This is a genomic window from Mycetohabitans endofungorum (genome assembly GCF_037477895.1).
Taxonomy (GTDB): Bacteria; Pseudomonadota; Gammaproteobacteria; order Burkholderiales; family Burkholderiaceae; genus Mycetohabitans.
Genome location: NZ_CP132745.1, coordinates 346,028 through 403,698, shown reverse-complemented (window position 1 = coordinate 403,698; position 57,671 = coordinate 346,028). Strand labels below are relative to the sequence as shown.

The 57,671-nt window shown below is 61.9% G+C and carries 45 protein-coding genes, 6 pseudogenes and 1 riboswitch (1 of these 52 cut by a window edge); of the genes and pseudogenes, 28 read left to right on the top strand and 23 right to left on the bottom strand.

Going from position 1 to position 57,671, the window contains the following annotated elements:
* The first annotated feature begins 294 nt into the window (after positions 1-294).
* Both RA167_RS13985 and RA167_RS13980 read left to right on the top strand, forming a co-directional pair.
* Positions 295-777 carry a glycoside hydrolase family 108 protein gene (locus tag RA167_RS13985; RefSeq protein ID WP_076788195.1) on the top strand — a complete coding sequence of 161 codons (483 nt, stop codon included), beginning with the start codon at positions 295-297 and terminating at the stop codon, positions 775-777.
* Positions 778-857: 80 nt separating this feature from the next.
* Complete coding sequence (locus RA167_RS13980; RefSeq protein WP_237574396.1) at positions 858-1,430, top strand: hypothetical protein; 573 nt, start codon at positions 858-860, stop codon at positions 1,428-1,430.
* 169 nt (positions 1,431-1,599) lie between these two features.
* Here RA167_RS13980 and RA167_RS15725 read toward each other — a convergent pair whose 3' ends face one another.
* Positions 1,600-1,788 (bottom strand): hypothetical protein, encoded by a 189-nt coding sequence (locus RA167_RS15725; protein ID WP_076788192.1) that lies wholly within the window; start codon positions 1,786-1,788, stop codon positions 1,600-1,602.
* 262 nt (positions 1,789-2,050) lie between these two features.
* Complete coding sequence (aceB, locus tag RA167_RS13970; protein ID WP_076788190.1) at positions 2,051-3,646, bottom strand: malate synthase A; 1,596 nt, start codon at positions 3,644-3,646, stop codon at positions 2,051-2,053.
* Between the two features lie 104 nt (positions 3,647-3,750).
* Here aceB and RA167_RS13965 point away from each other — a divergent pair.
* Positions 3,751-4,061: pseudogene (locus RA167_RS13965) on the top strand (LysR substrate-binding domain-containing protein); the annotation flags it as partial.
* Between the two features lie 81 nt (positions 4,062-4,142).
* On the opposite strand, the gene aceA reads toward RA167_RS13965, so the two are convergent.
* The 3 genes from aceA to RA167_RS13950 all read right to left on the bottom strand — a co-directional run bounded on the left by aceA (position 4,143) and on the right by RA167_RS13950 (position 8,321).
* Entirely contained in the window at positions 4,143-5,462 is a 1,320-nt protein-coding gene (gene aceA / locus RA167_RS13960; protein ID WP_076788188.1) for an isocitrate lyase, read from the bottom strand.
* Between the two features lie 398 nt (positions 5,463-5,860).
* A complete protein-coding gene (locus RA167_RS13955) occupies positions 5,861-7,474 on the bottom strand; it encodes a DEAD/DEAH box helicase (RefSeq protein WP_076788649.1) in 1,614 nt (537 codons plus the stop codon).
* 577 nt (positions 7,475-8,051) lie between these two features.
* Positions 8,052-8,321 carry an acyl-CoA-binding protein gene (locus RA167_RS13950; protein ID WP_076788187.1) on the bottom strand — a complete coding sequence of 90 codons (270 nt, stop codon included), beginning with the start codon at positions 8,319-8,321 and terminating at the stop codon, positions 8,052-8,054.
* 125 nt (positions 8,322-8,446) lie between these two features.
* Here RA167_RS13950 and tsaB point away from each other — a divergent pair, with 125 nt between their 5' ends.
* Genes tsaB through RA167_RS13930 form a run of 4 tightly spaced genes read left to right on the top strand, consistent with a single transcriptional unit; the run spans position 8,447 to position 11,847 of the window.
* Positions 8,447-9,199, top strand: coding sequence for a tRNA (adenosine(37)-N6)-threonylcarbamoyltransferase complex dimerization subunit type 1 TsaB (gene tsaB / locus RA167_RS13945; protein ID WP_076788185.1), 753 nt, complete (start codon positions 8,447-8,449; stop codon positions 9,197-9,199).
* Positions 9,196-9,741 (top strand): ribosomal protein S18-alanine N-acetyltransferase, encoded by a 546-nt coding sequence (gene rimI, locus RA167_RS13940; RefSeq protein ID WP_076788183.1) that lies wholly within the window; start codon positions 9,196-9,198, stop codon positions 9,739-9,741. Before tsaB ends, rimI begins: the two co-directional genes overlap by 4 nt.
* A complete protein-coding gene (locus RA167_RS13935; protein ID WP_076788181.1) occupies positions 9,728-10,705 on the top strand; it encodes a uracil-DNA glycosylase in 978 nt (325 codons plus the stop codon). The genes rimI and RA167_RS13935 overlap by 14 nt, the downstream gene beginning before the upstream one ends.
* Positions 10,660-11,847 carry a DUF1853 family protein gene (locus RA167_RS13930; RefSeq protein WP_237574394.1) on the top strand — a complete coding sequence of 396 codons (1,188 nt, stop codon included), beginning with the start codon at positions 10,660-10,662 and terminating at the stop codon, positions 11,845-11,847. Before RA167_RS13935 ends, RA167_RS13930 begins: the two co-directional genes overlap by 46 nt.
* A 141-nt stretch (positions 11,848-11,988) precedes the next feature.
* On the opposite strand, the gene thiD is transcribed toward RA167_RS13930, so the two are convergent.
* Both thiD and lplT read right to left on the bottom strand, forming a co-directional pair.
* On the bottom strand, positions 11,989-12,795 hold the full coding sequence (thiD, locus tag RA167_RS13925) for a bifunctional hydroxymethylpyrimidine kinase/phosphomethylpyrimidine kinase (RefSeq protein WP_076788179.1): 807 nt from the start codon (positions 12,793-12,795) through the stop codon (positions 11,989-11,991).
* A 67-nt stretch (positions 12,796-12,862) separates the two neighbouring features.
* Positions 12,863-14,167: a lysophospholipid transporter LplT gene (lplT, locus tag RA167_RS13920; protein WP_076788178.1), complete on the bottom strand. Its 1,305-nt coding sequence runs from the start codon at positions 14,165-14,167 to the stop codon at positions 12,863-12,865.
* A gap of 201 nt (positions 14,168-14,368) precedes the next feature.
* On the opposite strand from lplT, the gene alr reads away from it, so the two are divergent.
* From alr to RA167_RS13905, 3 genes are all read left to right on the top strand, one after another.
* Positions 14,369-15,439 carry an alanine racemase gene (alr, locus tag RA167_RS13915; RefSeq protein ID WP_076788176.1) on the top strand — a complete coding sequence of 357 codons (1,071 nt, stop codon included), beginning with the start codon at positions 14,369-14,371 and terminating at the stop codon, positions 15,437-15,439.
* A 15-nt stretch (positions 15,440-15,454) separates the two neighbouring features.
* On the top strand, positions 15,455-16,840 hold the full coding sequence (gene radA / locus RA167_RS13910; protein WP_076788174.1) for a DNA repair protein RadA: 1,386 nt from the start codon (positions 15,455-15,457) through the stop codon (positions 16,838-16,840).
* A gap of 189 nt (positions 16,841-17,029) precedes the next feature.
* Positions 17,030-18,409 carry a hypothetical protein gene (locus RA167_RS13905; protein ID WP_076788172.1) on the top strand — a complete coding sequence of 460 codons (1,380 nt, stop codon included), beginning with the start codon at positions 17,030-17,032 and terminating at the stop codon, positions 18,407-18,409.
* Positions 18,410-18,617: 208 nt separating this feature from the next.
* Here the strand turns inward: RA167_RS13905 and RA167_RS13900 are convergent, their stop codons facing one another.
* From RA167_RS13900 to argA, 3 genes are all read right to left on the bottom strand, one after another.
* Complete coding sequence (locus RA167_RS13900; protein WP_139337197.1) at positions 18,618-19,784, bottom strand: hypothetical protein; 1,167 nt, start codon at positions 19,782-19,784, stop codon at positions 18,618-18,620.
* Positions 19,785-20,120: 336 nt separating this feature from the next.
* Positions 20,121-20,396 carry an oxidative damage protection protein gene (locus tag RA167_RS13895; protein ID WP_076788169.1) on the bottom strand — a complete coding sequence of 92 codons (276 nt, stop codon included), beginning with the start codon at positions 20,394-20,396 and terminating at the stop codon, positions 20,121-20,123.
* A 62-nt stretch (positions 20,397-20,458) separates the two neighbouring features.
* Positions 20,459-21,868, bottom strand: a complete 1,410-nt coding sequence (gene argA / locus RA167_RS13890) for an amino-acid N-acetyltransferase (protein WP_235090864.1) — start codon at positions 21,866-21,868, stop codon at positions 20,459-20,461.
* Between the two features lie 22 nt (positions 21,869-21,890).
* Here argA and hrpA point away from each other — a divergent pair, with 22 nt between their 5' ends.
* The 7 genes and pseudogenes from hrpA (at position 21,891) to RA167_RS13855 (ending at position 32,695) form a co-directional block, all read left to right on the top strand.
* Entirely contained in the window at positions 21,891-26,072 is a 4,182-nt protein-coding gene (hrpA, locus tag RA167_RS13885; RefSeq protein ID WP_076788168.1) for an ATP-dependent RNA helicase HrpA, read from the top strand.
* Between the two features lie 96 nt (positions 26,073-26,168).
* A pseudogene (locus RA167_RS13880) lies at positions 26,169-26,603 on the top strand (YncE family protein); the annotation flags it as partial.
* A 62-nt stretch (positions 26,604-26,665) separates the two neighbouring features.
* The gene (locus tag RA167_RS13875; protein ID WP_076788166.1) at positions 26,666-27,511 is read left to right on the top strand and encodes an EI24 domain-containing protein; all 846 of its coding nucleotides are present in this window, start codon (positions 26,666-26,668) and stop codon (positions 27,509-27,511) included.
* 34 nt (positions 27,512-27,545) lie between these two features.
* Positions 27,546-28,346, top strand: coding sequence for a competence/damage-inducible protein A (locus RA167_RS13870; protein ID WP_076788164.1), 801 nt, complete (start codon positions 27,546-27,548; stop codon positions 28,344-28,346).
* Positions 28,347-28,579: 233 nt separating this feature from the next.
* Positions 28,580-30,331, top strand: a complete 1,752-nt coding sequence (locus RA167_RS13865; RefSeq protein ID WP_076788163.1) for a sensor histidine kinase — start codon at positions 28,580-28,582, stop codon at positions 30,329-30,331.
* Positions 30,328-32,385 (top strand): hybrid sensor histidine kinase/response regulator, encoded by a 2,058-nt coding sequence (locus tag RA167_RS13860; protein ID WP_076788161.1) that lies wholly within the window; start codon positions 30,328-30,330, stop codon positions 32,383-32,385. Before RA167_RS13865 ends, RA167_RS13860 begins: the two co-directional genes overlap by 4 nt.
* 76 nt (positions 32,386-32,461) lie before the next feature.
* On the top strand, positions 32,462-32,695 hold the full coding sequence (locus tag RA167_RS13855) for a hypothetical protein (protein WP_139337196.1): 234 nt from the start codon (positions 32,462-32,464) through the stop codon (positions 32,693-32,695).
* Between the two features lie 12 nt (positions 32,696-32,707).
* Here RA167_RS13855 and RA167_RS13850 read toward each other — a convergent pair whose 3' ends face one another.
* On the bottom strand, positions 32,708-35,128 hold the full coding sequence (locus tag RA167_RS13850) for an FUSC family protein (protein ID WP_076788158.1): 2,421 nt from the start codon (positions 35,126-35,128) through the stop codon (positions 32,708-32,710).
* A gap of 274 nt (positions 35,129-35,402) precedes the next feature.
* On the opposite strand from RA167_RS13850, the gene recC reads away from it, so the two are divergent.
* From recC to RA167_RS13835, 3 genes are read left to right on the top strand one after another with little or no spacing between them, the layout of a single operon-like run.
* Positions 35,403-38,801 (top strand): exodeoxyribonuclease V subunit gamma, encoded by a 3,399-nt coding sequence (gene recC, locus RA167_RS13845; protein WP_076788644.1) that lies wholly within the window; start codon positions 35,403-35,405, stop codon positions 38,799-38,801.
* Entirely contained in the window at positions 38,801-42,538 is a 3,738-nt protein-coding gene (recB, locus tag RA167_RS13840) for an exodeoxyribonuclease V subunit beta (RefSeq protein WP_076788156.1), read from the top strand. Before recC ends, recB begins: the two co-directional genes overlap by 1 nt.
* 44 nt (positions 42,539-42,582) lie before the next feature.
* A complete protein-coding gene (locus tag RA167_RS13835) occupies positions 42,583-44,691 on the top strand; it encodes an AAA family ATPase (protein WP_237574392.1) in 2,109 nt (702 codons plus the stop codon).
* A gap of 21 nt (positions 44,692-44,712) precedes the next feature.
* Here the strand turns inward: RA167_RS13835 and arfB are convergent, their stop codons facing one another.
* Both arfB and RA167_RS13825 read right to left on the bottom strand, forming a co-directional pair.
* Positions 44,713-45,114, bottom strand: coding sequence for an alternative ribosome rescue aminoacyl-tRNA hydrolase ArfB (gene arfB / locus RA167_RS13830; protein WP_076788152.1), 402 nt, complete (start codon positions 45,112-45,114; stop codon positions 44,713-44,715).
* A gap of 84 nt (positions 45,115-45,198) precedes the next feature.
* Positions 45,199-45,396 (bottom strand): hypothetical protein, encoded by a 198-nt coding sequence (locus tag RA167_RS13825; protein ID WP_139337195.1) that lies wholly within the window; start codon positions 45,394-45,396, stop codon positions 45,199-45,201.
* Here RA167_RS13825 and RA167_RS13820 point away from each other — a divergent pair.
* Positions 45,395-45,718, top strand: a pseudogene (locus tag RA167_RS13820) (Lrp/AsnC family transcriptional regulator). The gene RA167_RS13825 and the pseudogene RA167_RS13820 sit on opposite strands and share 2 nt — an antisense overlap.
* Here the strand turns inward: RA167_RS13820 and RA167_RS13815 are convergent.
* The 3 genes and pseudogenes from RA167_RS13815 to thiC form a co-directional block, all read right to left on the bottom strand.
* Positions 45,690-46,088 (bottom strand): annotated as a pseudogene (locus RA167_RS13815) (DMT family transporter); the annotation flags it as partial. The pseudogenes RA167_RS13820 and RA167_RS13815 overlap by 29 nt on opposite strands.
* A gap of 170 nt (positions 46,089-46,258) precedes the next feature.
* Positions 46,259-46,471, bottom strand: a complete 213-nt coding sequence (locus RA167_RS13810; protein WP_076788147.1) for a glycine zipper 2TM domain-containing protein — start codon at positions 46,469-46,471, stop codon at positions 46,259-46,261.
* 115 nt (positions 46,472-46,586) lie between these two features.
* Positions 46,587-48,518 (bottom strand): phosphomethylpyrimidine synthase ThiC, encoded by a 1,932-nt coding sequence (gene thiC / locus RA167_RS13805; protein ID WP_076788145.1) that lies wholly within the window; start codon positions 48,516-48,518, stop codon positions 46,587-46,589.
* Between the two features lie 81 nt (positions 48,519-48,599).
* A riboswitch (TPP riboswitch) is annotated at positions 48,600-48,706 on the bottom strand.
* Between the two features lie 414 nt (positions 48,707-49,120).
* Between thiC and RA167_RS13800 the strand changes: the two genes are divergently transcribed.
* Both RA167_RS13800 and RA167_RS13795 read left to right on the top strand, forming a co-directional pair.
* Entirely contained in the window at positions 49,121-49,294 is a 174-nt protein-coding gene (locus tag RA167_RS13800) for a DUF1328 domain-containing protein (RefSeq protein WP_076788642.1), read from the top strand.
* 237 nt (positions 49,295-49,531) lie between these two features.
* The gene (locus tag RA167_RS13795) at positions 49,532-50,065 is read left to right on the top strand and encodes a ferritin-like domain-containing protein (RefSeq protein WP_233203373.1); all 534 of its coding nucleotides are present in this window, start codon (positions 49,532-49,534) and stop codon (positions 50,063-50,065) included.
* Between the two features lie 372 nt (positions 50,066-50,437).
* On the opposite strand, the gene RA167_RS13790 is transcribed toward RA167_RS13795, so the two are convergent.
* The 5 genes and pseudogenes from RA167_RS13790 to RA167_RS13770 form a co-directional block, all read right to left on the bottom strand.
* Positions 50,438-50,623 (bottom strand): hypothetical protein, encoded by a 186-nt coding sequence (locus RA167_RS13790; RefSeq protein ID WP_076788140.1) that lies wholly within the window; start codon positions 50,621-50,623, stop codon positions 50,438-50,440.
* Between the two features lie 154 nt (positions 50,624-50,777).
* Positions 50,778-50,924, bottom strand: coding sequence for a DUF2474 domain-containing protein (locus RA167_RS13785; protein WP_076788138.1), 147 nt, complete (start codon positions 50,922-50,924; stop codon positions 50,778-50,780).
* Positions 50,924-51,931 carry a cytochrome d ubiquinol oxidase subunit II gene (cydB, locus tag RA167_RS13780; RefSeq protein WP_076788137.1) on the bottom strand — a complete coding sequence of 336 codons (1,008 nt, stop codon included), beginning with the start codon at positions 51,929-51,931 and terminating at the stop codon, positions 50,924-50,926. The genes RA167_RS13785 and cydB overlap by 1 nt, the downstream gene beginning before the upstream one ends.
* 5 nt (positions 51,932-51,936) lie before the next feature.
* A complete protein-coding gene (locus RA167_RS13775) occupies positions 51,937-53,373 on the bottom strand; it encodes a cytochrome ubiquinol oxidase subunit I (protein WP_076788135.1) in 1,437 nt (478 codons plus the stop codon).
* A gap of 107 nt (positions 53,374-53,480) precedes the next feature.
* Positions 53,481-53,906 (bottom strand): annotated as a pseudogene (locus RA167_RS13770) (pyridoxal-phosphate dependent enzyme); the annotation flags it as partial.
* Between the two features lie 3 nt (positions 53,907-53,909).
* Between RA167_RS13770 and RA167_RS13765 the strand changes: the two are divergent.
* Positions 53,910-54,086 carry an EAL domain-containing protein gene (locus RA167_RS13765; protein ID WP_083706128.1) on the top strand — a complete coding sequence of 59 codons (177 nt, stop codon included), beginning with the start codon at positions 53,910-53,912 and terminating at the stop codon, positions 54,084-54,086.
* On the opposite strand, the gene RA167_RS13760 is transcribed toward RA167_RS13765, so the two are convergent.
* Positions 54,067-55,425 (bottom strand): hypothetical protein, encoded by a 1,359-nt coding sequence (locus tag RA167_RS13760; RefSeq protein WP_076788133.1) that lies wholly within the window; start codon positions 55,423-55,425, stop codon positions 54,067-54,069. The two genes, RA167_RS13765 and RA167_RS13760, sit on opposite strands and share 20 nt — an antisense overlap.
* A gap of 8 nt (positions 55,426-55,433) precedes the next feature.
* Positions 55,434-55,628, bottom strand: a complete 195-nt coding sequence (locus tag RA167_RS13755) for a hypothetical protein (RefSeq protein WP_139337194.1) — start codon at positions 55,626-55,628, stop codon at positions 55,434-55,436.
* 178 nt (positions 55,629-55,806) lie between these two features.
* Here RA167_RS13755 and RA167_RS13750 point away from each other — a divergent pair.
* The 4 genes and pseudogenes from RA167_RS13750 to RA167_RS13735 form a co-directional block, all read left to right on the top strand.
* Positions 55,807-56,019: pseudogene (locus RA167_RS13750) on the top strand (hypothetical protein); the annotation flags it as partial.
* Positions 56,020-56,676: 657 nt separating this feature from the next.
* Entirely contained in the window at positions 56,677-56,970 is a 294-nt protein-coding gene (locus RA167_RS13745; protein WP_076788639.1) for a toxin-antitoxin system TumE family protein, read from the top strand.
* Positions 56,967-57,311 (top strand): hypothetical protein, encoded by a 345-nt coding sequence (locus tag RA167_RS13740; protein ID WP_076788131.1) that lies wholly within the window; start codon positions 56,967-56,969, stop codon positions 57,309-57,311. Before RA167_RS13745 ends, RA167_RS13740 begins: the two co-directional genes overlap by 4 nt.
* Before the next feature lie 197 nt (positions 57,312-57,508).
* A protein-coding gene (locus tag RA167_RS13735; protein WP_338877537.1) for a hypothetical protein crosses the window boundary here: on the top strand, positions 57,509-57,671 show its 5' portion. 29 nt of this gene lie beyond the right edge of the window; 163 of the gene's 192 nt are visible here — the first part of the coding sequence; its start codon is at positions 57,509-57,511; its stop codon lies beyond the right edge, outside the window.

Sequence of the window (57,671 nt, the reverse complement as noted above, 5' to 3'; positions counted from 1 at the left end):
GGTCTTCGATCCATGCAAGCGATGTTTGGGGCACGATAATGAAAGAGAATACTGGCTTGACTCAACGACACTTTCCTCAGGTGCGCAGTACACACTCAGCCTCTTTTTCCTACTGTCAGTTTTACGAGCACGGCGGTAACGTTGCGTGATAACTGATCAAGCATTATTCACTTTTCTGCTCATTGTTTAACGGCTCATGCTGACGTGTGTCGGCGCGATGCGGTGCTTTAATCCAGCTGGTGCATGAATCGCTTTGCGTGCGAAGCGAAAGTGTTCCTTTTTTGGTAGAAAGGTATGAGCGTTTTCGACGATGCATTCGATAAGCTTATCGGCAACGAAGGCGGTTATTCCAATAACCCTCATGATCCGGGGGGCGAGACGATGTGGGGCGTGACCCAGCGCGTCGCGCGCGCATGGGGCTACACCGGACCGATGCGGGAGTTACCGCGTGAGACAGCGAAACAGATCGCCAAGGCCCTGTACTGGGATCCATTGCACTGTGACCGCTATGACGCACGGGTCGCGTTTCAAATTTTTGATGCCAACTACAACGGTGGTCACGTTGTTATCTGGATGCAGCAGGCCAGTGGCGCATTCGCCGACGGCAAACTCGGACCCAAGACGATCGCTGCGGTGCAGGCAGTCGATCCTGAGCTTTTCATTATGCGTTTTATTGCCGCGCGCTTGACTTACTTGACCGCGCTGCAAACTTGGCCAAGCTTTGGCCGCGGCTGGGCGCGACGCATCGCGACTAACTTAAGAGTGGCAGGAGCCTGACCATGTTACCGATTGTTCTCGCACTCGCACAATTCGCGCCGCAGATCGCGCATTGGATTGGCGGCAGTCAAGCCGAGCAGGTGGCCCAAAAAGTGATCAATATCGCCCAAACTGTCACGAGCACGAACACTCCGGAACAGGCGCTAGCTGCGATCCAGGCAAACCCGGACCTTGCCTACCGGTTTCAGGAGTCGATCGTTGAGAGCCAGGTCGACTTGCAGCGCATTGCCGCGGATGTGGAAAAGACACGCATTACGGCCAATGTGGAAACCGCGAAGACGAATGCGGCTGATCGCGCCAACGCTCGGCAAATGGCTTTGACTGAACACGATCACACTCCGCGTAACTTGGCCTATCTGTACACAGTTGGCTTATTTTTGGTGATTGGTGCGCATTTCTGGTTGTTGTTCGCTCGCATACCCGTCAATCCGGTCGCCTTTGGCGTGCTGGGCAATATTGAGGGAGTGCTGATTGCGATGGTGCTGGGAGCCAAAGAATTCTTTTTTGGCTCGTCGTCGACAGCAACCAAGCAGGCGGCGGTGATTACCAGCTTCGCGACTGACCCGGACACGCATGTGACGACCCAAACGATGAACGGTGTACCGACGTCTGCTCAAACAACATTGCCCACTACAGCAAGCAACAAATCATAAGTATTAACCCAATAATGCAAGCGGGTGCAGCAGTTTAGGCGTTAACGAGAGGACGCAGTGTGAAGTGAAAAAGGCGCATTTCATACGAATTGGCGTGTAAGCAACCGCTTGTTCCGAGCAGGGAGATCAGCGCGGAATGCATCAAGCATATCATCGGCCTGTTCGGCGCTCATGCGTCCCACCGATGCGGGCCAGAACGCATCGTCCAATGTAAACCCTCGACATTGACGATTCGGTGTACCAGCTGCGGAAACCGGTGCACGAACAGCATCGCGACGGCGTCACCGACGAAGTGGCCGACCACATTGACCGGCGTCGCCGGCCATTGCGTATGAACGAGTGCGCGCAGATGCTCCACTTGCCATCGAGCGATAACGCATCGAATACCATGTCCTGGTACCAGCCGTAGCCGAGCAGGTCGGGCGCGGCATGCGTGCACCGGCCCGGCCGCTCAAATGCGCCGCATGACGGCAAGGCCGACGTGATCACGCCTGCGGCACTACGCGCGTCGCGACCTCCGGAAAGATCCGGTTGACCAGCGTAATTGGGATCGCTGTCCAGAACTGCGTCGAACCGGTTACGATTGGTTCAGCATCACGGAGCGCGCAGCAATCCGATCGTCAGATCGCTTCATACAGCGGCAGCGTCAGAAAGTCGGTGAACGTGCCCGACGTCGACATCTGCTCGAAGATCTGCGCGGCCCGATCATACGGCGCAGTGTCACCACTGACGACGGCCTTGACCTTGGCGAGTTCCTCGACGCTCAGCGCGCGCACGAGTTCCGCGGTCACCTTGCGGCCGTCATCGAGCTTGCCCTTCGGCGAGTGGATCCACTGCCACACCTGAGAACGCGAGATCTCGGCGGTTGCCGCGTCTTCCATCAGATTGTGGATCGGCACGCAGCCGTTGCCCGCCAGCCATGAGCCAAGGTAATGGATGCCCACGTTGATGTTGTTGCGCAAGCCGGCTTCGGTGATCGGCGCTTGCGGACGGAAGTCGAGCAGATCCTTGGCGGTGACTTGCACGTCGTCGCGTTGCTTGCTGATCTGGTTGGCGTTGTCGCCGAGCACCTTGACGAACGCTTCCATTGCGATCGGCACCAGGCCGGGGTGGGCGACCCAGCCGCCATCGTAGCCATCGCCTGCATCACGCGCCTTGTCCGAGCGCACGCCGGCCAGCGCCTTGTCGTTGGCAGCCGGATCGTTCTTGATCGGGATCAGCGCGCTCATGCCGCCGATCGCCGGCGCATTGCGCCGGTGACAGGTCTTGACCAGCAGTAACGCATACGCCCGCATGAACGGCGCAGTCATCGTCACCTGGGCACGATCGGCGAGGCAGAAGTCGTTGTCGGTCTTGAATTTCTTGATCGCTGAAAAGATATAGTCCCAGCGCCCTGCGTTCAGCCCGGCACTGTGCTCACGCAGCTCGTACAGGATCTCGTCCATCTCGAACGCGGCGAGGATGGTCTCGACCAGCACGGTTGCGCGGACCGTGCCGTGTGGGATGCCGAGTGCCTGTTGCGCGGCGACGAACACATCATTCCACAACCGCGCTTCCAGGTGGCTTTCCATCTTCGGCAGGTAGAAATACGGACCGGTGCCGCGCGACAGTTGCTCCTTGGCGTTGTGGAAGAGGAACAACGCGAAGTCGAACAGCGCGCCGGACACGCGTTGGTCATCGATCGTCACATGCTTCTCGTCGAGGTGCCAGCCGCGGGGGCGTACCAGCAACGTCGCGATCTTGTCGTTGAGCTGGTATGACTTGCCGTTCTGCTCTAATGAGATTGTGCGTCGCACCGCGTCCTTCAGGTTGATCTGGCCTTGGATCTGGTTGTCCCAGTTCGGCGCGTTTGAATCCTCGAAGTCGGTCATGTACGAGTCCGCACCGGAGTTTAGCGCGTTGATGATCATTTTGCGCTCGACTGGCCCGGTGATCTCGACACGACGGCATTGCAGGTCGGCAGGCAGCGGCGCGATAGTCCAGCTGCCATCTCGAATGGCTTGAGTCTGAGGCAGAAAGTCGGGCCGTTCGCCGGCATCCAACCGCTTTGCACGCGCCACGCGCGCAGCCAGCAGGGTTTGGCGGCGCGCTTCGAATTGGCGGTGAAGCTGAGCAACTAGCGCGAGTGCGTCATGCGTGAGGATTGCTTCGAAGCCGGGCTTGAGCGGAGCATGAATCTGCACGCCTTCGGGTAGCGAGAGAGACGAGTGTGCCATGACTTCTCCTTAGTTGGTCAAGTTTATTCAGTGATGCGAATAAGATAGGTGAGACGCGCGTTCGATGAACGCAATCATGTCCTGCATGCCGGATCCGGTACCCGCAGCGGGGGTGGACCTTCCAGAGCAGGACGGCAAGATCATAACGATCCGCGTATCCGGCACGATGGAGTGCTCGGATGGCACAGTGCTGCGTGAGTGGTGCCTGGAGGGGCACGGTCTCGCATGGCGCTCGTGGTGGAAGGTGGGTCAGGATATCGCAGCGGGGCGCCTGGTCAGTGTGCTGGACGACTACGCGGCGCCACCGATCGGCATTCACGCAGTGTTCCCGCAGCGGCGTCATTTGCCGTTGCGGGTCCGGCTGTTCATCGATTACCTGAAGCATACGTACAGTCGTCCCGCCTATTGGCGCTGAATTTCCTCCCTGATTCCGCCGCGCACGCATCGCCGCATCGGCGATACGTCGCACGCAGACGCTCTTTTTTGTCGGGGGCGGTCAGCCGACGCGGTTTACGACCTTCTTGCTGTCAAAGAACTGTTCATCTTCGGTGGAGCCATGCAGTGCAGTCGTCGACGCTTCGCGCTCGACCGTCTGCGTGATCGTGTCGAAGTAGCCGGTGCCGACTTCACGTTGGTGCTTGACCGCGGTGAAACCCTTTTCGGCTGCGGCGAACTCGGCCTGCTGCAAGTCAACGAAGGCGCTCATCTGGTTGCGCGCGTAGCCGTACGCGAGATTGAACATCGAGTAGTTCAAGCTGTGGAAGCCGGCCAACGTGATGAACTGAAACTTGTAGCCCATCGCACCGAGTTCCTTCTGGAATTTTGCGATCGTTGCATCGTCCAGATTCTTTTTCCAGTTGAACGACGGTGAACAGTTGTACGACAGCAGCTTGCCCGGGAATGCCTTGTGAATTGCTTCGGCAAACTTCTTTGCGTATTCCAGGTCTGGCTTGCCGGTCTCGCACCAGATTAGGTCGGCATACGGCGCGTACGCCAGGCCGCGCGAGATCGCTTGCTCCAAGCCCGGACGGGTCCGGAAGAAGCCTTCGACCGTGCGTTCGCCAGTGAGGAATGGCTTGTCGTTGCCGTCGATATCGGAGGTGATCAGGTCGGCGGCTTGCGCGTCGGTGCGGGCCACCAATACCGTTGGCGTATCGCTGACATCAGCCGCGAGCCGCGCCGAAATGAGCTTGGCCACCGCTTCGCGGGTCGGCACCAGCACCTTGCCGCCCATGTGGCCGCACTTCTTGACGGCGGCGAGCTGATCCTCGAAGTGCACACCGGCCGCACCCGCTTCGATCATCGCTTTCATCAACTCGTATGCGTTCAGCACACCGCCAAAGCCGGCTTCGGCGTCCGCGACAATCGGCGCGAAGAAGTCGATGTAGCCTTCGTCACCCGGATTCTTGCCTTCGGACCATTGGATCTGATCAGCGCGGGTCAGCGTGTTGTTGATGCGCTTGACGACCAGCGGCACCGAGTTGGCCGGGTACAGTGATTGGTCCGGATACATTTCGCCAGCGACGTTGGCATCGCCCGCCACTTGCCAGCCGGACAAATAGATTGCCTTCAACCCGGCCTTGACCTGCTGCATCGCCTGGTTGCCGGTCAATGCGCCAAGCGCGTTGACGAACGGCTCTTCGTTGATCAGTGTCCACAGCTTCTCGGCGCCGCGCTGAGCAAGCGTGTGCTCGACCGGTACCGAGCCACGCAAGCGAATCACGTCTTCTGCGGTGTAGCCGCGCTTGATGCCCTTCCAGCGTGGATTGGTTTCCCACTGGGCCTGTAGTTTTTGCGCTTCCTGTTGGCGAGACATAGCGTTCTCCTTGCTCGAATGACGTATTGGGTAGCCTGGATGACTTCGGTTTCGCACCGCCCAGGTTAGCGTTGCGTTGGGAAGTCTTATATAAGAGATTAGGCAAACCGAGCCGAGCGAAACAGGGGCGGAAAGCGTTTTGTTGAATATATTTAAACCATAAAAATCAAATATTTAAAAAATATATTTCATTATATGAAATTACGTTTTCTATCCTGCAAAAGAACTTTTGTGCTACGCACCACATATTTTTATGACACAAAAGATTATTTCATATAATGAAATTTTTGATCCGAACGCCAGCCGTACGGTGCAATAAGTACGGCGCGAAAAAAATGGCGCCGCAGGGCGCCATCTCTCGGAGCGTCGGGCTCGCCGGCCCGCTCGCGTCAGAACGGTCAGTCGTCGTAGCGTGACGTACGGCGATCGTCATCCCGACGACGCGCCGGCCCGCGCGAATCCGCAAAACCGCCTCGGCCACGGTCATTACCGGCGCGGGTGTCACTGAATCCGCCACGATAGCCGGCCTCGCGGCCACCGCCTTCGCGGCTACCACCACCACCGGCACCGTGTCGAGCGTTGCCGTAACCGTTGCTCGTTCCTCGCCCTTGATAGCCGCCGCCGGCGCCCCGCCCGTGGCCGCGCGGCGGCGTGCCGCGACGTGCCGGTGCACGTGTGGACGGTGCTCGCTTGGGCTCGAATCCGGCGATCACGTTGACAGGCAGCGGCGTGCGCACGAATCGCTCGATCCGCTTCAGGGCGCCGACTTCAGCATGGTGCACAAGGCTGACAGCGATGCCGCTGCGCCCCGCACGTCCGGTCCGGCCGATCCGGTGCACGTAGTCTTCTGCGAATTTGGGCAAATCGTAATTGAACACGTGCGTGATGCCGGGTATGTCGATGCCACGCGCGGCGACATCTGTCGCGACCAATACGCGCACGCGTCGTTCACGCAACGCGCGGATTGTCCGGTTGCGCGCGCCTTGCGGCAAGTCGCCATGCAATGCGGCGGAGGCGAAGCCGTCTTCGGCCAGCCTGGCGGCGATCACGTCCGCGTCATTCTTTGTCGCAGTGAACACAATCGCTTGATCGAGTGCGCCGTCAGCCAACAGATGCGTCAGCAGCCGATCCTTATGGGCGCGGTCGTCGACGTAGTGGATGGACTGCACAATGTTCGCGCGCGACTCCGGCTCACGACGGATCTCGATCCGTTCGGCGTCGCTAAGAAAGCGCTGCGCCAGCGAACCTACCTTGCCGTCGAGCGTCGCCGAGAACAGCAGCGTCTGCCGTGTGGCCGGGGTGCGGTCGATGATCGCCTCGATGTCTTCGATGAACCCCATGTCGAGCATCCGGTCGGCTTCGTCGAGCACCAGCATCTGTAACTGGGACAGGTCAATGCGGCCGCGTTCGAGGTGATCGATCAGCCGGCCGGGAGTGGCAACCAGGATTTCGGGGTTCTTCGCCAGCAGCATCAATTGCTGGCCATAGGCGACCCCGCCCAGAATGCTGACCGTGCGCAGTCGCCGCAGGTGCTTGCCATAGGTGGTCGCCGCAGTGGTCACCTGCATCGCGAGTTCGCGTGTCGGTGTAAGCACCAGCAGCGCCGGTTTGGCGACAGGTTGCTCGCGGCGATGACGGCGCTCGCCCCGATCACCGCGCTGTGCCTGATGCGCGGGCTGGTTCGCGCGCTGGCCAAGCGTGCCGGCTTTTTGCATCTGTGCGAAGCGCTCGATCGCGGGCAGCATGAATGCCGCGGTCTTGCCCGAGCCGGTCGGGCTCGAGACTAGCAGATCGTGGCCGGCGAGTGCAGCCGGTATCGCGCGCTGCTGGACCGGCGTTGGTGCGTGATAGCCGGCGGCGGTCAGCGCGGAGACGATTTCCGGCGACAGGCCGAGCGCTATAAAGCCGTCACCGCGGGGGGTATCGTTGTTCGCCGTATCGGCGGTCTGTGCAGCGTCGATGGCCGCGCTTGCTGCGGAGTCGGGTTGCTGCGCGGCAATCGTCGTGGCCATTGCATCAGGTGCCGGCGTGGCGGCGGCTGCGTGCACTGCCGTGGCGGAGGGGGCTTCAGCAGCCGGCGTGGGCGCCACCGGCGCGTCGCCGTGCGACGAGGGGGCATCGTTGCCGAAAAGTTCACGCGCCAGCGCGCCGAGTGACGAGGGGGAATTCGAGGTCATGACGATCCTATGAGTTTCGCGCCTGCGCGGCGCGAACCGGTCCGGAAAAATGCGAGAGGCGCCAATCGGCAGCCACGATCGTCGGATGCGATGAACGATATCCGTTCACCAGATCGAAAAACGGGCATGGCTCGTGAAATGCGAGCCGATGTTAGAACCTGTAACGGTGCGAACCGCCCAACGCGGAAACGCGAACCTTGCTTGGTCTACAACCGCACCCAAAAGCGGGCAAAGGTGGGAGGGGACAGTTTCTAAACGGGGATTGGAGCAAAACGCTGCAAAAACGCGCGACCCAGCCAAACAATATAGTAGTTCACCGGCGCGCGAAGCCTCGATTCTATCCGAATTTGCTGCGCTGCGCTACCTGCTGCGAGCAAGATCGCGCTGTGCCCGCCGGCGCGGGCGCGCAGTATCACGACGCGGTGCCGTTCTTCAACGATTCGACCAACTCGACGTATTGGTGCTTGGCGGTGTCCTGCGACGTGCCTTTCAGCGCGGCCCAGGCGTCGTACTTATACTTGCCGACGATATCGGCTAAGCCGGGCTTGTCGCCGTACACGTCACCTTCCGTGGCTTGCTTGAACAGCGCATATAAGCGCAGCAACGTTAGGTTGCTGGGGCGCTCCGGCAATTGCCTAACTTCGTTCTGCGCCTGCGCGAACCGCGCATCGATCTCACTCATCGTGACCCTCCTTGGCCCTGTCCATCCATCCTGAACGGCCGAGTGTAGTCGGAACGTGCCGCCCTGTGCTGGAGCAAGTCCTCCAAATAATAGAGTTGACGCGGGCCGGCATTACAATAGCGGTTATGACGCCTCATGCCTTGCTTGCTCTCGATACGTCGACCGAATTCTGCTCGGTCGCGGTGTTCCATCTGCCGCCTGCCGCCGGTTCGCCGCGCGTGATCAGCCGCCATGAGCACACTGGCCCGGTTTCCAGCGCACGCGTGCTGCCCGCGGTACGGGAAGTGCTGGAGGAAGCGACACTCACACTGACTGATTGCGCCGCGGTGGCGTTCGGCGCGGGGCCCGGCTCGTTCACCGGTCTGCGCACGGCGGCTGGCGTGGCGCAGGGTCTGGCATTCGGGCTGGGTGTGCCGGTGGTGCCGGTTGGCACGTTGCTCGTCTGCGCGGAACGCGCGCGCGCATCGGATCCAGATGCAGGACGCGTGCTTGTCGCGCTCGACGCCCGGATGGGCGAGGTCTATTGGGCGGACTTTGCGTGGGACGACACGCTCGCCGACTGGCGGGTATGCCATCCTGCCGCGCTCGCCGCGCCCGATCGCGTGCCGGCTCCGGACGAGCCGTTTACGCTAGCCGGCAATGCATCGTCTGTGTTCGGCGACGCGCTGGGTGCCGCGACGCGGGCGCGCGTGATCGACCCTTGCGCGATGCCGCACGCCCACGCACTGGCGCTAGCCGGCTGGCGTGCGTTGATGGCGGGCCGCGCGTTGCCTGCGCACCTGGCCACGCCCGAGTACGTGCGCGACAAAGTCGCGCAGACCACTGACGAGCGCGCGGCGGCCCGTGTGCTCAAAGATTCGGCGAAGGAGGCCCGATGAGCGGCGTGTTGATGACCCAGCGCTATCTGACGCCGATGACCGACAGCGATCTCGATGAGGTCGCGGCGGTCGAGCGCGACGCGTACGAGTTTCCCTGGACGCGAGGCAACTTCGAGGACTCACTGCGCAATGGCTACTTCGGTGTTTGCCTGAGGCACGTCACTGGCGTGTTGGTCGGCTATTGCGTGCTGATGCCGGTCGTGGACGAGATGCACTTATTGAATCTGTGCGTGGCGCCCACCGCGCAAGGCCACGGCGCTGGCTTGACGTTGTTGCGCGAAGCGGTGCGCATCACGCGTGCGCGCCAGCTCGGCAGCGTGCTGCTCGAGGTGCGTCCGTCCAATCAGCGTGCCATGCGGCTGTACGAGCGCTTTGGCTTCATCGTGATCGGCCGGCGCAAGAGTTATTATCCCGCGCGGCACCACGCGCGCGAGGACGCAATCGTGATGCGTTACGGCTTGCACGCTGAGGTGATGCCCGGCGCGCGGCGCGCGGGCACCCCGCTGGAAGCGGAACGGGAGCAGGCCGATGGCGCAGCTTGACGCGATTCTGGAAGAGCTTGGCATTGCGCCGTTGTGGGTCCGCCGCGGCGCGGGGCATGTTCATCGTCCTGGTGACGCTGAGGGCGATGCGCTGTCCTCGGCTCGGGACGTTATGCGCGAGGCCGGCATCGCGCTGCCGTCGCAGCCGCTCCAAGCGACGGATGTGACTGTGCAGGCTTGCGACACGCAAGAGAGTGCAGCGCATGCGCCCTCTCAAGCAAGCCACACGTCGGTTGAGGCCGCGCAGTCGCGAGTTGAAGCGACTAGGGCAGAGGACAGTGCAACTGGACCAGCGGGTGGAGTCGGCAAGGCATTAGAAGGAGTCGAGGCGGCTGAGGGAGTCAAGACGACTGCCGCATCAGCGCCCGGGGCCGCGGCAGACGCGCAACCGGTGCCGATGTTGGATTGGGCAGCGTTGAAGGCGCGCGTCGCGGGCTGTACGTTGTGCCGGCTGTGCGAACGACGCACGAACACGGTGTTCGGCGTCGGCGACGAGACGGCCGACTGGATGCTGGTCGGCGAAGCACCAGGCGAGAACGAGGACAAGCAAGGCGAGCCGTTCGTCGGCCAGGCTGGCAAGCTGCTGGACAACATGTTGCGTGCATTGCAGCTGCGGCGCGGCGACAACGTCTATATCGCGAATGTGCTGAAATGCCGGCCGCCGGGCAATCGCAATCCGGAGCCGGACGAAGTGGTGCGCTGCGAGCCCTACTTGAAACGGCAAGTGGCGCTGGTCAAGCCAAGCGTGATTGTCGCGCTCGGACGGTTCGCCGCGCAGAGCTTGCTGAAGACCGACGCAAGCATTGCTTCGTTGCGGGGGCGTGTGCACGAGTATGAAGGCGTGCCGGTGATCGTCACGTATCATCCGGCGTACCTGTTACGCAGCCTGCGCGACAAGCACAAGGCCTGGAGCGACCTATGTCTGGCTCGTGCGATTCATCGCAAGCGCACCGTCGCGCATTAAGCTGCCATGATCGCGACGCCGGCGCGGCTGCCGACGAGGGCGGCGGCGCGCGGCAGTCGGATGGCCCGGCTGCATTCGCGGCTGCCGCGCGAGAGCGCGTGGGTCACCGGACGCCTGCGCATGCCAGCAGACGCTGCGTTGATCTGCTCCATGCGTATCGCGACGTTGCGGTGCGTGATCTGGCGTGGCTGTTATTGTCGCCCTCGTTGCTTGACGCGCGATATTTCGGCCCACGATTGGCACACGTGCTGGCGCAGCCGCGGCAGCGGCAGCAAGCGCTCGCATGGCTGGCACGGCTCGACGCCGATCCGCGTGCGTTGCATGCGGCTCTGGATGCCCGGCCGCAGTCGCGTCTCGGCTTATATGCGGAGCAGTTGCTCGGCTTCTTCTTACAATATGGCCCCGCAACGCGGTTGATCGCTGCGAACCGGCCCGTGCGGGTCGATGGCCACACACTGGGGGAGTGCGACTTTCTGTTCGTGGATGACGATGCAAGGGCGTGGCATTGGGAACTGACGGTCAAGTGCTATCTCGACGTGGGTGGTCCGCCCGGTTCACTGGCGCGCTATGTGGGGCCGAATTTGGCCGACCGCTTTGACCGTAAGCTGACCCGGTTGCTGACCCACCAGCTGACGCTGAGCCAGCATCCACAAATCGCGGCGTTGGCCGCCGATGGTCGTTGGCAGGCGGCCATGGTCGTGTGCGGCTGGCTGTTCCGTCGCTGGGATTCGAGCGGCGTTGGCGATTCGGACAACGTCAGCGTGAACTGCGCGCCGCGCGGCGATGCCGCGCCGGGATCTGTCGCGCCAGATCACTTACAGGGCTGGTGGACATGTGCCGCGCAGTGGCCCGTATTCGACGCGCCTGCCTGGACGATCGTGCCACGTTTGCGCTGGATGGCGCCGCTGCGGCTGTCCGCCGACGACCCGCGCGTGTATCGCGATTCGACCGCTGTGCTGGTGCGCTGCATCGACTATTGGCGCGACCGGCCGAATCAGCCATTGATGGTGGCGGCGTTAGCCGACGTGCGCGTCAACCAGGACGTCGGCAACCCGGCCGGCGAGTGGTGTGAGTTGGCGCGCGGATTCATCGTGCCGGATGACTGGCCCAAACGTGCGGCCGCGTATACGACGGTTCCGTGACCTCGCGGCTGTCTCTGCGCGACGTCCCTGTACGATGTCCTTCTATGGCGTCTTCGTATGGCGTCCCCGGCGCGTCGGCACCGCTCGCGGCGTGGAGTCTGCCTCGCGCAGGTCGCCACGTCTGCTGCCGCTTGAGAACGGCTACCACCATGCGTGACAGTGGTGCAGTGGCCCGGTGCCTTGCCCGACTGAAAGCCGCGTGCTGTGGATCAATGCCTGGGTCAGATAGGTCTTTGCATCGCTGACGGCGTTGGCCAAGTCCAGTCGTTGCGGGCGCAGCGCGGCAATCGCGGCGGACAATGTGCAGCCGGTGCCGTGCGTGCTGGTCACATTCACGCGAGCGCCGGCCAACCGGGTGTGGCGGCTTGCTTCGATCAGCCAGTCTGGACTGAAGTCGCCTGGCAAGTGCCCCCCCTTGATCAGCACCGCGTGGGCGCCTAGCGCGTGTAGCGCATCGCCTTGGCGTGCCATCTGCGCTTCGTCGGCGGCGACGGGTTGGTCAAGCAGCGCCGCCGCTTCATGCAAGTTCGGCGTGATGATGCTGGCCAATGGCAGCAATCGCTCGCGCAGCGCATCAAGTGCATCGGGCTCGAGCAACGCGTGGCCGCTGGACGACAAGATCACGGTATCGAGTACCACGTGCGCGGGCTGGTACCGCTCTAGTACGGCAGCCACCGCGCGAACGATCGCCGCGTTCGCCAGCATGCCGATCTTGACTGCGTCAACGCGCAGATCGCTGAATACTGCGTCCAGTTGCGCAGTCACGACGTCGGCAGGTACCGGATGCACCGCGGTGACGCCCCGCGTGTTTTGCGCGGTCAACGCGGTAATCGCCGCGGCGCCGTATGCGCCTAGCGCGGAAAAGGTCTTGAGATCAGCCTGGATGCCGGCGCCGCCGCTTGGATCGGACCCGGCAATTGTCAGCACATTCGGAATCATAGGCTCCATGGAAAAAAGTGCGCGAAAAGCCACTCAAATAGTCATCCATGCCGCGCTGCGGCCATCGCCGCACGCGTCAATGCCCCTGCTCGCCGATCAACGCGACTGAATCGAACGCGCGCTGGTTCGCTGCGTGCCGGCGCATCACGCACCACATGGTCAGGCACACAAGGGTGCCGAACAGTACGATCACCAGCTGGATCGGCACGTTGAGCCAGATGAGCACGGCGTACAGGCACAGCATCACGAGCACCGACAGATTCTCGTTGAAGTTCTGTACCGCGATTGAATGGCCGGCGGACAGGAGCACATGTCCGCGGTGCTGCAGTAGCGCATTCATCGGAACGACGAAAAAGCCCGACATGCCGCCGACCACCATGAGGAAAGCATACGCGCATATCAGGTAGGCGGGTATCCGGATGTGGCCAATGTGCCATGCCCAGTCGGATGGAAAGAACTCCGGGGTATAGAATGACATCGTCATGACCAGCAGACCCATCATGATACCGACGGGCAGTACCGTCAGCGAGCGCTTGAGCGGCACGCACGTGGCCGCGAGCATTGCGCCGCCGGCCACGCCGACCGCGACCACGGCCTGCAGCACGGCACCTTCGGACAGCGTCATGCCGAGCGATACCTCGGCCCATTTCAGCACGATGAACTGCAACGTAGCGCCGGCGCCCCAGAACAAGGTGGTGACCGCCAGCGAGATCTGGCCGAGCTTGTCGCGCCACAGTGCGCCAAAGCACTCGGCAAAGTCACGGATCAGCCGGATTGGCCGGTGTTGCTGCTGTGGGTAGCGTGCGCCGGTGTCCGGTATCCACAGATTGAACACCGCAGCCAGTGCGTACACGGACATGATCACCACAATCGCCGATTCTGCTGCGGTGTGGGCGAACGACAAGTGCCGCAGCAGCGGTTGTGCGATGTGCGGACTGATCAGCGCGCCACCCATCACGGTGCCCAGGATGATCGACGCGACGGTCGTTCCCTCGATCCAGCCGTTGGCCACTACTAGGCGCTCTGGCGGCAGTAATTCGGTCAAGATGCCGTACTTAGCCGGCGAGTACGCGGCCGCGCCGAATCCGACGATACCATAGGCCAGTAGCGGATGGGCATCAGTCAACATCGTCACGCAGCCTACCATCTTGATCGTATTGGTGACGAACATGACGCGGCCTTTCGGCTGCGAGTCTGCAAATGCGCCCACAAAGGCGGCAAGTACAACATAAGACAGCACGAAAAACAGCTTCAGCAGCGGCGTCATCCAATTCGGCGCGTGAAGGTCTTTCAGAAGGGCTATCGCAGCGATCAGAAGCGCACTGTCGGCGAGCGAAGAAAAGAACTGCGCCGCCATGATGGTGTAAAAACCTTTCTTCATCTGATGCTGAGCTTGATTCCTCTGTCGGCAGCCGCTGTCGGGCTAACCCGTAGCATGAACTGCTCGAAATGGGTTGTGTGCACGGCTTTATAACACGAAAATACGAACGTTCAGAGTTAGCGCTCGCTTCAGCGACGCAGATCGCGCCGGCGATCGTGCACTTAAATCGTTGATTTGCAGCGACATTAAACTATCCAATCTATGCCTCGCCCGCTCCTTGCCACGATTCACACCGCAGCGCTTGCTAATAATCTTGCCGTTGCCCGCCGCCGTGCCCCGAAGTCCAAGCTCTGGGCCGTTGTCAAGGCCAATGCCTACGGACATGGCTTGGCGCGCGCGTTCCCCGGCCTGCGTTCGACTGACGGCTTCGGATTGCTTGACCTCGAAGAAGCAGTCAAGTTGCGCGAATTGGGCTGGGCCGGGCCCATTTTGCTGTTAGAGGGGTTTTTTCGTCCGACCGACATTGATGTGATTGACCGCTACAGCCTGACGACCACCGTGCATTGCGACGAACAATTGCGGATGCTGGAAATGGCGCGTCTGTCCAAGCCGGTCAACATCCAGTTGAAAATGAACAGCGGCATGAACCGGCTGGGCTATGCAGCCGGCAAGTATCGCGCCGCATGGGAACGCGCGCGCGCGTGCCCCAGCATCGGCCAGATCACGCTGATGACCCATTTTTCGGATGCCGAGGGTGAAAGCGGCATCCGACACCAATTAGAAGTGTTCGAACATGGCGCCGAAGGCATTGTAGGTGCGCGCAGCCTGTCGAACTCGGCTGCGACGCTATGGCATCCGCATGCGCATTTCGACTGGGTGCGCCCCGGCATCATGCTGTATGGCGCGTCGCCGTCCGGCGTCTCGGCCGCGATCGAGGGCCTCGGCCTGCAGCCGGCGATGACGCTCAGCTCGGAACTGATCGCGGTGCAGACGGTCGAGCCAGGGGACAGCATCGGCTACGGCTCGACTTTCAAGGCGCGCGAGCGCATGCGTATTGGCGTTGTGGCGTGCGGTTACGCGGACGGCTATCCCCGTTGCGCGCCCGAGGGCACGCCGGTCCAGGTGGGCGGGGTTCGCACGCGGGTTGTCGGTCGAGTGTCGATGGACATGTTGACCGTGGATCTATCCTCGTGTCCGAGCGCGGCGATCGGCAGCCCAGTAGAGTTGTGGGGGGGCGACGTGCCAATCGATGATGTCGCGGCAGCGTGCGGCACGGTCGGCTACGAATTGATGTGCGCGATCACGCAGCGCGTGTCGGTGCGCGCAGAATAACGCGGAGCAGGACGCGTGGCAAAAACAAAGACCGTTTTCGTCTGCAATGACTGCGGTGCGCAGTCGCCGAAGTGGCAGGGCCAGTGCCCATCGTGCCACAGCTGGAACACCCTGGTCGAGTCGGCTGAGTCGATCGCCGCGCCGAACCATCGTTACCAGGCACTTGCCAAGAGCCAGCCGGTGCGCAAGCTCGCCGAAATCGAAGCGTCGGACGTGCCGCGCTACTCGACTGGCATCGGTGAGTTCGATCGTGTGCTCGGTGGCGGTCTGGTCGCAGGTGGCGTCGTGCTGATCGGCGGCGATCCCGGTATCGGCAAGTCGACGTTGCTGCTGCAGGCGCTCGCCGAGATCGCGCACAAGCGGCGTGCGCTGTATATCAGTGGCGAGGAATCCGGCGCGCAGATCGCGTTGCGCGCACAGCGGCTCGGCTTGCTCGATGCGCCCGCCAGCCGGGTCGGCGACTTGCAACTGCTGGCAGAGATCCAACTCGAGAAGTTGCAAGCCACGATTGACGCCGTCAAGCCGAATATTGCCGTCGTCGATTCGATCCAAACCATTTACTCGGATACGCTGAGTTCAGCGCCTGGTTCCGTGGCGCAAGTGCGTGAGTGCGCGGCGCAACTGACGCGGATTGCCAAGCAATCCGGCGTGACGATTATCATGGTTGGCCACGTGACGAAGGAGGGCGCGCTTGCTGGGCCCCGGGTGCTCGAGCACATCGTCGATACGGTGCTGTATTTCGAAGGCGACACTCATTCATCGTTCCGGCTGGTGCGGGCGTTCAAGAACCGCTTCGGCGCGGTCAACGAACTCGGCGTGTTCGCGATGACCGAGCGCGGGCTGCGCGGCGTGGCTAATCCGTCGGCGTTGTTCTTGTCGCAGCACGAGCATACGGTTCCTGGTTCGTGCGTGCTAGTCACGCAAGAAGGGTCGCGGCCGCTGCTGGTGGAGGTGCAGGCGCTGGTCGATACGGCGCACGTGCCGAACCCGCGCCGGCTGGCCGTCGGCCTGGAACAAAACCGGCTTGCGATGCTGCTCGCGGTGCTACACCGGCACGCAGGCATCGCATGCTTCGATCAGGACGTTTTCCTGAACGCGGTCGGCGGTGTAAAGATCGCCGAGCCGGCCGCGGACCTGGCCGTGCTGCTCGCGATTCATTCGTCGATGCGCAACAAGCCGTTGCCTAAGGGGCTGATCGTGTTCGGCGAAGTCGGGTTGGCCGGTGAGATCCGGCCATGCCCGCGTGGCCAGGAGCGCCTGAAGGAGGCCGCCAAGCTCGGCTTCTCGATTGCATTGATCCCGAAGGCCAATGCGCCGAAGCAGCCAATCGACGGCTTGCAGGTGATCGCCGTCGAGCGCATCGAACAGGCGATTGACCGTATTCGGACGCTGCAGCAATAGGGGGACGCAATCGCTACTCTCGGCCGCACCGCCTATCCGTGCTTCAGGCGTGGGATTGGATGTTAACGTTCAACAAGGCGCTCATCGAACGCGCGATGGGTGCGAAAATGAATTTGCATTTGGGGACTGCGGTTAAGCACGTGCGCGTTGGCCGCAAAGTTATCTTTTCATCGATTACTGAGTTTGCCAATGGACTTCGATTTGAATGCCGCTTTAAACCCTCACTCCAGCTACGTGTGCGCAGGACAGGCGGGCCAACAGCCTGCCGCGTCAGTGCCGCCACGACTGTCTTCCAACGACGCGTTGACTCGCCCCTTGCCCACCCGACCGACGACGTATGATGACCTGCCGTCCGAACTGATTGCCCGGATCGGTGACTATGTACCTATTCAAGACGTGATGCCGTTCGCCACAGTCGATCGCCGCACGTATCATACGATGCAGACCCGGCGCCTCGTCCACCGCTATTGGCAGCGGGCAAACCAGGCCGTCAGCTTGGCGTCAGTCAACCAGCTGCTGGACGAAATAGGCGGTGCGTTGAGCAATCCAGCGCAGCATGCCGAACCTATTGACGCGCTAAGTCAGCGTCTGCAAGCGTTGCCAGAAGCCGAGCGAGTCGAGGCATTCAAGCGCGTGTTTGCGGCTGCGGAACGTATCCCGCGGGACGGCGTACAAATACAAAAAGCGCTATTACGTGCTTTTTTTATTTTTCCTCCGAGCCGGCGTGCTGAGCTATTCGACTTTGCTTATGCGATGGCGGAACGGCGCGCGCCCGGGCAAGACAATATCTGGGCGGAACTGGCTGACAGTTTGCAGTTCTTTTCGTCTAGCTCACCTTTTGCCGAGCAGCGTTATCAGGCGCTCTTGGCTCGGCTTGCGTCGCTGAAGGTATCCGAACAAGCGAAGCTCATCCCGGTATTGTCGAACTTGCTCCTTTACTCCGATAAGACAGACCCGCGCGTCCCTGAACGCTATGCGCTCTTACGCGGACACGCGTTACAACTGCCGCCCTCTCATCAAGGTGCATCGGTCGGCATGTTAGCGAGTTGCGTACGGATTTTGCCAAAAGCAGAGCAGTTTGCCCAATACACGCAGATGCGTGATTGGGCGCTGTCGCTGCCTGATGAGCAGTGGGGAATTGCTTTGCAGTATTTGCCTGAAGGGCTTGAAGAGCTGTCGTATGAACAACGTGCGCAGGAGCTGACGTTGCTTGAGGGTCATTTAGCGCGCGTGCCTATGTCACAGCGTGTTTCGGCAGTGTTTGGACTACTCAAATGCCAATTGTTTTTAGACGATGTACAAATGAAGCGGGCCTGGCGGCAAGGTTTGAACCTATTGAATGGTGCAGGCGAAGCCGCTTTATGGGATTTGCTTCGCCAACTTCGGGCCGCTTGGGTGTTATCTGAGTTCAGCAATTTCAGATGGGAAATGGCAGTGGAGGAGATTACGCGCTTTATGGAGGCCAGCCAGTTCTCCGAGCCGGCGCGGGCGCGATTCCGGGCCAATGTAGATTGGCTCAGAAGTGAGCCAGATAATATTAATGCGGCTGAACCCAGTATGCTTCGTTGATCCCAACGCCGGAACAGATACCGTCGTGCCATCAGCACGCTGGAAGGGTTCGCCGTTGTCGTCATGCAACCTGAGACCGCCGCGAGATGCTCACTGGCAAGATCTGACGTCTGGCAGACGAACCCACTGGCCATTAAGCCGGGCATCTTTGAACGCATCCGTCCCAATCTGGCCTTCTCCAGAAAGCACGCTATTGGCAGCGCACGGTTCACTCCTTCGGTGTCTTTTCCGCGGGCTGGGCAGAAATGATATTGGCGATAGGTCGGGTGCCGGCTTGTCCGCTGCTGGCAAGTTCTCTCACCTTATCCTTATCGCGGATACCAAGATATATGGAACCAGCGCCATCTAAATTGAGCGTGGAAACGTCAACCCCATTATCGGCGTTTTTATATTTTCCTGCTGGATCAGCACCAGTTGCCGTGATATCTTGCCATGAAACCATGTCCACACCCAGGCCTCGTTTGCCGCCTGTTGTTGTCAAAGTATGCATGATTAAGTCATCTGGTTCGCCAGACACCCCAGGACGCACACTCACCGCGGCCCGCTCATTGCGCTCGCTGGCATGAGTCAGCGCGCCAGCAAATTTGTTTAATGGGTTTTCCCCCTTAGCGTTGCGATATTGGAATCGGTCAGCGTTGCTGTCCAACTTCGTCTTCTGTCCATTCAATGCGAGTACTGGACCGCTCGTGACGCCGACCTTACCGTCCACTTGTAATTGACCGTAGTCATTCTGCCAAGGCGGAGCAACGTCGACATGATCGCCGCGAGTTGCGGTCGGGCCCACCGGCTTGCCAATATCACGATCCTTTGCTGATCCTTCATTTTTTCCTTGAATAATCTTGAGATTGGGCTTGTGCACGAAGTACCCGCCATTAATGAAGGCGGACCCCTCCGGCGCTGCTGCTGCAAGGTCGGAGGGGAGCTTCGGCCGTTCCCCCTCCTTCGTCCCGATCACCTGGCCGGACTCCGCTCCACCTTTTACAACAACCATATTGTAAGTCGCGATATTCCCATCTTTATCGCTCGGAAGCCTATCTCGGATCCTTTTAAGCGGCGTGTCTGGAGGACTCGCGCCGACAGAGCCACCTTTGATCGTAATCTGGATGATTCCCGTACCGTGGCTTTGTACCTTGATGATCTTCTCCCGCACGAAATGCCCTTTGGCTCGAGCGGCGAAACGAGAAAGTGCCTTGGCGGCGCTGGGATTGTCTTTAAGCTTATTTCGTATCGCCTCGAACTCGTCGGTGTTAGCTAATGGGCTGGTCGGTGCAGAGGATGTGCTCTTAGACGGTGACGGCGCACGGGGCGGCGAAGTTTGCGTATTCGTGTTCTGCGCTTCGAATTCGGTCTGGTGAGAAGTAATGGTCAGTTTCAATTTAGGACCCCTATTTGGTTCCACGGCAGTTATGTCGACAAGCTATTATTCAAGATAAAGCGATGTTGCCTCTGCCGTGAGTGAAAACGACGTGCTTCAGTTACGTTATAGGCGTGCTGTTTTGACTGTGATAGCGCAGCACGAAGTCCAGACGTCAAAAACGAAGCGTCTTCCAGCGGGTGGAAATTGGCTGAATAGAAGGACAAGTGACGGCCGACGCCGCATCATGCTGCGTCCAGCCTCTTGACGATGTGCGGGTCGTCGTCGCCGACCACCAGCGTGCGGCAATGGTGGCCGGCATGCACCGCCGGCCGATGTCCGGCACGGCCACACCGCTTAGCCGTTGGCGGGCGGCACGTAGCCCGACGCGACGTCCGCGCCTTCGCCAAAGAAAAATTTTTCAGTTTGTTTTAACAGATATTGGCGCGCGCGCGGATCGGCCATGTTCAGACGGTTTTCGTTGATCAACATCGTCTGCTGCTTGAGCCACGCCTGCCATGCTTCCTTCGAGATGTTTTCGAAGATGCGTTTGCCAAGCTCGCCCGGCAACGGCGGAAAGTCCAATCCTTCCGCCTCTTTGCCAAGTTTTGCGCAGTGAACCATTCGAGCCATCAGACTTCTCCTTTGATATGGGGGTGGGGCGGGGTGCCGACGTGCGGATTCCCCGCGCGTGCTCAGAGCTGCTTGATCAGCACGAGCGACTTGCGCTGCCAGTTGTACAGGCGGCGCCGGTCCTCGGGCAGGTCGTTGACCGTCGCCTTGACGAAACCGCGTTTGAGGAACCAATGCTCAGTGCGGGTCGTCAGCACGAAAATCCGCGTCAGGCCGCGCGCCCGGGCGCGTTGCTCGATGCGCTTGAGCAGACGCTCGCCATCGCCGGTGCCCTGCGCCTCCGGTGCCACGGTCAGGCACGCCATCTCGCCGATCCGCTCCTGCGGGTATGGGTACAGCGCCGCGCAACCGAACAGCACGCCATCGTGCTCAATGACTGAGAAATGGTCGATGTCACGCTCGATCTGGTGGCGGTCGCGCCGCACCAGCGTGCCGTCCGTCTCGAGTGGCTCGATCAGTTGCAGGATGCTGCCGACATCGTCCGGCACTGCCTCACGCAGGCTTTCTAGATTCTCGTACGAGATCATTGTGCCGACCCCGTCGTGCAGGAACAGCTCCAGCAGGATACTGCCGTCCAGCGCATAGGGGATGATGTGCGAGCGCGGCACGCCACCGCGGCACGCGCGGATCGCATGCTTTAGGTAAAAGTCCGCATCTGCACGGTCCAACTCGCCCGTATGAGCTTCGTAGATTCTCTGTGCGTCATCCAGCGACAGCTCACGGGTCAGTTCACCGTCGCCGTCGATCACGCCGGGCGTCTCGGTGATGAAGATCAGCTTGTCGGCACGTAGCGCGATGGCCGCGGACGACGCGACATCCTCCATCGACAGATTGAACGCCTCGCCGGTCGGCGAGAATCCGAGCGGCGACAGCAACACGATCTTGTTGCTCTCCAGCGAATGCCGAATCGATTCGGCATCGATCTTGCGCACCACGCCGGTATGTTGGAAATCGACGCCATCGAGTATCCCGACCGGCCTCGCGGTGACAAAATTGCCGGATACGACGCTGATATGCGCGTGCGCCATCGGCGTATTGGGTAAACCTTGGCTGATTGCCGCTTCGATGTCTAGCCGCACTTCGCCGGACGCTTCTTTGGCCGCTTCTAGCGCGCGTGCATCGGTGATCCGCATGCCGCCCGCGAACAACGACTCGACCTGGTGCAGGTTTAACTGTTCCTCGACCTGCGGGCGGGAACCGTGCACCAGTACGATCTGAATGCCCATCGCATGCAATAATGCGACATCCTGCACCAGCGCATTGAGCGCGCCCGCTTGCATCAATTCGCCGCCGAACGCGACGACGAACATCCGGTTGCGGAACGCATGGATGTACGGTGCAACCGATCGCAGCCATTCGACGAATTGAGCGTGATTCGCGGTGTATTCGATGGCGGCGCTCGTCTGGCCGCCGGCCACGGCGAGGCCGCTGGCCCTCGTGTCGCGGCGGGCGAGATCGTTTTGTGCAGTCATGGCCGGATTATAATGCGCCCCCATGTCCAATGTAGCCAAAAACCGCGCGGCAGATGCATCGCCGACTGATCTCGCTGACCCTGCGCGCCACGGCAGGCCGCCTGCTGCACGTCGCGCCGAGGCCCGACGCGCGTCCTCGGCGCACAACCCTGCGCCCAATCCGGTGCCTCCCGTCACGTTCCCGCAGGCGCTGCCCGTTAGCGGTCGGCGCGACGAGATCGCTGCCGCGATCGCGCACCACCAAGTCGTGATCGTCAGCGGCGAAACCGGATCAGGCAAGACCACGCAACTGCCCAAGATCTGCTTGGCGCTCGGACGCGGGCTGGGCGCGGGCGGCACCGGCCTGATCGGCCATACGCAACCGCGACGTATCGCGGCATCGGCGACGGCGCGACGCATTGCCGAGGAACTGGGTACGCCGTTCGGCGAAGTGGTGGGCTACAAGGTCCGTTTCACCGACAACCTGTCGCCGGGTGCATCGGTCAAGTTGATGACCGACGGCATCCTGCTCGCGGAGACGCAGACCGATCCGCTGCTGCGCGCCTACGATACGATCATCATCGACGAGGCGCACGAGCGCAGCCTGAATATCGATTTCCTGCTTGGCTATCTGAAGCAGATCCTGCCGCGGCGTGCTGACCTGAAGCTGATCGTCACGTCGGCTACGATCGATGCGCAGCGCTTTGCGCGCCACTTTAGCAGCGACGAGCGACCCGCGCCCGTCATCGAGGTCAGCGGACGATTGTATCCGGTCGAGATCCGCTATCGGCCGGTCGTCGGCGACGATGGGCGCGCCACGCCCGCACGGCGCGGCGCGGCGCCAGGGGCCGGTCCACTTGGCTCACCGGGCTCTGCGCCGGGCGCCACGGGCAGTATCACTGCCGCGCGTCAGGCCGAGCGCGACTTGCATGACGCGATCGTCGACGCGGTGGATGAACTGTGTCGCGAAGGCCCGGGCGATGTTCTGGTTTTCCTGCCGGGCGAACGGGAGATCCGCGACGCCGCTGAGGCGCTGCGCAAGCACCATCCGCCGCATACCGAGATCCTGCCGCTGTTCGCCCGGCTATCGGCCGCCGAGCAGGAGCGGGTGTTCCGGCCCGGCAATGCGCGCCGCATCGTGCTCGCCACCAACGTCGCGGAGACATCGCTGACGGTGCCCGGCATCCGCTATGTTGTCGACACCGGCCTGGCGCGGGTCAAGCGCTATTCGTACCGGAACAAGGTCGAACAATTGCAGATTGAGCCGGTGTCGCAAGCCGCCGCCAATCAGCGGGCTGGCCGGTGCGGCCGGGTGGCCGACGGCGTCTGCATTCGGCTCTATGATGAGCGTGACTTCCAGGCTCGCCCGCGCTTCACGGATCCGGAGATCCTACGCGCGTCACTGGCGTCGGTGATCCTGCGGATGAAGTCGTTGCACCTGGCCGAAATCGACGCGTTTCCGTTCGTCGAGCCACCGCCGGGCCGGGCCATTGCCGATGGTTACCAATTGCTCGCCGAGCTTGGCGCGGTTGACGACGACAATGCGTTGACGCCGGTCGGTCGCGAGCTGGCGCGCCTGCCGCTGGATCCGCGCGTGGCCCGGATGATTGTCGCGGCGCGCGAGCAACACGCGTTGCGCGAAATGCTGATCATTGCCAGCGCGCTGTCCGTGCAGGATCCGCGCGAGCGTCCGCTGGACGCGCAGGAGCAGGCTGACCAGGCGCATCGCCGCTTTGCCGACGAGCGCTCGGAGTTCATCACGTGGCTGAAGATTTGGGCGTGGTTTGAGGAAGCCGTTGCACACAAGAAATCGAACCGGCAACTGGCCGAAGCGTGCCGCGCGCAATTCCTCTCGCATCTGCGGCTGCGCGAGTGGCGCGACGTGCATTCGCAGTTGTTGACCGTGGTGCGCGAGCACGGCTGGCGGTTAAATGAGTCCGAGGCGACGTTCGAGCAGATCCATCAGGCGCTGTTGGCGGGATTGCTCGGAAATATCGGTCTGAAGGCCGACAACGATCCGCATTACCTGGGGGCACGGGGCATTCGTTTCTTCGTATGGCCGGGATCGACGCTTGCAAAAAAGGCCGGCCGCTGGGTGATGGCCGCGGAGTTGGTCGAGACCACCCGACTTTACGCGCGCACCGTCGCCCGCATCGAGCCGGAATGGATCGAGCGTGTCGGCGGCCACCTGATCAAGCGCTCGGTCGCCGAGCCGCATTGGGAAAAGAAGGCCGAGCAGGTGGTGGCGTTCGAGCGCGGCACATTGTATGGGCTGCCCGTCTATCAGCGCCGGCGCATCGCGTTCGGCGCACAGGATCCGGCACGTGCGCGGGAATTGTTTATTCGCGGCGCGCTGGTCGATGGCGAATTCGACACTCGTCTGCCATTCTTTGCGCACAATCGGCGGCTGGTCGCGCAAATTGAGCAACTCGAGCACAAGTCACGTCGTCAGGACGTGCTGGTTGACGATGAGTTGATCTACGCGTACTACGATGCGGCGGTGCCCGCGCAAATCCATACCGGCGCGGCGTTCGAGCGCTGGTATCGCGACGAGGCGCGGCGGCGAGGTAGCGACGGCGACAAGCTGCTGTTTCTGTCGCGCGAGGACCTGATGCGGCATGAAGCGGCCGGCGTGACGACGGATCTGTTTCCGAAACGGCTGGCGATGGCCGGCGTTGACATGGCGCTGAGCTACCATTTCGAGCCGGGCGCGGCGCGTGATGGCGTCACGCTGACCGTGCCGTTGTACGCGCTGAACCAAGTCGACGCGCGTCGCACCGAATGGTTGGTGCCTGGCATGTTGAAGGACAAGGTGCAGTCGCTGCTCAAATCGCTACCGCAAAAGCTGCGCCGACATTGTGTGCCGCTGCCCGAGTATGCGGCCGGTTTCGTCGAGCGCGTGTATTTTGCCGGGCAGTCGTTGATTGACGCGCTGATCGCCGATCTGCGCGAGCACAAGCAAGTGATGGTCAAGTCGACCGACTTTAAGATCGAGACGCTGCCGGCTCACCTGTTCATGAACTTCAAGGTGGTCGATGAGCACGGGCGCCAGCTCGCCATGGCGCGCAATCTCGCGCAACTGCGCGGCGAGTTTGGCGCGCAGGCGCAGCAACAGTTCCAGCGCATCGCGTCGGGTGCGGCCAGCGCGGCATTGGCCGATGGGCGGCAACCATTCCAGCATACGCAGGCGGCTGCGGCAAGCGCTGGTTCGCCGGGCCGCACGTCCAGCCGCACGTCGGGCGATGGACCGGCACCGGGTGCGTCGCGTGTGGCCGGACAGCCGTCAACCGGCCCGGCGCGAAACAAATTGGCGAACGCCGGCGGGCCGGCGCACGCCGAAGCATCGGATACGGCGCGGCCGGCCTGTACCGCGCTGTATGAGAACCTGACGACGTGGAATTTTGGCACGCTACCCGAGTTGCTCGAGATCCAGCGTGGCGGCCAGACGCTGTTCGGCTATCCGGCCCTGGTCGATCGTGGTGGGCACTGCGACGTCGAAGTCTTTGATTCGCCTGCGCAGGCCGAGCATATCCATCGCGCCGGTCTGCGCCGGCTGTTCGCACTGCAGTTGCGCGAGCCGATCCGCTATCTGGCGAAAAACTTGCCAGGACTACGCGAAATGTCAATGCAGTACATGGCACTCGGCACGCAGGAGGAACTGCGCGACCAATTGATCGAGGCCGCGCTGGACCGTGCCTGCCTGCAGTCGCCGTGGCCGCACGACGATGCTAGCTTCGCGGCCCGGCGCGATGAGGGCCGGGCTAGACTGTCGCTGCTCGCCCAGGAACTCGCACGGCTGACCGGCCAAATCCTCGCCGAGTACGCAGCGCTCGTGAAGAAGCTCGCGCAAGCCAAAGGCTTTGGCGCAGCCCACGCGGACATGCAGCAGCAGTTGGCCGCGCTGATGACCCGCCGCTTTGTGATCGATACGCCTTACGCCCAGCTTGCGCATTTCCCGCGTTATTTAAAGGGCATGTCGTTGCGCATTGACAAGCTCAAGGTGGACCCGGCGCGTGACCAGCGGCTCGCGGCCGAGTGTGCGCAGCTCATGCAGCCATACCAGCGTGCGTTGTCGCAGCGCGGAGGCGCAGCCGATGCACGGCTCGTAGAGTTCCGCTGGCTCCTCGAGGAGTTGCGCATCTCGCTGTTCGCGCAGGAACTGCGTACGCCGATGCCGGTGTCTGTCAAGCGGCTGCATAAGGTATGGGAATCGATGCAGCGATGACGCGCGACATGCCGGCACGTTTGCCCCGATGCGCGATTCGTTCCGGGCCCTCGGCAAAGTCCGTACAATAGACGCAGTTTTCCTGTCTGGGTGTCCATGCTCAATTCCAACCGCTGTGTACAGGCCCGCCGCGTGGCCGGCTCGCTTGCCGCCGCGCTCGTGTGTGTCGCGCTGGCTCCGCTGGCTGTCGCCAACAACGTCATCGTCCTGAACTCGGGTAAAGCCACGCTGTCACTAATCGACCAGGCGTCGCGGCAAGTCGTCGGCACTGTGCCGACGGATAAGGAGTCGCATCACTTGATGCCGACTCTGGATAATATGTCGCTGATCGTCGCAAACTCGGTGTTCAACAACCTGATGTTCGTTGATCCGAAGTCCGGCAAGGTGCAGCGCTGGGTCGAGGGCATCGAGGATCCGTACCAGATCGATTTCTCGCCGGATCGAAAAGGGTTCGTATCGACCGGCCTGCGGCTGGACCGGCTGGACGACAGTCGTACCGCGTCCGTGACGCTGCAGGTGTCGGGCCGCCTCATGAGCCCGACGTCGCATACCGCGCGCATCGCACCACCGTGGCCGACACCACGTCTTTGCCAATGAACGAGTTGCTCGGTTCGTTCGGTCGTGCGCTGCTGGGCATGCTTCATCCACGAATGCTGTGGTTGACCGTGTTGCCGTTTTTGCTGACCGCGCTGGGCTGGGGAGCGGTGCTGTGGTTTGGCTGGGAAGGATGGGTCGGTGCGGCGCACGGTTGGCTGTCACACTGGGGCTGGACTGCATCGATCAATTCGCTGCTCATGGGGATCGGCTTCGGCCACGTACAAATGGTGCTCGCGCCGCTCGTCGTTGTCGCGATCGCTGTGCCATTGATCGTGTTGACCGTATTGCTGATGATTGCCGCGATATCGATGCCGGCGGTGATCCGCCATCTCGGTGCGCGCCAATTCGCCGATCTGGAGCCCTTGCGCGGCGGCACGCTGCTCGGCAGTCTGCTCCACTCGATCGCGGCCACGTGCATCTGCGTGCTGCTGCTGGTCGTCACGGTTCCGCTGTGGCTCGTGCCGCCGCTGTTCGCCGTGATCCCGCCGCTGCTGTGGGGCTGGCTCACCTATCGCGTGATGACCTATGATGCGCTGGCATGGCATGCAAGCTTGGATGAGCGGCGCATGATTTTTCGCACGCACCGCGTGCCGCTGCTCGCGATCGGCGTGATGTGCGGGATGCTCGGCGCGGTCCCAACGCTGCTGTGGGCATCCTCCGTGTTGATGATCGTGCTGTTCCCATTCGTCGCGATCGTGTCGATCTGGCTGTACGTGTGTATCTTCGTGTTTTCCGCGCTGTGGTTCGCTCATTATTGCCTGAGCGTGCTGCGGCGATTGCGTGCGCGACACCATGGGACTGACCGGCAACCAACGCAAGCGCGCCCGCCAGGATCGGCGTAAGCTGCGTGCCGTCTGAAACGATCAAGGGGATCCCATGGGGTTCGGCATTATCATCATTGGCGACGAAATCCTGTCCGGACGGCGTGTTGACAAGCATTTGCCGAAGGCCATCGAGTTGCTTCGCGCGCGGGGGCTGGCGCTCGCGTGGGCCGAGTACAATGGTGACGAGCGCAGACGAATCACTGCCACGCTCAAGCGCACCTTCGACTCCGATGACATCGTCTTCGTGACTGGGGGCATCGGCGCGACGCCGGACGATCATACGCGGCAGTGTGCGGCGGCCGCGCTCGGCGTGCCGCTGGAACTGCACCCACAGGCCCGGCAACTGATCGCTGAGCGGATTATTGAAACCGCACCGACCGGCCAGGCGGACCTGGATGCGCCGGATAACCGGCATCGCTTCAACATGGGCGTGTTCCCGCAGGGCGCCAGCATCATTCCAAACAGCTATAACAAGATTCCCGGCTTTTCGGTGCGCAATCATTATTTTATGCCGGGGTTCCCTGTCATGGCATGGCCCATGATGGAATGGGTGCTCGATACCCATTATGCCCATTTGCATCACGGCACGCCGCATGACGAGCGCTCATTTCTGGTATTCGAGTTGCCTGAGTCCGCGCTCACGCCGCTGATGGAGCGTATCGAACGCGATTTTGTCAGCGTACGTGTCTTCAGCTTGCCCAGCGTCGGCGATGTCGAGCACGGTGGGATCTATGCGCGACGGCATATCGATTTGGGCGTGAAAGGTGACCCGGAGGCCGTCGCCGCCGCGTATAGGCTGCTACGTGAAGGCGTACATATGCTTGGAGGAGAAATTTTCGAGCCGGAAAGCTGATTATTGAGCGCAATATTGAAATTATCATGCGCAATGTTGTGGCCCTTATATCTGAATCGATGAAGGTCATTTGTCACAACATGGGTTTTTGTCATTTAGGCTAAACGACGCGATAATGGCTCCGCGGCCGATCCGGCGACACGCCGCGCCGCCGCGTGCTTGTCATGCCGTTTCGCGCGTGCGCCGAATCGGGCATTGCTGTGCGCATTGTTTCGCCAACGCCAGAACGCTGTATGAGACTGATCACCAAAGGGCTGCTGCTGATCGCGATTCCGAGCCTCGTTGAGCTTGGCTTATTGGTCGGCGTGATGCGTACCCAGGCTGAGGCCCTGGAAGCGGAGCAGTGGGCAGTGCGGAGCAAGGAAGTGCTGAGTCAGGCCACTGCCGTGCTCGACCCAGTGCTCGTCGATGCCGTGCGCATGCGCGGCGCCGTGATTGACGGGTATGGACAGGTATGGACGCCGCCCAGCCAATGGGGCGAGATCGACCGTCGCATTGACCGATTGATCGAACTGGTTGCCGACAATCCGTTGCAGGTCGAACGCGCGGTGCAGATCCGGCAAAGCGCACAGGCATACCGGCAGTGGAGTGAGCGTTCGCAGGAACTGCTTCGGCACGGTCATCAAGCGGGGCTTGTAGCCCGCTTTCGCGAGATCAATGGCCACGATATCGTCGATTACTTCCGTGCGCAGGTCGCCGCGTTGCAACAAGAGGAAATGCGGCTGGACAGCGTGCGCACCGAACGTGTCGCCGAGGCGCGCCGCATGCAGCAGGTGCTGCTCGTGTCGGCCGTGGTCGCGTCGATCATTACCGGCGCCATCGCGGTCTACGTGTTCACGTCGAGCGTGCGACGGCGGCTGCGCACGCTTGCGGACAACACTAAGCAGCTCGCGAACAATGCGCCGCTCGCACCGATGCTCGGGGGCGACGATGAAATCGCCGAGTTGGACCTCGCGCTGCACCAGACGAGCCGACGCCTGCTTGAAGCGGAGCGCATCGAGTCGCGCTATCGGTCTGATCTCGCGCATCAGGCCGAGGAACTCGGCACGATGAACGAGCATTTGCGCGAGCGTACGCAAGAAAACGAAATGTTCATCTACAGCGTGTCGCATGACTTGCGCGCGCCGCTGGTCAACCTGCAAGGATTTTCGCAGGAACTGAGCTTGGCGTGCGACTCACTGCGCCAGATACTGGCGCGCAGCACGCTGACCGACACACAACGGCGCCGGCTGTTGCGGATTGTCGACGACGATATTGCCGAGGCGTTGCGCTTTCTGCAAACAGCGGTGATGCGCTCGGCCAGTATCATCGACGCGTTGCTGCGGCTCTCGCGCGCGGGCCGGGTCGAATACCGACCGCAACAAGTCGATGTGCAGGCGGTGGTGTCCCGCGTGGTGGATGCCATGCGCGACTCGATCAAGAGCCGGGGCGTGACTGTGAAGACGCATTCGTTGCCGTCCGCATGGGGCGATCCGACCGCGGTCGAGCAAGTCTTCGCGAACTTGATTTCCAATGCGGTCAATTATCTTGATCCGAGCCGCGCTGGCGAGATCGAAATCGGTACGCGTCCGAACCCGGTCGGCGTACACTCGTTACGCATTTACTACGTGCGCGACAACGGATATGGCATTCCCGCGTCGGCACTGCCCAAATTGTTCACCGCGTTCCAGCGCTTGCACGGTGGCGCAGCCAAGGGTGAGGGTATTGGACTGGCGCTCGTGCGCCGTGTTGTCGAGCGACACGGTGGCAACGTGTGGGCCGAGTCCAGTGAAGGATTCGGCTCGACGTTCTACTTGTCGCTGCCCGAATCTAGCAGTGCACATGAAGCGTTGCGTGCGGCAGCACTGAACACGCTGGCCCGCGTCAACGCGGGAGCCAGGGCCGCGCGCGTCGGTCGCTTGCGCCCAGGTAGCGGGCTGGAGCCCGGCGCCAGCGCTTTGGCTCCGGACCGTCCGTTGCCTACTCACTCGACGTTCCCCGTATGACGCCTGCTTCTCATCGAGTCGATTCGTCACCCGGAGTATTGGGTGCGGATGGCCAGCCGGCTGCCTGTGCACTGATTATCGATGACGACGAGGGTCTGCTTAGCCTGGCCCGCCGCGCGCTTACCCGCGCCGGATTCGACGTGGTGACGTTGACGGGCACGCAGGCCGCGCGCGCGTGGCTGGACAGCCGGGGCCAGGAGCGGTGGCCTGACGTGCTGGTCGTAGACTATGTGCTCGGTACTGCCGAGACGGGGCTTGACTTCCTGCGCTCGTTACGCATGCAGGGCACGATGCTGCCCGCCATCCTGTGCACCGGCTTTGCCGACGAGACGCGGGTGATCGAGGCACTGCGCTCGGGCGTCGCGGACGTGGTGCCCAAGACCTCCGATTACCTTGATTACTTGCCACAGGCAATCGAGCGCGTGTTGGCGCAGAAGCGCGCGCAGCGGGAAATTGCCGAGGCGGAGCTGGTTCGTGCAAGGGAGTTGCACTACCGGACGCTGGCGGAGGCGATCCCGCAACTGGTCTGGACTGCGTTGCCCGACGGACGGATCGATTTCGCGTCCAAGCAGTTGCTGTCCTACACGGGTATGGACGCGCCGTTACTACTTGGCCACGTGTGGCCGGACGTGCTGGTTCATCCTGAGGATCGCGAGCATACTGTACAGCGTTGGTCCGACGCTTTGCGCGACAGTAGCGATTACGATGTCGAACATCGGCTGCGGGCTGCCGACGGCGCATGGCGCTGGTTCAAGACCCGGGCCGCGCCGCTGCTGGACGGCGCCGGCCGGGTTAGCAAGTGGTTTGGCACGTCGACCGACATCGACGACCAGAAGCTGGCTGCGCAGGAGCGTGAGCATTTGCTCGCGAATGAGCGGCAGGCTCGCTCGGAAGCGGAGCGAGCATCCAGGCTCAAAGACGAGTTCGTCGCCACGCTGTCGCACGAACTGCGCACGCCGCTGAATGCCATCGTCGGATGGGCCCAGTTGCTGCTGCGTGACGCGTCCGATCCGGCTCGCGTCGAGAAGGGCCTGCAGGTGATCCACCGCAATGCACGGCTGCAATCGCAGATGATCGATGATCTGCTGGACATGTCGCGCATCATGGCGGGCAAGGTGGGGCTCAACGTGCAGCGCGTCGAACTGGTCGATGTGATCACCGACGTGATCGCGACCGTACAGCTAGCAGCCGACGCGAAGGAGCTTCGCGTCATGCCAGTGCTCGGCGCGCCGGCAGTGGTCAATGGTGATCCCGCTCGGCTGCAGCAGATTATTTGGAATTTGCTGACCAACGCAATCAAGTTTACGCCCCGGCGTGGACGCGTGGCGGTCACGCTAACCAGCGGCGACGGCGAGGCGCGACTAGTCGTCAGCGATACGGGCTGTGGTATCCGCGAGGCGTTCCTGCCGCACGTATTTGAGCGTTTCCGACAGGAGGACGCGAGTACCACACGCCAGTTTGGCGGCCTAGGGCTGGGGTTGTCGATCGTCAAGGAACTGGTCGAGATGCATGGAGGCCATATCACCGCGGCCAGCGAGGGTGAACAGCGTGGCGCGACATTTACGGTGACGCTGCCCACGGTGACGACCGGCGCCGACACGCGCCGCGGCGCAGTGGCACCGATCAGCGCGCAGCCGAATACGGCGCTACCGCGTCTGGATGGCGTTCACGTGCTGGTGATTGAAGATGAAGCCGATGCGCGTGAACTCGTGCAGCGCGTGCTCGAGGAGCGCGGCGCACAGGTGAGCGCGGTGGCGTCCGTGCGGGACGCGTTGCAGGCCTTTGACGACGGCACGCCCGATGTCGTCATCAGCGATCTGGGCATGCCGGAGGAAGACGGTTTCGCATTCATCGCACAGTTGCGCGAGCGCGAGGCGGCGCGAGGTGGAATGACGCCGGCCGCGGCATTGTCCGGCCGGGTCCACGGCGAGGATCGCCGGCGCGCACTGATGGCCGGCTTCCAAACGCACTTAGCCAAGCCCGTCGACCCGGCCGATCTACTGCTGGCGATCGCATCGCTGGTCGGTCGCGCGCCACCAGCGGTTAGCGCTTAGCCGACGTATTAACCCACGCCAGCCCGCTCCCGAGACTGGTCGCCGCCGACATCTCGATCCCGCAGCGTGGGTCGGCGTGATGATCGTCGGCATCGTTGCCGGGGTGCTTGCAACCGTGCTGTTCAATGCACTGTCGGGCAAGCGGGAGTACGATGCCGAGCATCATCAAGCCGCTGCGGATGTCGCACGCGCGGTGTCTGCCACGCTCGGCGCATCGGCTGCGGTATCCGCGTCGCCCGCGCGCGTCGGCGTGCAGGGTGCCCCGGTGGCCGGTGCGTCGGCTGCCACGCCGGTGCCTGGGAGCCGTTAACGGCGTCGAGTCCTATGTCGGCAGCTTGATGACGCTTGCATCCTTGCGGATGAGAAACGATGCGCCCACCATCTGCTTACACTGGTATGCCAACCCCTTGAGCTCTTGCGCTACGTCGGACGATTCGCTGCGCGTGCGTTCCGCGTCGACGACCATTTGGTCCAGCTCATGATTCAATTGCTTGACGATGCTCGTTTGCTCGGGGGGCGGTGCGACGCCCGCTTCGGCCTGTACCAAATTGTCATGGACGATGCCCAGCGCCTTGCGCAGTGGCGCAAGCGCTTGTGCATCGACGACCGGTACGGGCTGGGTGCCCCATCCAGTGGCGCCCACGATCCCGGCCGTACGGGCCGGTGACTGTGACAGCGTCATCATCAGCGGCGCGGACGCCGTGATCTGTGCCGTCAACGCGTGCACGCGCACCAACAGGTCGTTCAACTCAGCGACATAGCGTTGCGCGGACTTCGGTTCGAGCAACATGCGCTGCAACGCCTGCCCGACGTTGGCGAATGCAATATGCACATTCTTACGCGCGAGCCGGTATCGAATGTCGCTGTCAATCGCCGACGCGGCGGCGCTGGCCGCCGGCGTTGGTTGTGCGGTTGCGCTGGAAACCAGCGCGCTGGCCTTCTTGCCCGTACCCTTCTTGTCCGCCGGCGCGGTCGGATCCGGAGTGGGCGGCTTGGCCTGGTCTGTTACGCTGCTGGCCGCGGTCCCCGATTTGCCCGCATACCAGCAGATTTCCAGATATTGCCGGGTTGCGCTGAGCAAGCCGTTGACGAGTTTGCCCATCAGCCGATACTCCCAGTAGGGAAACAGGTGGCTTGCGGCGATCGCAATCGCGCAGCCTAGCACTGTATCAATCGCACGTTCGCCGATGATGCGCAGACTACCGGGTGCCAGCATGTGGAACATCAACAGGACATATGACGACGTGAATACGACGCTGGCCGTGTAGTTGAACAGCAACAGGCTGTAGCTCATCACCATGCTGGCGAACATGACGGCCAACAGCAGCGGCGGTTCCTTCACGAACAGAATCAGCGCGATGCTCGCCGCACAGCCAATCGTGGTACCGATGATCCGTTGCGTATTGCGTTGTTTGGTGAGCGAGTAACCAGGCTTCAGGATGATGATGGTCGTCATCACAATCCAGTACGCGTTCGTGAGCGGCAGCAGGCGGCCAAGCCACAAGCCGATCGCCACCGCAACGGTGACGCGCAACGCGTGCCGAAAGCTGGGCGAGGACATGGTTAGATTCGAGAAGATCTGCAGCCACGGCACGCGCCGGCTCGATAGGAAGCGCGACAGCGCCTGATCGATCCGCATCTCCGTGTCTTGCGTGCTGATATCCACGCGCGTGTTGCGGTGCATGCGCTCGATTAGCCGCTGTGCGCTCCAGACGCGCCGGAATGCCGACACAATCGTCGAGTACGCCTCCGGATTGGTGGTTGGCAATGCCTTTTTGCGCATCAGCTCGATCTCGTACTCGATCGCGCGCAGTTCCGCCTTCGCGTTGATTCGCTGTGCCGACGGGCGATCCTGTAGCACGGCTAGCCCAATGTCTTCCAGGTCGGACGCGGCCTTCTTGATCAGATCGCGAAAAAATACCATCAAGTCCGAGCCGCCGAAGGTTGCGCGGATCATCGCGTGATCGACGTGCGCACCGACGAACAGCTCGTGCAGGTCGACCGTATTGATGAACAAGTTGAACAACATCGTGCGGCGTGCATCGAGTTGCCCGCTGCGCAGCTTCGGCAGGTTACGCAGTACGATGTCGCGCGCCGCCTCTTGTCGGTCTACGGCCAGCACCTGCTTGTCGACTAGTTGCCTATTGCACTCATCCAGATCATGCGCCGGACCATAGAAACGAGCGCGCGCGCGCAGGTAGTCGGCGCATGCGAACACACTTTCGGCGATCGCCTGTTGCTCGATCCGGTGGGTCTGCCAGCGTGACACGAACGTCGACCAGTACGTGTACCAGATTCCGCCGGCCAGGATCCAGCCGGCATTGGCCAGTGCCTGGAGCGGCGTGAAGCGCTCCTCCAGCGTCACCACCATCATGAATAGCGTCGCGAAGCTGATCTGCGGCCACTTGTTCCCGTAGACGACGATCAAGGACAGCACGAAAGTCAACGGTACGACCGTTAGCCACAGCGATAGCGGGTGAGCGGTCGCGATGCCGGTGGCCAGCGCCGAAAAGAACCCGATCACGCTGCACGCGAGCATCTCGTTGTGTTTGTATTTCAGGGGCCCGGGCATGTCGACCACACATGCGCCCAGTGCGCCGGTCGAAATCGTGAAGCCTAGCTCCCGATTGTGAAAGACGACGAGCAATACCACGGCCGGCAACGAGATGCCGGTCGCGATCCGAAGCCCACCGTAGAAATACTGACTGTATAGAAATTTCTTGATTTCGATCGAATATCGCATCGACGCTTGGGCGGGCACACAATGCTGCGAGTCTAGCGCACTTCGCCGATGTTTTTTGCGGCCGCCTGAAGTCATGCTCGTGCGTGCCGGCGGCTAGGCTTCCGGCCCACAGCCCGTTAACGTACCGGGACAGCGTAACGCCACGGGTCCGTCACGCACAATAGGCCGAACGGCCGGGTTCGCGGGCGGCCGGCGCTTTGTTATGCTTGGGTCTTTCACTGACGACGGGGCGTCCACGTGGCCGTCGCGCGTTGCGATTTTTATCCGCCGCTTCATGCTTGAACTGTTTTACTCAAACCGCTACGAGACGCTTGCCGCGGCGCTGTTGGACGACCTCGAGCGCATCGGCTGCGACCTGTGGCGGCCGCAGCCGATCATCGTGCCGAATGTCGCGGTACGCCGACGGCTCGAATTGGACTACGCCGACCGGTTCGGCCTGTGCGCGAATGTCGAATTTTGCTATCTCGCGCAGTGGTTATGGGCACAGATCGCGCGCGTCGAAGCAATCGACGTGCCGCGCGAATCGCCGTTCGCGCCGGAGCGGCTCGTATGGCGGCTTTACCGGATGCTCGCGCAGCGCGGCACGGTGTCCGATGGCGACGGCCAGACGCCCTTGACGCGACTGGACGCCTACCTGGCGGCGGCGGATCCTGCGATGATGTTCGATCTGGCGCGTCGCATTGCCTGCGTTTTCGATCATTATTTGACGTATCGTCCACATTGGCTTGCCCAGTGGCTGGCAGGCGAGTCGATCTTCGCGCCGCGCCACCAGCCGGACGGCGCGCAACGGCTTGCCGGCGCGACGCCGATACAGCGTGCCGACGAGGCTTGGCAAGCACAATTGTGGCGCGACGTGCTAAACGAACTAGCCGGCGGACGCGATGCCGGTGCGCTCGAACGGATGTCGCCGCCCGCATACCGGTTTCTGTCGATCGCATCGCAATTGGATCTGGACGATGTCGCGCGCGCGGACTGGCCGGCGCAGGTCAGCGTGTTCGCGTTGCCGACGATGCCACCACTGCATGTGCAATTGCTGCGCGAGTTGTCGCGCTGGATCGATGTACGGATCTATGCACTTAATCCATGCCGTGAGTACTGGTTCGACATCGTCACGCAACGGCGCGCCGACGCGTTGGATGCGGCGGGGCAACTCGACTACCAGACGGTCGGGCACCCACTGCTGGCCGAGTGGGGGCGGCAGACGCAAGCGCAACTCGCGTTGCTTCATGAGCATACCGAGGGTGCGGTGGCGGGCGAGAGCAGCGAATTCGTCGAGGCCCCGGCGTGCAGCTGGCTCGCCGTCGTACAGAATGCAATCCTGTCGCTCGCGCATCCGGTGTCGCCATCGCCACCGCCTGCGCGCGATGGCATCGAAGTTCACGTCTGTCACAGCCTGACGCGGCAGTTCGAGGTACTCCATGACCGGCTGCTGGCCGAATTCGATGCGGATCCGAGTTTGACGCCGGCCGACGTACTGATCGCGGTGCCCGACCTGATTGCCGCCGCGCCGATCGTGGACGCGGTGTTCGGCGCGGTGCCGCCGGGCGACCCGCGCCGCATCCCATATCGCGTCACCGGCTTGCCGCCGTCTCAAGCCAATCCGCTCGCGCGCACGCTGCTGGACTGGCTGGCCCTGGCGGAGCGCGACGTCAACGCGTCCGCGCTAGTCGAATGGCTGCGCGTGGACGCGATTGCGGCGCGCTATGACATCGACCCGGTGGCGCTGGACACCGTGCAACGGTGGTTGGCGCACGCCGGCGCGCGCCGTTCGTTCGCGCCGCGTGAGCAGCGGGATCTTGACGCGCCCCGCGCTCGCCATACGTTTGCTGACGCCTTGACGCGGTTGTTTCTTGGCTACGCGATGCCGGATGACGCTCTGCCTGTCGGCGATTGGTTGCCGGTGGCGGCATCCACCGGCGCCGACGCCATGCTGCTTGGGCGGCTCGCGCAATTCGTCGACGAGCTCGATGCATTCGCGCTCGCGTGCGCGACACCGCATACGGTTGCGCAGTGGCGTCATGTGTTGCTCGCCGTGCTCGACCAGTTCTTTGATGCCCGCGGCCCGGATGCTGATTCATTGAGCGGGCTGCGCGACGCGCTCGATGCGCTCTTCGTGCAAATCGAAGCAGGCGCGCCACATACACCGTTGCCCGCGGCGGTGTTGCGTACGGCTTTATTGTCCGTGCTCGACGATCCTGCGCGCGGCGGGGTCCCGTCTGGCGCGGTGACCGTATCGCCGCTATCCAGCCTGCGTGGTGTGCCGTTCCGTGTCGTCTGCGTGGCTGGCATCGACGATGGCGTGTTGCCCACGCTCTCGCGCGCGGATGAGTTCGACCTGATGGCCTCGTTTGCGCAATCCGGTGACCGGCAACGTCGCGATGACGAGCGCAACCTGTTCCTAGACCTCATGTTGGCGGCGCGCGATACCGTGCTGCTCAGCTATACCGGCCGCAATATCTGCGACAACGCCGAGTTGCCGCCATCGGCGCTGGTGACCGAGTTGCTTGATCACCTTGCGTCGTTGAAGGCGGGCGAAGGGGCAAGTCTTGACGAAATTGCACTGGCGCGGCGCAGTTTTGTCACGGAACATCCGTTGCAGCCGTTCGCGCTGTCGTATTTTTCGATGCAGGGGCCTTTGTTGACCTACGATGCAGATCGCGCGCAAGTGGCCGCAGCGCTTGCCGATCCGACACAGCGGATGGAGGCGGACGCCATGCCGCCGTTTTTTGGCGACGCGCTGCCCCCCGATATGCGCGAGACGATCGGGTTGGACGAATTGGTGCGATTCTGGCGCCACCCGCAACGCGCGCTGCTGCGCGAACGACTGGGCATCGTGCTGCATCGCGCGCAGGCCCCATTGCCCGACACCGAGCCGTACGAGTTCGATTATGCGGGACGCGATGCGCTTGCCGGGCGCCTGTTGCCGTTGCTAGTGGAGTCATCGGCGTACGCCGAGCGGGCCCATGAAATCGCGCGTGCGATTCCCGAATTGCCGGGAGGTGCGACCGGACGCGCGATACACGAGCGTGAGGTGGTGGCGTTGAGCAAGCTGGCCGAGCACATCCGGGGGCAGGTCGGCACTAAACTCGAACCTGCCGAATTTTCGATCCACGTTGCCCCGCGCTGGCCTGAACGGCTCGGGTCCGTATCGACGTTGCTGGACCGGGTGCCGGCGTGGCGCGAGACGGTGTTGTTGCCGACGGTGTTGACTGGCGTGCTGGACGGTGTGACACGTAACGAATTGGTACTCTACCGCTATGCCAGGCCGACCGCTCGTGATTACCTTGATGCGTGGTTGCGCCATCTATGCTGGTGTGCCGCAAGTCCGCAAGCATCACGTCAGACGCTGTGGATCGGCGACGACGAGCGCTTCGTGCTCACGACGCCACGGGACCCGCACGCGTACCTGGGCGAGTTGCTTGCACTGTATCGTGCCGGGTTACGCGCGCCGTTGCGTTTCTTTCCAAAAAGCGCCTGGTTACTCGTGTCGCAAAGCGACTCCGCCGCCCGCAACGCGTGGTCGAACGAACGTACGGGTGGCGAGCTCGACGATCCGGCGATCCAGCTCGTGTTGCGCGGCACGCCGATGACACTGGACGATACGTTTGTCGCCATTGCCAAGACGGTGTTCGAACCACTGCTCGCGCACCTACAGCCGGCGGAGGACGCCTGATGACTTCCGACGTGCTTGAACTCGACGTCTTCGCGTGCGCGCTTGATGGTGTGACGCAGATCGAGGCCTCCGCCGGCACCGGCAAGACTTGGAACATCTGTGCGCTCTATCTCCGCCTGTTGCTCGAAAAGGACTTACAAGCGGACCAAATCCTGGTCGTGACCTTTACGAAAGCGGCCACCGCGGAGCTGCACGCGCGAATCCGAGCGCGCCTGATGCAACTCGAGCAGGCGCTCGCGCATGGCGCCGCGCTGGACGACCCGTTCGTGACCGGGCTAATCGGGCGGATTGTTGATGGCGACGCGCCGGAAACGGCCACACAGCGCGCGCTGAAGCGGATCCGGCGCGCGTTGCATGGTTTTGATCAGGCCGCGATCCATACGATTCATGCGTTTTGTCAACGTGCGCTGCAAGAAGCGCCGTTTGCGGCTGCAATGCCGTTCGCGCTCGAGACCGAAGCCGACGACGCCGCGCTGCGCTTCGATGTCGCCGCGCAGTTCTGGCGCGAGCGCGTTGAACCGGAAGCGGCGCGCACGCCGGGATTCGCACACTGGCTCGTTTCGCAAGGCGCCGGGCCCGCGGTGCTGCAGGCGCTGCTCGCGCAACGTCTAAAAAAGCCGTTGGCCGAACTCGTATGGACCGATCCGGCGTGTGATGCGACGGTTGACACGACGATCGATCATTTTGACCGCGCCGGCAACCTATGGCGTGAAGAGCGAGAGCAGATCGCGCAGCGGCTTGCCGACTGTGCCCTCCAGTTGGACCGGCGCACGCACAAGCCGTCTCAGGTGCAAGCCGCGCTGGCGGCGTGGGAGCGCTTTTTTGTGCGCGGTGACCGTTATGCGCCGATTTCGAAGGACGCGCTGAAGTTGACTTCGTCCTCACTGGCCGCTGCCACCAAGGCCAAATGCCAGCCGCCGGCACACCCGTTCTTCGACTGCGCGGACGCGTTGGTTGCCGCGTTCCGTGCAGAGCAGGCGATGCATCTGCGTCGTTGGTTTGCGTTGGTGCGCGAGTGGCTGCATATTGGGCCGCCGAGCGTTGCCGAACGCAAGCGCATTGCGCGGGTCATGTCGTTTGATGACCTGCTAGCCAATTTGTATCGTGCGCTGCATACGCACCGTTGGCTCGCCGATGCGTTGCGTGAGCGCTATCCCGCAGCGCTGATCGATGAATTCCAGGACACAGACCCGCTGCAGTTTGCCATTTTTAACCAGATTTTTGCGCCGAAGGGCCCCTTGTTTCTCGTTGGCGACCCGAAGCAGGCGATTTACAGTTTTCGTGCTGCCGATTTGCATACGTACCTGGACGCGCGTGCTCATGCCAGCGCCCGCTACACGTTGGCCGTCAATCAACGGTCCGATCCCGCGCTGATCGCTGCGTGCAACCGCTTGTTCGGGGCCAACCCGCGCGCTTTTGTGCTAGACGGACTCTACTATCACCCAGTGCGCGCCGGCATGAAGACGCGACCGACATTTGCCGACCGGCACGATCCGCTCGGCGCAACCGATGGCAGTGGGGCGGCCCTGAGAGTATGGTGGCTGCCAGACCACGCGCCGCTGAGCAAGCGCGATGCCGAGCGTGCAGCCGCCGAGGCGTGCGCGGCAGAGGTCGCACGGCTAATGCGCGACGCGCGAGCAGGGGATGCGACGATCGGCACCGAGCCGCTCGCCCCGGCCAATATCGCCGTGCTCGTGCAGACGCATCGGCAGGGTATGTTGATGAAACGGGTATTGCGCGGATGGGGCATCGGCAGCGTGGAGCTTGGCCAAGCCTCGGTGTTCGCGTCGATCGACGCAGAGCAATTCGAACGCGTCTTGCTGGCAATCGACACGCCAGGTGACTTGCGACGCTTGCGGGCGGCATTGGCCACGGACTGGATCGGTTTGGACGCGGCGGCATTGTGGGCCATCGAGCAAGGTGAACCAGCCGCTGCCGTGGCTGGCCGATGTGAGCCGGTGCCATCGGACCTGGATTCGGCATCGTGGGTGGAGCGGTTTGCGGGCTATCGGTTGCTTTGGCACGAGCGTGGCTTTGCGCCGATGTGGCGCATCGTGATGCGCGAACTGTGCATTGCGCAGCGCCTGGCCAGAGCAGACGACGGTGAACGCCGGCTGACCGACGTGAATCACCTGGCCGAACTGATTCAGGCTCGTGACAGCGAACACCCCGGTATCGCGCCAACCCTGTGCTGGCTGAGTGCGCAACGCGCGGATCCCGGCATCGGCGACGAGACGCAATTGCGGCTCGAATCAGACCGAGACCTGGTCCAGATTGTGACGGTCCACAAGTCCAAGGGGCTCGAATACCCCGTGGTGTTTTGCCCGTTCCTGACCAACGGTGCATTACGTGTAGGGCCCTCGTCCACTGCATTGCCGGTGGCGCGCGAGTACCATCGTGATGATGGACTTGCCGTGCTGCACTTTGGCTGCGACGGCGATGACGCGCAGCGCATCGATCGAGGCGTGATGCGTGAACAGGCGGCCGAGCGTGCGCGCCTGATCTATGTCGCGCTCACGCGTGCGGTGTATCGGTGCTATCTCGTTGCGGGGATCTACGCGAGCGGCGCCCATGCATCGACGAAGGAGGCGCGCCAAAGTGTGCTGAACTGGCTCGTTGCGGGTGGATCGTCGCATTTCGACGCGTGGTTGGATGCACCACCTGAAGCTGCCGCGTTGGCGGCATGCTGGCGCGCGTTACCGGGTGACGAGGATAGCATTGTCGTTGTGCCGCTGCCGATCGTGGCCCGGCGTGATCCGTTGCCTCCACCTGATGCATCGCACGTAGACGTGCGCCCACGCGTGCCGGCGCGCCATCTCTTCGATGCCTGGCGGACCGCGAGTTTTAGCTCGCTCGCCTCGGCGCGGCAGCGGCCGTTACCGGGTATCGACGATGTGTTGCACGCGCGACCCGATCACGGCGACGATGATGTCGATCAGTTTGATGCGCAGGCGATTGCAGCAGAACCTGAACCGATGCTGGACAGCGCGTTGACTGGGCTACATGACGACGACATCCTGCGTTTCCCCCGGGGGCCGGCCGCAGGCGACTGTCTGCATCGGCTGATGGAGCTTGCCGATCTGCGCGATCCTTCCAGCTGGCCAACTGCCATCGTGCGGGCGCTGACCGAGCAGCCGGTGCATTCGCGCGAGTTGAGCACGGAACGGCTCAGTGCCATGATGATGCGCCTGTTGCGGGATCTTGCGCATACTCCGCTCGAAGCGGACTTCATGCTTGGCGAGCTGGATCCGTCGCGTCGGTTGACCGAGCTTGAATTTGTCTTCCCGGTTGCGTCGCTCAACATGCGCCGGCTTGCGACAATGCTTGAGGAGCACGGCATCGCCGGCGTGGCTCTCGACGATGGCGTATTGCACGGCTATCTGAAGGGGTTCATCGATGCTGTGGTCGAGTTCCGCGGCCGATTCTGGATTATCGACTGGAAATCGAACCATCTCGGCAACTCGCCGCACGCGTATCGCGCGCACGCGCTATCGGCCGCGATGGACACCCATGCATACCGGCTGCAGGCGTTGATCTACACGATTGCGTTACACCGATATTTGAAGGTGCGACTGCCGGATTACGACTATGACACCCATTTTGGTGCAAGCCTGTACCTATTTTTACGAGGCGTGCGTCCGGATTGGCCTGGTGCCGGCATCGAACGATTCAGGCCGACGCGCGCCGTCGTCGAGGCGTTCGACGCACTGTTTTCAGCGGGGGGTGGCCATGCTTGATTTCAGGAGGTACGGACCATGCCCGGCTTCGGTGGAGAGCAGTGATGACTGACATCATGCTGGCCCAGGGGTTCTCGCGCCGGATCGGCGCGCTTGCGCAGCGCTTGGGAGCAGCCGCCGGCGATGCACGCGTCGCTGCGGCCGCCGCCGCGATGGTCAGCGCGGCGACTGCGAACGGACATGTCTGCATCGAGTTGGCAGCGCTCGCGCGGCAACTCGGGCAGCCGCCCGACACAGTCCGCGCGTTACTGCTCGCAAGCGGCGTTGCCGCGTGCATCGACGATGACGAGCCGGCGCCCCGTTTGCCGCTGGTGATCGATACCGATGACCGACTCTATCTCGCACGCTATTACGAATTCGAGCGTGGATTGGCCAATGCACTGAGCGCACGTGCGCAAGCGGAATTTGATGATGCGTCGTCCGATGACGCGCAGCGGTGGCGTAACGTGTTGTCCCGCTATTTCGGCGAGGCGAGCGGCAGCGGCCTCGACTGGCAGCGCGTCGCGGCGGCTGTCGCCTTGTCCGGGAAACTGACGATTGTGAGTGGTGGGCCAGGCACGGGTAAGACGACCACGGTCGTCGGCGTGCTGGCCTGTTTGCTCGATGCCAAACCGGACCTGCGCATCGCGCTGGCGGCGCCCACCGGCAAGGCGGCACAGCGCATGCTGGAGGCATTGGCGTCCCGCACAGACCGGTTGGCCCACCATATCGCCGCCAAGCTGCCAACCGCATCATATACGCTGCATCGGTTGCTGGGCAGCACACCGGACAGGGGCTTTCGCCACCATCGGCGCAATCCTTTGCCGTACGATGTTATCGTCGTTGACGAGGCTTCGATGATCGACGTCGCGCTGGCAAGCCGGTTGGTGGACGCCGTTGCACCGCGTGCTCGGTTGATTCTACTGGGCGACAAGGACCAATTGGCCGCGGTCGACGCGGGAGCGGTGTTCGCCGAACTGAGTGCCCATCCGTGCTATGTTGGCCAGCGCGCCGAGCGCATCGCGCAGGCGCTTGGCTGCACGACCAACACATTGCGCAACGCGCTTGCCTGGCATGTTCGCGGTGGCCTGCCCCAACGCGAACACACTGATCTGCTACCGGATGGGGATGTGCTCCCGGAGCGGGCGGATTATCGCGCGTTGTTCGATACGCTTGGCGTGTTGGCCGCGCCGCCTGACACGCCGACGACGCCCTCGGCGCCTGCACAGCGCGATCTGTTCGCCGACGACAATCCGGCGGATGGGGCGGGTACCATCGATCCGGTGCCGAACGACACGGCGAGCGCGGCCGACAGTGCACAGCCCGCCGCGCTCGCCAATTGCGTCGTGTGGTTGCAGACCAACTATCGATTCGGTCTTGATTCTCCGATTGGACAGCTGTCCAGTGCAATCCGCGACGGTTCGCCGGCGGACGCGCTCGGCGTGCTCGAGGCGGCAGACGATTGCGCGCCTGCCTACTTCATCGATGACGGCGGACCGGCACTCGGACACGCGGCACGCGAATATATCGCGCGAGGTTTCGCACGCTATGCCGATCTGCTGGCTGGGATGTTGCAGCGGCGCGAGCCGCAGGCCGGTGTGCTGTTCGACGCGCTTAACGCATTCCGTGTGCTGTGCGCGGTTCGCGCCGGTCCACACGGTGTCGATGCATTGAATGAGTGGATCAGTGCTGAACTGCGTCGGGTCGCCCGTTTGCCATTTGCGCCGGCCGCCCGGTGGTTTGCCGGCCGTCCGGTCATCGTCACGCGCAACGACTATGCGCTCGGCCTGTTCAATGGCGACATCGGCATTGCGCTGCCGGCTGGCGACGGCGCGCTGCGGGTGGTCTTCGAACAGGGGGCTGGACAGCGCCGGAGTGTGTCGCCCGCGATGCTGCCGTCGCACGATACGGCATTCGCGCTCACGGTCCACAAGTCACAGGGTTCGGAATTCGAACGGGCTGCGCTGGTGTTGCCGCCTACGTTCAGCCGGGCTTTGTCGCGGGAGTTGATTTACACGGCTGTGACCCGTGCGCGGGCTCAAATCGCGATTATTGGCACGCGTGCGGTGCTGGCACAGGCCATTGGCACGCCGACCCGCCGCGATACCGGACTGTCGGCGCGGTTACGATACGCGGCGGCGCGTGCACAGCGCGAAACCGCCTCGTCACGATAAAGTCGTGAGCGCCTGTCCGGCCTAGTCGGTCACCGGCCGTCTGCCGGCCTTGATTTGGCCATGGCGCGCCTTCTTGTCGAGCCTGCGCATCCGCGACGCCAGCGTCGGCCGGGTTGCCCGGCGGGGTCGACGGGAGAGACTGGCGCGTTCGATCAGCTCGTGCAGGCGTGCGAGCGCCTCGGTACGATTCGACTCCTGTGTCCGGTAGGACTGCGCCTTGATCACGATGACCCCATCGCGCGTAATACGGTTATCGTTCAGCGCGAGCAAGCGCATCTTGACAACCTCGGGCAGCGACGAAGACCGAATCGAAAACCGTAAGTGGATCGCACTGGACACCTTATTGACGTTTTGTCCACCTGCGCCTTGCGCTCGCACTGCCGTCATGGTGATTTCGTGGTTGGGAACGACGAGTTTGTGCATGGTTCAGTGTCTGCCCCTACCGGCCAGTTCAGCCGATATAGCATCATGGAAGCTGGTCCGGATTGCCCGCGCCAGCAACGCGTCCTAGGTGATTTTGTCGGCGCTGACGTTGCAGTGCACCAGGGCCTCATAGCCGATGATACCTTCTATGCATGCGATGCCGCTACGTCGCATCATGTTCCTCGGCACCTTGCCATGTTGGACGCTTCGCTCGCGCGTACCTTGCGCGTAATGCTTGCTGGCCGGCGGACGGTCAGCATTTCTTTTGAGTCGCAGCATCATGAATGTCAAGCTCGATCAGTATGATTTTCGGATTCTTGAACTGCTGCAGCAGGACGCTCGCATTTCGCATGCCGAGGTCTGACGGCGCGTCCATCTGAGCCAGCCGGCTGTATCCGAGCGGATCCGCAGGCTCGAGGCCAGTGGCGTGATTGCCGGATATCGCACGCAAGTGGATCCGGTCAAGCTTGGCTATGCGATCTGCGCGATGATACGGATGCGCGCCCGGCACCACGGCGAACATGGCGCGCAACCGCAACAGGATCCGTCGCGGATTGGCAAGCCAGCGCCAGGCGTTACGATTCTTGCGTGCGTAACCGCTTGATGAGGCCGGCGGCGAGCGCGGTGCCGATCAGCACGACCCCGCATCCCTCGATCATTCGCATCGACACGGATTCCGCGAGGAACAGCGCGCCCCACAGAATACCGAACACCGGTATCACGAACGTTACCGTCATCGCGCGGGCCGGGCCGGCCGTGGCCAGCAAATGGAAGTAGAGCCTGTACGCGATACCCGTGCACGCGACACCGAGCGCCAGCACCGCGAGCCACGCATGCGTCGAGACCGGGGCAGCAGGCCAACACCACGCGGCCAGCGGCAACAAGGCGATGGACGCGCCGACCATGCTGCCGCACGCCACGGTCAACGAGTCCACCCCGGACAGATATTGTTTGGTGTAGTTCGCCGCCACGCCTTATAAGCGTGACGGGCGTGACGGAGCCCGCGTGCGCCCCGATGGGCGACTGAGGGACGGCCAGGAGTGGCTAGCGGCGCGGTGGTAGAAGTGCCGCCGGCGGAAGCGCCGCCTGCTGGGTCGTTCCGCCGCGGCTCACGCGAGCCGCGTCCCTGTCGCGCGACGAAGCCTTACTTGCCGACCTGGTTGCCGATGATGCCGCCGACAGCTGCGCCGCCCAGCGTCGACAGTGCGTTGCCGCCGATTGCCGCGCCGGCGACGCCGCCCACGCCCGCGCCGATCGCGGTGTTGCGCTGGCGTGTGGTCATCCCGTCGCACGCCACCAAGCTCGTCAGCAGCGCGGCGACGAGCGCCGCGGCGCCAATACGCTTAACCGAATTCATGATGGTGACTCCTCGTTGTATTGATTGTCAGCCTGATTCGATAGTACGCGACCGATACGTTTCAAGACGTTACGGCTTTGTAGGCGATTCGTCGCTTTTGTAAGCAAATGTTACTTTACTGTTTCTGGTAGATCTCGGCGCCCGACTGCTTGAACTCGATTGCCTTGACTTCCATGCCCTTGCGCAGCGCCTCCACTTCGCCAACACCTTGCTTCTCGGCAAACTCGCGCACGTCCTGCGTGATCTTCATCGAACAGAAATGCGGGCCACACATCGAGCAGAAGTGGGCAACCTTTGCGGAATCCTTCGGCAGTGTCTCGTCGTGGAATTCGCGCGCCTTGTCCGGATCGAGTCCGAGATTGAACTGATCCTCCCAACGGAACTCGAAGCGGGCCTTCGACAACGCGTTGTCACGCATCTGCGCGCCGGGATGCCCCTTCGCAAGGTCGGCGGCGTGTGCGGCAAGCTTGTACGTGATAATGCCTTCCTTGACATCGTCTTTGTTCGGTAACCCCAGGTGTTCCTTCGGCGTCACGTAGCACAGCATCGCGGTGCCGAACCAGCCGATCATCGCCGCGCCGATGCCCGAGGTGATATGGTCGTATCCCGGTGCGATGTCGGTGGTCAGCGGTCCGAGCGTATAGAATGGCGCTTCGTTGCACCACTCCAGCTGCAAGTCCATGTTTTCCTTGATCAACTGCATCGGCACGTGCCCCGGGCCTTCGATCATCGTCTGCACATCGTGCTTCCATGCAATCTGCGTCAACTCGCCCAGCGTCTTGAGTTCGGCGAGCTGTGCCTCGTCGTTTGCATCGTAGACCGAGCCCGGCCGTAACCCGTCGCCCAGCGAGAAGCTCACGTCGTATGCCTTCATGATCTCGCAGATGTCTTCGAAATGTTCGTACAGGAAGCTCTCGCGGTGATGGGCAAGACACCACTTGGCCATGATCGAACCGCCGCGCGAGACAATCCCCGTCATGCGGCTTGCAGTCATCGGTACATAGCGCAGCAGCACGCCGGCATGAATCGTAAAGTAGTCGACGCCTTGTTCGGCCTGCTCAATCAGCGTGTCGCGGAAGATTTCCCAGGTCAGTTCTTCCGCCTTGCCGTGAACTTTCTCCAGCGCCTGATAGATCGGCACGGTACCGATCGGCACCGGGCTGTTGCGGATAATCCACTCGCGCGTCTCGTGGATGTTCTTGCCGGTGGACAAGTCCATCACGGTATCGCCGCCCCAGCGGATCGCCCATGTCATCTTGTCGACTTCCTCGCCGATCGATGACGTGACAGCGGAGTTGCCGATGTTTGCGTTGATCTTCACCAGGAAGTTGCGGCCGATGATCATCGGCTCGGATTCGGGATGATTGATGTTGGCCGGAATGATTGCGCGACCGCGCGCGACTTCGTCACGCACGAATTCGGGGGTGATTTCGCGGGCCTGAGTGCCACTGAATGCCGTCGCGCCGAATGCGTTGCCACGGTGCTGCCGGCCGATCAGCTCGGCCAGCTTGGCGCCCTGTGGCCCGCTGGCGCGCAGACTCTCCAGATACTCATGACGACGCTGGTTTTCGCGGATCGCAATGAACTCCATTTCCGGCGTGATGATGCCGCGGCGCGCGTAGTGCATCTGGGTCACGTTGGCGCCGGCCTTGGCTCGCCGCGGCGCGCGATGTAGCCCTGGAAAGCGTAGTTGCGCGGTGTCCGGGTCGGCCGCGCGGGCCTGGCCGTACTGGCTCGAGAGCCTTTTCAGCCGCTCGGTGTCGCCGCGCTCCTCGATCCAGGCCTCACGCAGCGCGGGCAGGCCGGCACGGATGTCAATCCTGGCGTCGGGATCAGTATACGGGCCGGACGTGTCATAGACCGTGATCGGCGGGTTTTTCTCACCACCGAAGCCGGTCGGTGTGTCGGCCTGGCTGATTTCGCGCATCGGAACCCGCAGGTCGGGCCGGGAGCCGGTCACATAGATTTTGCGGGAATTCGGCAGCGGCGTGACCGCGGCATCGTCCACGCGTGCGGACTCGGACAGAAACTTTGGGTTGGCAACCATCGCATGTCTCCTGTGGGCAAGGGCAACGGAACACGGGAGACCAGAGAAGCGGTGGAGCGGGGCGGATGCGGCGACCATCGTTGATCGACCCCGGACGCTTCCCTGCGCTGGCATTACCCAGATCAGGTTCAAAGGGTGTTTCTCACCCGCTTGACAATGGTGCGCAAGCAGGACCCCCGCGTAGCAAGGTCACGATACACCGGTTCAGGGGCGTTTGGCAACCGCCGTCCGTAATGTTGACGCCGCTGTCCGTGACGTTTGCCCTCCATAACGTGGGATGGAATCTAGGGTCGTGTGGTTTTTTGAGGTCGCACCACCCAACCCCAGCGGTTTCAGTCTCAGTAAATTAGGGTAGAGCTTACGCTAAATGGAGTAAGGCTTACTCATTGTATGAAACAAAGTGGCGGCCTCTACTTGTCTGCGTACCCTACAACCAGTGCGTCGTGCCACCGTTCGGTAAACGGCTCTAAGCCCTTGATTTCGAGAGGACAATGTGTTGTCAGCCAGTGCGTTGCCGGGGTAGCGAGCAACCATTCTGGCATTGCCTTTGCTTTCATTGCGCTCGTTGCCGAATCCCGGCACTTGCTATGGAGGTCGCGATCATGTTGAAGTGGGCATTATTTTTTGCGATTGTCGCCATCATCGCGGGATTGCTTGGATTCAGCGGCATTGCCACGGGCGCGGCCGCGATTGCGAAATTCCTGTTCTTCGTCTTCGTCGTGCTGTGCGTGATGTGCCTGCTGATCGGCATTTTTGTCGCGAAGAAGATCACCTAGCCGCCACACGCAAACGGCGGGTGTGTCATGCGCGGCTTAAAGGTGCCGCGATGCTGCACGCCACAGCACGGTTGCTTCTTGTTGCAGCCGTGATGGCAGGCGCATCGGAATTGACCGACTTGGCCACGCGCGGCGCGCAGACCGCGCAAAAATCTTGTTTTATGTTTCGCTGTCGTGTTTGTCGTCAGGTTGCTGATTGGCGTGACAAGGACATGACGGTTATTTATGGAGGTCGCGATGACAGACACTTTTAGACTCGACTTAGAGACAATCCGTGAGCGCGCTCGCCAGCATATGGACGAGGGTCCCGTGACGTCGACCTACAGCGCGGATCGCGACACGATCCTAAAGCTGCTCAATGACGCGCTGGCTACGGAATTGGTCTGCACGCTGCGCTATAAGCGGCACTATTTCATGGCAAAAGGGATCAACTCGGAAGCGGTGGCCGACGAGTTTGCACAGCATGCGGCCGAAGAGCAGCAGCATGCGGATCAGCTTGCGCAGCGCATCGTGCAGTTGGGCGGGTCGCCCGATTTTGCGCCAGCCGGGCTGGCCAGCCGCGCGCACTCCGAATATGTGGAAGGCGAGACGCTGACCGAGATGATTCGAGAAAACCTGGTTGCGGAGCGCATCGCGATTGATACCTACCGCGAGATCGTCAAGTACATTGGCGACAAGGACCCGACCACGCGCCGCATTTTCGAGGAAATCTTGGCGGTTGAGGAAGAGCATGCCGACGACATGGCCGACTTGCTCGAGGAGCGCGCCTAACGCGCAGGCCGCTTCACGCGGCCTGCGCGCGTCGCTGTCCGCCGCGCCAATGGACTACGCCGGCCAGCGCGGCGGCGGCCAGCCCGAATATTGTGATCCCGCACCTGGCACGGGCCGCTGTTGGGTAGGTCCAGGTAGCTCAGGAGGTTCATCAGCGTTGGCGTGCAGCACGCCTACCTCGTAGCGGCCGCCCTGGCCTCGGCTGTCAGTGCCATCAAGGGCATTGCGGTGGCGTCACGCGTCACGAGCGTCGTCGAGCAGAATGGCGACCTGCGCCGTCATATCCACCCATTGCGTGCGGTCTGGATTCAGCACGTCGAACAGCGCGTAGAAGAATACCGCGTTGTTGATCTTCTCTGGCGGGGGCTAGATTCAGATCGCATCGGCCTCTGCGGCCTGGGCTTTGACTGTCATCGTCGACAGATCGGCCAGCTTCACCAGCCTGGGGACTTGGAACGATGCGACGACTGCCTGGTCCTCCAGCGTGCACACGAGTGTAACGACAGCAGCGATCGGGGTGGGCCGATCCTCTAACACGTATAGCGGGCATTGCGTCATGAGCAATTTGATGTGTTGACAGGGCAGGCGCGATTCAAGGTTGCCAGATGGCGACCGCACGAGCCGTGTTGTGCTGTCAACCACTACACATGTCTGTCGGTATTTCGTTTGCAACTATGCACACAGGTGACGGCGTGTGCGGATGTTGGCCAGCTCAGGAGGACAACCCAGCTGCGTGCATCGCGATGCGCAATGCACCAGCGACGACGGCCAACGCGGTGACGCCGGTCGTCCATAGTGCGACCAACCAAGCCAATCGCTTAATCCAAGCCGGCACGCGGTTTCGACGGGATGTTGGCATCAATGGTAGTGCTCGCCAGGATGTACCTTGCCCCGGAACACATAGTACGACCACGTCGTGTAGCCGAGGATGAACGGGATGATGAACAGGGTGCCGAGCAGTGTAAAGCCCTGGCTCTGCAACGGACCGGCCACGTCCCAGATCGATAGCGACGGTGGCACGATGTTCGGCCAGATGCTGATTGCCAGCCCGGTGTAACCTAGGAACATCAGCGCCAGCGCGCACAGGAACGGACCGGCGTGCGGCGTGTGGCTCAACGAGCGTCGGAGAGCATAAACGGAAAGCAGCACCAGCAATGGGACGGGGCAAAACCAAAGCAGGTTAGGCAGCGTAAACCAGCGCTGTGCGATGTGGGGATGGGCGATTGGCGTCCAGATGCTGACAATCGCGATCGCGGCGAGCACGAGCCATGCGAGCCGCCGCGCTATGCCGATCATCGTGCGTTGCAACGTATGTTCGGTTTTCATGATCAGCCATGTCGCGCCCAGCAGTGCATAGATCGCGACCACGCCAAGTCCGCAAAAGAGTGCAAACGGCTTGACCCAATCGAGGGCGCCGCCAGCGAACGCATCGCCGTTGACCTTCACGCCGTCGATATACGCGCCCAGCGCTACGCCCTGGAAGAATGACGCGAGCAACGAGCCAGCCACGAATGCGATGTCCCAGATGGGGCGCTCGCGGTCGTTGGCCTTGAAACGGAACTCGAACGCCACGCCGCGAAAGATCAGGCCGAGTAGCATGAAAATCAGCGGCAGATACAACGCGCTCAGCAAAATCGCATAGGCTCGTGGAAACGCGGCCAGCAGTCCGGCACCGCCCAGCACCAGCCAGGTTTCATTGCCGTCCCAAACCGGCGCGACGCTGTTCATCATCAAGTCACGCTCCGTACGGTTCGGCACGAAAGGAAAGAGCAGGCCGATACCCAGGTCGAAGCCGTCAGTCACGACATACATCATCACGCCGGCAAAGATGATCACGGCCCAGACCAGAGAAATGTCAAAACCCATTGTCTTTATCTCCCGACGTCGCCCATCGTGGCCGTTCGACGCTCATCTTCGTGCGCGGCGGACAGCGGCCGCGCCGGGGTGTGCGGCTGTCCCGGGCCGCCCGTGGGCGGCCGGGTATCGGGTCGCAGCTGGGGCCCCTGACGGATCAGCCGCAGGATATAAGCCAACCCAGCCCCGAAGACGAATAAATATGACACGACGAACAACACCACCGATAGCAGTATTTCCGGCGCCGGATGTGGCGTCACCGCATCGGTGGTTCGCAGCAGGCCATACACGACCCAAGGCTGCCGACCGATTTCTGTGGTCAGCCAGCCTGCGAGTACGGCGGCCAGTCCGGCCGGCCCCATCACCAGCGTGCAGCGCAGGAATGCGCGGCAGTGGTATAGGCGTGCGCGGCGGCGCAAGAACAGGCTCCATGCGCCCAGCGCAATCATCAATAGGCCGAGGCCAACCATCGTGCGAAAGGTCCAGAACACCACGGTCGAATTCGGCCGCTCGTCTGGGGGAAACGCCTTCAAGCCCTGGAATTGCTTGTTCCAGCTATGTGTCAGGATCAGGCTGCCCAAGTGCGGGATCTCGAGCGCATAACGAGTCTGCTCGCGTTGCATGTCGGGCCAGCCGAAGACGATCAGCGGTACGGCTTCGTTTCCACGATTCTCCCAGTGGCCTTCGATGGCAGCAAGCTTGGCTGGTTGATGTTCCAGCGTGTTGAGTCCGTGTGCGTCGCCCACCACGGCCTGGATCGGCGCGACGACCAATATCATGCCCATCGCCATCGATAGCATCTTGCGGATCGCCGCATTGTCGTGGCCGCGCAGCAGGTGCCAAGCGGCCGATGCGGCCACGAACAACGCGGTGGCCAGAAACGCGGCCAGGCTCATGTGCACGAGGCGGTACGGGAACGATGGATTGGCGATGACTTGCAGCCAGTGGACGGGCACGACGTGCCCGTCGATGATCTGATATCCCTGCGGAGTTTGCATCCAGCTGTTTGAGGCCAAGATCCATGTCGTTGAAATTAGCGTCCCGACGGCAACCATGATGGTTGACAGGAAATGCAATCCCGGTCCGACCTTGTTCCACCCGAACAGCATGACGCCGAGGAATCCCGCCTCGAGGAAAAACGCGGTCAGTACCTCGTAGGCGAGCAGCGGGCCGGTTACGCCCCCGGCAAAGCGCGAAAAACCCGCCCAGTTGGTGCCAAACTGATAGGCCATGACGATGCCCGACACCACGCCCATGCCGAAGTTGACGGCAAAGATCTTGATCCAGAATTGATACAGGTCGCGGTAGACGACGTTGCGCGTGCGCAGCCAGCATCCCTCGAGCACGGCCAGATAGCTCGCCAGGCCAATCGTGATGGTGGGAAAGAGAATATGGAAAGAGATCGTAAAAGCGAACTGAAAGCGCGCCAAATCCAGCGCGGACAAGCCTAACATGCGAGTTCCTCCATCGCGGCAACGACGTCCGCGGTTGGACGTCGCGCCATGGCGAAGCAGACCCCGTGCCCGCGCCCCCCGGCGCGCGATGGTTGAGTGCGGCCGCACTATTGCGCCAGCAGTGCGGCGTATCGATCCAGGCCCATGTTGCCCCCGCTGAGCAGCACGCCGATACACTTGCTTGTGAAGCGGCCCGCGACGCAGCGGGCCGCTGCAAAGCCCAGGTAACCCGTCGGCTCGACGACAATCTTCATCCTTGATGCAAAAAACCGGAGGCAACGATCAACCCGTCGTCCGATGCGATCTCGATATCAGTGACGTCGCGCTGAATGATCGGGAAGGTCAATTGCCCCAGTTGCTGCGTCTGCGCGCCGTCCGCGAGAGTCTTTGGTGTGTCGATGCGCACGCGTGAGCCGCTGCGCAACGATTGTTGTCCGTCATTGCCCGCTTTCCGCTCGACACCGAACAACTCACAATGCAGCGAGCGCCGTCCTGGACAGCAGTCCGCCGCCTAGCGGCACGAACAGTGCATTTTGATGTCGCATCGCTTCGACCCTCAGGTCGTGGCCGAAGGCGTGGAAAACCTAGAGCAATTCGCCTGGCTGCTCGACGCGGGTTGCGACCTCGTGCAAGGGTGCCCGGTGCGCATGCTGCCGGCGCTCGTCGAGTTTGAGCAATCGTCAAGGGGGACAATTAATCGGGCACACTTTTGAGCCATGGTATGCCGTTCCGGATTCGCGCCTGGGCTGGCGCCGAGAACTGGTTGGTTTCCATAAAGCGCGTGATCTCGTTCATCGCCACCTTCCATTGGCAATTGTTTAATCCAGATAGCACCCAATGCCCGCGAAGCTCGTTCAGTACTTTCCATAAAGTGGCTTCGTCCGTACCCTTCAATAGACTCAGTCCTTGCTGCCAGACCCGCTGTGCCAGCGTGTCGTTCATCAAAGGGACACACCTAAGTAGCCCTAATGCTGCTGAAACACGCTGCGCCGCGGGTACGCGCGCCAAATGGCGCTCAAGCAACGCAAGCTCTTGCTCTTGTTGCCTGGTGGACAACCCATCGAGTCCTGCGGGTAAATGGCGCAGTGCGACCGCCCACTGATCATCAGGCAGTGATAGAGCCCAATCGCGCACTTGCGCATACCGCACGGGTTGCTCCGCTTCCGGCAAAAACCAAATGTAACTTCCCAACGCGCCGGCCGACGAGCCTTGATGGGACCGGGGCAGGCGTAATGCGTAGTCTTGCAGGAGCGCATGGAGTTGGGGGACGCGCGGGTCTGACTGTCTGAATTTAAGCAATAAGCGGCACATTGTCGGGATGATCTGCTCCTGCTCGGCCACGCTCAGCGACGGCAGCCGTGCCAGCAGCGCGTAATACCGCTGAGCAAAGTGGGGCGTGTCAGAAGTATGGATCGAGAAATTTGACAACCCGAGCGCCAGTTCTGGCCACACATTGTCTTGTCCTGGCTTACGCTGCTCGACCAGCGCGTAGGCAAAGTCAAAGAGTTCAGTCCATACGCGGTCATAGGCGAAATCCCGGTGCATGAGCAACAGCGCTTTTTGTATCTGCACGCCTTCTTGCGGGATACACTGTGCGGCTGCGAATACACGCTTGAACACGTCGGCGCGGTCTCCTTCAGGCAACGCTCGCAGCCGTTGGCGCAGTGCGTCCAGGGGTTCGGCGTGCTGCGCTGGATTGGCGAGCGTGCCGTCCATTTCATTGAGCAACTGGTTGACCGATTCACGACTCACGGCTTGTTGAGCCCGCTGCCAATAGCGGTGCACCAGGCGTCTGGTCTGCATCGCATGATATGTGCGTCGATTGACGGTGGAAAACGGTATCACGTCTTGAACGGGCAGGTAGTCACCAATGCGTGCGATGACCTCGGTTGGCAGGTCCTGGTAAGTGGTGGGCTGCTTGAACCGTGGGTTTGCCCACGAGGCGCGGGGCGGTTGCGGCGACGGTGACGGCGCGGTGGGTGATGGGACAGATGCCAATGTGCAAACGTAGGCAGACGAGTCGTTTAAAGCGGTGTTCAGATCAAATTCCATCGGCAAGCTCAGCGATAAGTCAAGAAGACGCCACGCGCAGCGAAGCTGTGCAGCAGGCTAGCGGGTAGCGGCGCGCAGCGATACGTTGCGAGCGTGAGTTTTATGGCGGGTAAGCTCAAGTCGTGACGCGTGGCTGAGCGGCTCGGCACTAGCCGAGACAATTGGACGAATTGGATGCACACATCCATGACTTTTATTTTCATGATATGCCTCGCTCATAAAATCCGGACAGGTTAGTCTGATTAGGAGTGGTGCACCGTGACGTATGCTGTCAAACGACCTGCCCCCTGGGAAGCGGTCTACCAACAGACGCAGCGCTGGGTGCGAGCGGGCTGTTTTGAAGCGATTGCGCATGACGCCGGCACCCGGCGTACGTACTGTAAGGGCTTCGTGCTGTTGCTCAGGCGCTGGACGGCCGAACGCAGTTTCGCATGGGCGGCTCGCTTTCGACGCCTCGCTCGCAACTATGAACGTTGGCCTCAAACACTCGCCGATTTCCATTTCCTCGCCTGTGCCTGCTTGATGCTGCCCAAAATCGTCGACCTTACTCATGCAGGTTCATACAGGTTCACAACACGCTCTAGCGAAGAGTAGGGAGAGGCGCGCAGCGATACGTTGCGAGTTTAAGTTTCTTGACGATATCATAATTTACATAATCTATATTATCGCATCTTAGGGATGTAGTAGCTTTATCGATGGAATGGTCGCCTCCCGCCTCAGGCCAATCTAGGCTTTCGTGGCGTGGATGGCGGCGTCAAGCCGTCGAGCCGATCATCGGGCATGTCAAACAGGATCATGGAATACGGCGCTGCTGGCTCAAAGGCGTAACCGGTGATGCGATGCATGCCGTGGCAGTTTGCCGCGACACCGCACGAATCGGGCGCCGATCGAGCTGTTGTGGATAGACCGCGCACGCCGAGTTCGCCCAACGAAACGGCCGAGATGAACACCCGGTATGTCGCCAGCGAGCTCGATCACGGTTCGCGAGTCAAGCGTTTTTGCGGCCAATGCAACCCAAATGCAGCTGTCAAGGATTACGCCCATGAATCCCGCACACTGTCATCCAAGCCAGTACGGCTGTCAGCCAGCCAAGCATCGGCCTGCAACGGCGTGAGCGCTACGAGTAGCCCCGCGACAAAGTCGATGCTTGGCGTTACTGTGAGGCATATGAGCAGCAGATGCGCTGCGGCGGGCTATGCCCGACAGTATGGCGGTTGACGCCATAATTTATGGTATGGCAAAATGCGCCATATGAAAAAGAAGGCGACGCTGTTATTTGAAGATCGAATGGCTTATCCGGACGGAGCCATCCTTGAAATGCGGATCTGGCGATTGCCCGAATGTGATGCGGAAAGACCCCATGGTTTGAAATACAGCCTGTTCTATGGTCAGGGCGGCGTAAGAATCATTGGCTACGATAATGAACGTGGCAAGGGCGACCATCGCCACTATCGTGATCGCGAAGTGCCCTACGTTTTTTCGACGGCAGAACAGATGGTGAGGGACTTTTTAGGGGATGTTGAACGCGAAAGGAGCGGAAAATGAGCAAACTGACAGTCCATGTAAGCGGCGCGCGTGATATGGGACAGCGGTTCGTGAATGCCTTTGAGCGCGCGGCCAGAGGTGAGCATTTTAAGGAAAGTCACGTCACGTTTCTCTCGTGGCAGGAAATGGTGGCGGCGCTGACGCCCAAACGGCTGGAGCTGCTACGCTATTTGCACCGAGAAGGCGCCGATAGCGTCAAAGCTTTGGCCTGCGCTTTATCGCGTGACTACAAGCGCGTGCATGCTGATGTGGCAGCGCTAGAAGTTGCCGGTCTGGTCGTGCGGGAAAACGGCCGCTTGACAGCGCCGTGGGACGCACTTGCCGCTGAGGTGGCCTTGTAGTGGCGAACGTAAATAACGCGCTCAATGAACACGCCGCACTTTCCCCTGAAATAGCGACTCGCATCGAGGCCTGGTCTTAATTGGGTAGTCTGGATAGCGTCAAGCAGAATGGCTGGCTGGTTTACCGACAATCATCTTGGCCGGTCGACCGGGATGATTGTCGGCGCCTATTCATCCGTGTGCTGTGCCGCGAGCCTGTGCCGCCGAGGACGAAGCCCGGCCCCCAGCGACGCTACGACGATCAGGTGCGGGCCGCGCTGATCACGCTATGGGAGGCGGCCGATCGGATCTGCGGCAAACGACTGAAGGTGCTCATTGCAACGCTGACCGATGCGATGGCACGGCATGCTCACCTGGCGC

Bases quoted from the DNA above. Each gene is read 5' to 3' on its own strand.
- RA167_RS13765 (WP_083706128.1), top strand. From the start codon at position 53,910: ATGTCGCATCGCTTCGACCCTCAGGTCGTGGCCGAAGGCGTGGAAAAC.
- RA167_RS13800 (WP_076788642.1), top strand. From the start codon at position 49,121: ATGTTGAAGTGGGCATTATTTTTTGCGATTGTCGCCATCATCGCGGGA.
- RA167_RS13835 (WP_237574392.1), top strand. From the start codon at position 42,583: ATGACTGACATCATGCTGGCCCAGGGGTTCTCGCGCCGGATCGGCGCG.
- RA167_RS13860 (WP_076788161.1), top strand. From the start codon at position 30,328: ATGACGCCTGCTTCTCATCGAGTCGATTCGTCACCCGGAGTATTGGGT.
- rimI (WP_076788183.1), top strand. From the start codon at position 9,196: ATGAGCGGCGTGTTGATGACCCAGCGCTATCTGACGCCGATGACCGAC.
- RA167_RS13950 (WP_076788187.1), bottom strand. From the start codon at position 8,321: ATGAGTGAGATCGATGCGCGGTTCGCGCAGGCGCAGAACGAAGTTAGG.
- RA167_RS13775 (WP_076788135.1), bottom strand. From the start codon at position 53,373: ATGTTAGGCTTGTCCGCGCTGGATTTGGCGCGCTTTCAGTTCGCTTTT.
- RA167_RS13865 (WP_076788163.1), top strand. From the start codon at position 28,580: ATGAGACTGATCACCAAAGGGCTGCTGCTGATCGCGATTCCGAGCCTC.
- aceA (WP_076788188.1), bottom strand. From the start codon at position 5,462: ATGTCTCGCCAACAGGAAGCGCAAAAACTACAGGCCCAGTGGGAAACC.
- tsaB (WP_076788185.1), top strand. From the start codon at position 8,447: ATGACGCCTCATGCCTTGCTTGCTCTCGATACGTCGACCGAATTCTGC.
- RA167_RS13895 (WP_076788169.1), bottom strand. From the start codon at position 20,396: ATGGCTCGAATGGTTCACTGCGCAAAACTTGGCAAAGAGGCGGAAGGA.
- argA (WP_235090864.1), bottom strand. From the start codon at position 21,868: ATGACTGCACAAAACGATCTCGCCCGCCGCGACACGAGGGCCAGCGGC.
- RA167_RS13740 (WP_076788131.1), top strand. From the start codon at position 56,967: ATGAGCAAACTGACAGTCCATGTAAGCGGCGCGCGTGATATGGGACAG.
- aceB (WP_076788190.1), bottom strand. From the start codon at position 3,646: ATGGCACACTCGTCTCTCTCGCTACCCGAAGGCGTGCAGATTCATGCT.
- recB (WP_076788156.1), top strand. From the start codon at position 38,801: ATGACTTCCGACGTGCTTGAACTCGACGTCTTCGCGTGCGCGCTTGAT.
- RA167_RS13755 (WP_139337194.1), bottom strand. From the start codon at position 55,628: ATGAAAATAAAAGTCATGGATGTGTGCATCCAATTCGTCCAATTGTCT.
- RA167_RS13955 (WP_076788649.1), bottom strand. From the start codon at position 7,474: ATGGCCACGACGATTGCCGCGCAGCAACCCGACTCCGCAGCAAGCGCG.
- RA167_RS13875 (WP_076788166.1), top strand. From the start codon at position 26,666: ATGAACGAGTTGCTCGGTTCGTTCGGTCGTGCGCTGCTGGGCATGCTT.
- lplT (WP_076788178.1), bottom strand. From the start codon at position 14,167: ATGAAGAAAGGTTTTTACACCATCATGGCGGCGCAGTTCTTTTCTTCG.
- alr (WP_076788176.1), top strand. From the start codon at position 14,369: ATGCCTCGCCCGCTCCTTGCCACGATTCACACCGCAGCGCTTGCTAAT.
- arfB (WP_076788152.1), bottom strand. From the start codon at position 45,114: ATGCACAAACTCGTCGTTCCCAACCACGAAATCACCATGACGGCAGTG.
- hrpA (WP_076788168.1), top strand. From the start codon at position 21,891: ATGTCCAATGTAGCCAAAAACCGCGCGGCAGATGCATCGCCGACTGAT.
- RA167_RS13825 (WP_139337195.1), bottom strand. From the start codon at position 45,396: ATGATGCTGCGACTCAAAAGAAATGCTGACCGTCCGCCGGCCAGCAAG.
- RA167_RS13760 (WP_076788133.1), bottom strand. From the start codon at position 55,425: ATGGAATTTGATCTGAACACCGCTTTAAACGACTCGTCTGCCTACGTT.
- thiD (WP_076788179.1), bottom strand. From the start codon at position 12,795: ATGGAGCCTATGATTCCGAATGTGCTGACAATTGCCGGGTCCGATCCA.
- thiC (WP_076788145.1), bottom strand. From the start codon at position 48,518: ATGGTTGCCAACCCAAAGTTTCTGTCCGAGTCCGCACGCGTGGACGAT.
- RA167_RS13870 (WP_076788164.1), top strand. From the start codon at position 27,546: ATGGGGTTCGGCATTATCATCATTGGCGACGAAATCCTGTCCGGACGG.
- RA167_RS13795 (WP_233203373.1), top strand. From the start codon at position 49,532: ATGACAGACACTTTTAGACTCGACTTAGAGACAATCCGTGAGCGCGCT.
- RA167_RS13745 (WP_076788639.1), top strand. From the start codon at position 56,677: ATGAAAAAGAAGGCGACGCTGTTATTTGAAGATCGAATGGCTTATCCG.
- RA167_RS13785 (WP_076788138.1), bottom strand. From the start codon at position 50,924: ATGCCAACATCCCGTCGAAACCGCGTGCCGGCTTGGATTAAGCGATTG.
- recC (WP_076788644.1), top strand. From the start codon at position 35,403: ATGCTTGAACTGTTTTACTCAAACCGCTACGAGACGCTTGCCGCGGCG.
- RA167_RS13850 (WP_076788158.1), bottom strand. From the start codon at position 35,128: ATGCGATATTCGATCGAAATCAAGAAATTTCTATACAGTCAGTATTTC.
- RA167_RS13935 (WP_076788181.1), top strand. From the start codon at position 9,728: ATGGCGCAGCTTGACGCGATTCTGGAAGAGCTTGGCATTGCGCCGTTG.
- cydB (WP_076788137.1), bottom strand. From the start codon at position 51,931: ATGGGTTTTGACATTTCTCTGGTCTGGGCCGTGATCATCTTTGCCGGC.
- RA167_RS13790 (WP_076788140.1), bottom strand. From the start codon at position 50,623: ATGACGCAATGCCCGCTATACGTGTTAGAGGATCGGCCCACCCCGATC.
- RA167_RS13985 (WP_076788195.1), top strand. From the start codon at position 295: ATGAGCGTTTTCGACGATGCATTCGATAAGCTTATCGGCAACGAAGGC.
- RA167_RS13810 (WP_076788147.1), bottom strand. From the start codon at position 46,471: ATGAATTCGGTTAAGCGTATTGGCGCCGCGGCGCTCGTCGCCGCGCTG.
- RA167_RS13905 (WP_076788172.1), top strand. From the start codon at position 17,030: ATGGACTTCGATTTGAATGCCGCTTTAAACCCTCACTCCAGCTACGTG.
- RA167_RS13930 (WP_237574394.1), top strand. From the start codon at position 10,660: ATGTCTGGCTCGTGCGATTCATCGCAAGCGCACCGTCGCGCATTAAGC.